The sequence below is a fragment of the Mediterraneibacter sp. genome (assembly GCF_030825015.1).
Taxonomy (GTDB): domain Bacteria; phylum Bacillota; class Clostridia; order Lachnospirales; family Lachnospiraceae; genus Mediterraneibacter.
In genome coordinates this window covers 1-57,671 of record NZ_JAPJQP010000010.1, presented here as the reverse complement: position 1 = coordinate 57,671, position 57,671 = coordinate 1, and the positions used below count along the sequence as shown (strand labels likewise).

General features: G+C 44.8%; 49 protein-coding genes, 1 other RNA gene and 1 other annotated feature (1 of these 51 running past the window's edge). Of the genes, 4 read left to right on the top strand and 46 right to left on the bottom strand.

Going from position 1 to position 57,671, the window contains the following annotated elements; all coding sequences use genetic code 11:
• From RCH61_RS06365 to RCH61_RS06350, 4 genes are all read right to left on the bottom strand, one after another.
• Positions 1-2,745 carry the 5' portion of an alpha-L-fucosidase gene (locus tag RCH61_RS06365; protein ID WP_306480188.1) on the bottom strand. The gene continues 1,797 nt to the left of window position 1, outside the view, so the window shows 2,745 of its 4,542 coding nt (coding positions 1-2,745); the start codon lies at positions 2,743-2,745; its stop codon lies beyond the left edge, outside the window.
• Positions 2,746-3,080: 335 nt separating this feature from the next.
• Positions 3,081-4,523, bottom strand: a complete 1,443-nt coding sequence (gene proS / locus RCH61_RS06360; protein ID WP_178006496.1) for a proline--tRNA ligase — start codon at positions 4,521-4,523, stop codon at positions 3,081-3,083.
• 89 nt (positions 4,524-4,612) lie between these two features.
• Positions 4,613-4,824: a binding site (T-box leader), on the bottom strand.
• A 57-nt stretch (positions 4,825-4,881) separates the two neighbouring features.
• Complete coding sequence (locus RCH61_RS06355; protein ID WP_178006495.1) at positions 4,882-6,024, bottom strand: toxic anion resistance protein; 1,143 nt, start codon at positions 6,022-6,024, stop codon at positions 4,882-4,884.
• Positions 6,025-6,209: 185 nt separating this feature from the next.
• The gene (locus RCH61_RS06350; RefSeq protein WP_306480187.1) at positions 6,210-7,523 is read right to left on the bottom strand and encodes a 5-bromo-4-chloroindolyl phosphate hydrolysis family protein; all 1,314 of its coding nucleotides are present in this window, start codon (positions 7,521-7,523) and stop codon (positions 6,210-6,212) included.
• Between the two features lie 105 nt (positions 7,524-7,628).
• Between RCH61_RS06350 and RCH61_RS06345 the strand changes: the two genes are divergently transcribed.
• Positions 7,629-8,324, top strand: a complete 696-nt coding sequence (locus RCH61_RS06345; protein ID WP_306480186.1) for an RluA family pseudouridine synthase — start codon at positions 7,629-7,631, stop codon at positions 8,322-8,324.
• 85 nt (positions 8,325-8,409) lie between these two features.
• Here RCH61_RS06345 and RCH61_RS06340 read toward each other — a convergent pair whose 3' ends face one another.
• The 17 genes from RCH61_RS06340 to RCH61_RS06260 all read right to left on the bottom strand — a co-directional run bounded on the left by RCH61_RS06340 (position 8,410) and on the right by RCH61_RS06260 (position 31,135).
• Positions 8,410-15,129, bottom strand: a complete 6,720-nt coding sequence (locus RCH61_RS06340) for a discoidin domain-containing protein (RefSeq protein WP_306480185.1) — start codon at positions 15,127-15,129, stop codon at positions 8,410-8,412.
• 61 nt (positions 15,130-15,190) lie between these two features.
• Positions 15,191-15,331: a hypothetical protein gene (locus RCH61_RS06335; RefSeq protein WP_306480184.1), complete on the bottom strand. Its 141-nt coding sequence runs from the start codon at positions 15,329-15,331 to the stop codon at positions 15,191-15,193.
• Positions 15,332-15,575: 244 nt separating this feature from the next.
• On the bottom strand, positions 15,576-16,238 hold the full coding sequence (locus RCH61_RS06330) for a V-type ATP synthase subunit D (RefSeq protein WP_178007856.1): 663 nt from the start codon (positions 16,236-16,238) through the stop codon (positions 15,576-15,578).
• Positions 16,239-16,279: 41 nt separating this feature from the next.
• On the bottom strand, positions 16,280-17,650 hold the full coding sequence (locus tag RCH61_RS06325) for a V-type ATP synthase subunit B (protein ID WP_306480183.1): 1,371 nt from the start codon (positions 17,648-17,650) through the stop codon (positions 16,280-16,282).
• On the bottom strand, positions 17,651-19,417 hold the full coding sequence (locus tag RCH61_RS06320; RefSeq protein WP_306480182.1) for a V-type ATP synthase subunit A: 1,767 nt from the start codon (positions 19,415-19,417) through the stop codon (positions 17,651-17,653). It abuts the gene before it with no gap.
• The gene (locus RCH61_RS06315) at positions 19,417-19,740 is read right to left on the bottom strand and encodes a V-type ATP synthase subunit F (protein WP_306480181.1); all 324 of its coding nucleotides are present in this window, start codon (positions 19,738-19,740) and stop codon (positions 19,417-19,419) included. The genes RCH61_RS06320 and RCH61_RS06315 overlap by 1 nt, the downstream gene beginning before the upstream one ends.
• On the bottom strand, positions 19,733-20,704 hold the full coding sequence (locus RCH61_RS06310) for a V0D/AC39 family V-type ATPase subunit (protein ID WP_306480180.1): 972 nt from the start codon (positions 20,702-20,704) through the stop codon (positions 19,733-19,735). Before RCH61_RS06310 ends, RCH61_RS06315 begins: the two co-directional genes overlap by 8 nt.
• A gap of 78 nt (positions 20,705-20,782) precedes the next feature.
• Positions 20,783-21,376, bottom strand: a complete 594-nt coding sequence (locus RCH61_RS06305; RefSeq protein WP_306480179.1) for a V-type ATP synthase subunit E — start codon at positions 21,374-21,376, stop codon at positions 20,783-20,785.
• A gap of 46 nt (positions 21,377-21,422) precedes the next feature.
• Positions 21,423-21,908 carry a V-type ATP synthase subunit K gene (locus RCH61_RS06300; RefSeq protein WP_306480178.1) on the bottom strand — a complete coding sequence of 162 codons (486 nt, stop codon included), beginning with the start codon at positions 21,906-21,908 and terminating at the stop codon, positions 21,423-21,425.
• A complete protein-coding gene (locus tag RCH61_RS06295) occupies positions 21,905-23,926 on the bottom strand; it encodes a V-type ATP synthase subunit I (protein ID WP_306480177.1) in 2,022 nt (673 codons plus the stop codon). The genes RCH61_RS06300 and RCH61_RS06295 overlap by 4 nt, the downstream gene beginning before the upstream one ends.
• A 32-nt stretch (positions 23,927-23,958) precedes the next feature.
• The gene (locus RCH61_RS06290) at positions 23,959-24,348 is read right to left on the bottom strand and encodes a hypothetical protein (RefSeq protein WP_306480176.1); all 390 of its coding nucleotides are present in this window, start codon (positions 24,346-24,348) and stop codon (positions 23,959-23,961) included.
• Between the two features lie 179 nt (positions 24,349-24,527).
• On the bottom strand, positions 24,528-25,034 hold the full coding sequence (locus tag RCH61_RS06285) for a tRNA (cytidine(34)-2'-O)-methyltransferase (RefSeq protein WP_178007527.1): 507 nt from the start codon (positions 25,032-25,034) through the stop codon (positions 24,528-24,530).
• A 2-nt stretch (positions 25,035-25,036) separates the two neighbouring features.
• Entirely contained in the window at positions 25,037-26,209 is a 1,173-nt protein-coding gene (locus RCH61_RS06280) for an aminotransferase class I/II-fold pyridoxal phosphate-dependent enzyme (protein ID WP_306480175.1), read from the bottom strand.
• Positions 26,209-26,712 (bottom strand): Lrp/AsnC family transcriptional regulator, encoded by a 504-nt coding sequence (locus RCH61_RS06275; protein ID WP_178007522.1) that lies wholly within the window; start codon positions 26,710-26,712, stop codon positions 26,209-26,211. Before RCH61_RS06275 ends, RCH61_RS06280 begins: the two co-directional genes overlap by 1 nt.
• Before the next feature lie 117 nt (positions 26,713-26,829).
• The gene (locus RCH61_RS06270) at positions 26,830-27,774 is read right to left on the bottom strand and encodes an AIR synthase-related protein (protein WP_306480174.1); all 945 of its coding nucleotides are present in this window, start codon (positions 27,772-27,774) and stop codon (positions 26,830-26,832) included.
• Between the two features lie 62 nt (positions 27,775-27,836).
• Positions 27,837-29,369 carry a VanW family protein gene (locus RCH61_RS06265; RefSeq protein ID WP_306480173.1) on the bottom strand — a complete coding sequence of 511 codons (1,533 nt, stop codon included), beginning with the start codon at positions 29,367-29,369 and terminating at the stop codon, positions 27,837-27,839.
• Positions 29,370-29,398: 29 nt separating this feature from the next.
• On the bottom strand, positions 29,399-31,135 hold the full coding sequence (locus tag RCH61_RS06260) for a B12-binding domain-containing radical SAM protein (RefSeq protein ID WP_306480172.1): 1,737 nt from the start codon (positions 31,133-31,135) through the stop codon (positions 29,399-29,401).
• Between the two features lie 209 nt (positions 31,136-31,344).
• On the opposite strand from RCH61_RS06260, the gene ffs reads away from it, so the two are divergent.
• Positions 31,345-31,606, top strand: an RNA gene (gene ffs, locus RCH61_RS06255) — signal recognition particle sRNA large type.
• A 69-nt stretch (positions 31,607-31,675) separates the two neighbouring features.
• Here ffs and tadA read toward each other — a convergent pair.
• A complete protein-coding gene (tadA, locus tag RCH61_RS06250) occupies positions 31,676-32,179 on the bottom strand; it encodes a tRNA adenosine(34) deaminase TadA (RefSeq protein WP_306480171.1) in 504 nt (167 codons plus the stop codon).
• A 94-nt stretch (positions 32,180-32,273) separates the two neighbouring features.
• Between tadA and RCH61_RS06245 the strand changes: the two genes are divergently transcribed.
• On the top strand, positions 32,274-33,251 hold the full coding sequence (locus RCH61_RS06245; protein WP_306480170.1) for a DUF6128 domain-containing protein: 978 nt from the start codon (positions 32,274-32,276) through the stop codon (positions 33,249-33,251).
• Here RCH61_RS06245 and RCH61_RS06240 read toward each other — a convergent pair.
• The 24 genes from RCH61_RS06240 to RCH61_RS06125 form a co-directional block, all read right to left on the bottom strand.
• Positions 33,244-34,650, bottom strand: a complete 1,407-nt coding sequence (locus RCH61_RS06240; protein ID WP_306480169.1) for a deoxyguanosinetriphosphate triphosphohydrolase — start codon at positions 34,648-34,650, stop codon at positions 33,244-33,246. The genes RCH61_RS06245 and RCH61_RS06240 overlap by 8 nt on opposite strands.
• Positions 34,578-34,766 carry a hypothetical protein gene (locus tag RCH61_RS06235; protein WP_178007508.1) on the bottom strand — a complete coding sequence of 63 codons (189 nt, stop codon included), beginning with the start codon at positions 34,764-34,766 and terminating at the stop codon, positions 34,578-34,580. Before RCH61_RS06235 ends, RCH61_RS06240 begins: the two co-directional genes overlap by 73 nt.
• An 82-nt stretch (positions 34,767-34,848) precedes the next feature.
• Entirely contained in the window at positions 34,849-36,087 is a 1,239-nt protein-coding gene (locus RCH61_RS06230) for a hypothetical protein (RefSeq protein WP_178007506.1), read from the bottom strand.
• Positions 36,088-36,240: 153 nt separating this feature from the next.
• Complete coding sequence (locus RCH61_RS06225; protein WP_178007504.1) at positions 36,241-37,038, bottom strand: M15 family metallopeptidase; 798 nt, start codon at positions 37,036-37,038, stop codon at positions 36,241-36,243.
• Positions 37,035-37,676 carry a 4'-phosphopantetheinyl transferase family protein gene (locus tag RCH61_RS06220; protein WP_178007502.1) on the bottom strand — a complete coding sequence of 214 codons (642 nt, stop codon included), beginning with the start codon at positions 37,674-37,676 and terminating at the stop codon, positions 37,035-37,037. Before RCH61_RS06220 ends, RCH61_RS06225 begins: the two co-directional genes overlap by 4 nt.
• Before the next feature lie 8 nt (positions 37,677-37,684).
• Positions 37,685-39,307 (bottom strand): bifunctional diguanylate cyclase/phosphodiesterase, encoded by a 1,623-nt coding sequence (locus tag RCH61_RS06215; RefSeq protein WP_178007500.1) that lies wholly within the window; start codon positions 39,305-39,307, stop codon positions 37,685-37,687.
• 243 nt (positions 39,308-39,550) lie between these two features.
• Positions 39,551-39,973 (bottom strand): ATP synthase F1 subunit epsilon, encoded by a 423-nt coding sequence (gene atpC, locus RCH61_RS06210; RefSeq protein ID WP_178007498.1) that lies wholly within the window; start codon positions 39,971-39,973, stop codon positions 39,551-39,553.
• Positions 39,974-39,986: 13 nt separating this feature from the next.
• Entirely contained in the window at positions 39,987-41,375 is a 1,389-nt protein-coding gene (atpD, locus tag RCH61_RS06205; protein ID WP_306480168.1) for a F0F1 ATP synthase subunit beta, read from the bottom strand.
• 101 nt (positions 41,376-41,476) lie between these two features.
• Entirely contained in the window at positions 41,477-42,361 is an 885-nt protein-coding gene (atpG, locus tag RCH61_RS06200; RefSeq protein WP_178007088.1) for an ATP synthase F1 subunit gamma, read from the bottom strand.
• A gap of 4 nt (positions 42,362-42,365) precedes the next feature.
• Positions 42,366-43,871, bottom strand: coding sequence for a F0F1 ATP synthase subunit alpha (atpA, locus tag RCH61_RS06195; RefSeq protein ID WP_178007090.1), 1,506 nt, complete (start codon positions 43,869-43,871; stop codon positions 42,366-42,368).
• Between the two features lie 5 nt (positions 43,872-43,876).
• Positions 43,877-44,404, bottom strand: a complete 528-nt coding sequence (atpH, locus tag RCH61_RS06190; protein ID WP_178007092.1) for an ATP synthase F1 subunit delta — start codon at positions 44,402-44,404, stop codon at positions 43,877-43,879.
• Entirely contained in the window at positions 44,391-44,891 is a 501-nt protein-coding gene (gene atpF, locus RCH61_RS06185; RefSeq protein ID WP_178007094.1) for a F0F1 ATP synthase subunit B, read from the bottom strand. Before atpF ends, atpH begins: the two co-directional genes overlap by 14 nt.
• Positions 44,892-44,941: 50 nt before the next feature.
• Positions 44,942-45,166, bottom strand: a complete 225-nt coding sequence (gene atpE, locus RCH61_RS06180) for an ATP synthase F0 subunit C (protein WP_004848489.1) — start codon at positions 45,164-45,166, stop codon at positions 44,942-44,944.
• 149 nt (positions 45,167-45,315) lie between these two features.
• Positions 45,316-45,972: a F0F1 ATP synthase subunit A gene (locus tag RCH61_RS06175; RefSeq protein WP_178007096.1), complete on the bottom strand. Its 657-nt coding sequence runs from the start codon at positions 45,970-45,972 to the stop codon at positions 45,316-45,318.
• 546 nt (positions 45,973-46,518) lie between these two features.
• Positions 46,519-47,460, bottom strand: a complete 942-nt coding sequence (locus tag RCH61_RS06170; RefSeq protein ID WP_178007097.1) for a hypothetical protein — start codon at positions 47,458-47,460, stop codon at positions 46,519-46,521.
• Between the two features lie 44 nt (positions 47,461-47,504).
• Positions 47,505-48,134, bottom strand: coding sequence for a V-type ATP synthase subunit D (locus RCH61_RS06165; RefSeq protein WP_178007099.1), 630 nt, complete (start codon positions 48,132-48,134; stop codon positions 47,505-47,507).
• Positions 48,135-48,155: 21 nt separating this feature from the next.
• Entirely contained in the window at positions 48,156-49,541 is a 1,386-nt protein-coding gene (locus RCH61_RS06160; RefSeq protein ID WP_178007101.1) for a V-type ATP synthase subunit B, read from the bottom strand.
• Positions 49,542-49,556: 15 nt separating this feature from the next.
• The gene (locus tag RCH61_RS06155; protein WP_178007103.1) at positions 49,557-51,323 is read right to left on the bottom strand and encodes a V-type ATP synthase subunit A; all 1,767 of its coding nucleotides are present in this window, start codon (positions 51,321-51,323) and stop codon (positions 49,557-49,559) included.
• Positions 51,316-51,903 (bottom strand): V-type ATP synthase subunit E, encoded by a 588-nt coding sequence (locus tag RCH61_RS06150; RefSeq protein ID WP_306480167.1) that lies wholly within the window; start codon positions 51,901-51,903, stop codon positions 51,316-51,318. Before RCH61_RS06150 ends, RCH61_RS06155 begins: the two co-directional genes overlap by 8 nt.
• A 99-nt stretch (positions 51,904-52,002) precedes the next feature.
• Positions 52,003-52,311 carry a V-type ATP synthase subunit F gene (locus RCH61_RS06145; RefSeq protein WP_178007105.1) on the bottom strand — a complete coding sequence of 103 codons (309 nt, stop codon included), beginning with the start codon at positions 52,309-52,311 and terminating at the stop codon, positions 52,003-52,005.
• A gap of 22 nt (positions 52,312-52,333) precedes the next feature.
• Positions 52,334-52,768, bottom strand: coding sequence for an ATP synthase subunit C (locus tag RCH61_RS06140; RefSeq protein WP_004848465.1), 435 nt, complete (start codon positions 52,766-52,768; stop codon positions 52,334-52,336).
• Between the two features lie 38 nt (positions 52,769-52,806).
• Positions 52,807-54,756 carry a V-type ATP synthase subunit I gene (locus RCH61_RS06135; RefSeq protein WP_178007106.1) on the bottom strand — a complete coding sequence of 650 codons (1,950 nt, stop codon included), beginning with the start codon at positions 54,754-54,756 and terminating at the stop codon, positions 52,807-52,809.
• Complete coding sequence (locus tag RCH61_RS06130; RefSeq protein ID WP_178007108.1) at positions 54,753-55,799, bottom strand: V0D/AC39 family V-type ATPase subunit; 1,047 nt, start codon at positions 55,797-55,799, stop codon at positions 54,753-54,755. The genes RCH61_RS06135 and RCH61_RS06130 overlap by 4 nt, the downstream gene beginning before the upstream one ends.
• Before the next feature lie 3 nt (positions 55,800-55,802).
• Positions 55,803-56,114, bottom strand: a complete 312-nt coding sequence (locus RCH61_RS06125) for a hypothetical protein (protein ID WP_178007110.1) — start codon at positions 56,112-56,114, stop codon at positions 55,803-55,805.
• A gap of 291 nt (positions 56,115-56,405) precedes the next feature.
• On the opposite strand from RCH61_RS06125, the gene trmB reads away from it, so the two are divergent.
• Complete coding sequence (trmB, locus tag RCH61_RS06120; protein ID WP_178007112.1) at positions 56,406-57,056, top strand: tRNA (guanosine(46)-N7)-methyltransferase TrmB; 651 nt, start codon at positions 56,406-56,408, stop codon at positions 57,054-57,056.
• Positions 57,057-57,671 lie beyond the last annotated feature (615 nt).

Below are 57,671 nucleotides of genomic sequence, written 5' to 3'. Positions count from 1 at the left end.
ACCGTTGCTTGCACTTGCATCCGGCTGAATGCGGACTTCTTTTCCTTTTTCAGCTTTGGAAGGATCAAGTATAAAGTATTCTGCCTCTACTGTCGTGCTTCGTCCTTTTACTTTCGGAAGCTGTAATCTGTCTGTTTCCGTAAATGTACTGCGTTTTGTCAGACTTGCCACTGCCGCATCAAGATCTGCACATGCTTTCGCCGCCTCTTCCTGACTCAGATTTGCTTTCTTTGCAGCTTCTTTCGCAGCTTTCAGCGCCGCCGCATAAGACTGATAGCTTGTTGTCGTATAGAGCGACTCCTGATATCCTGCTTTTTCCACTTCTTTGATCTTATCAAGAAGTTCCTGCTTGTCATAAGATTCGGTATCCGCAATCGTGATCTTCGCCTTTGTCGTAAATCCAAGAAGAACGTCATCTGTCGGAGCGCTTAAGTAAGCAGAGAAATATACATCCCCTTCCTTTTCTTTCACTCGTTTTGTTGTAACAAACGCTTCGGCTTCTGATTCTCCGTCTTTAAACGTCACCTGCATATTACCGTCAGCGTCAAAATGTTTCTGATAAGCGCTTCCCGGAGCGACTTCGAACTGTACCGTCAGATCGCCTTTCGTTCCGCCGACACGTTTCAGCTTAATCGGCATCTTCGTATCTTCATTTACCCGATAGGAATCTTTCTCGATCTCAACCATACCTTTTCCGCCGTTATCAAGATAAGCAACCGCGTCTAATCCAAGAGCCTGTGTATTCGATCCTGTATTTACGATCTTGATTGTATGTTCTTTATCTTCCAGTGTTTCCGTCTCGTACAAGATCTGACCTAACTTCCTTGTCTCGGAATGGGTATCGATGGACGCCACCTTTTTCCCGTCAATATAGACGTCTGCCGGACCGTGCTTCTGATCGATCGTACCGATGATCCAGGCCTTCGTTCCTTTAAACTTTGTCTCCGCATACGGCGCGTTTTCCCCGTTGCCGTTTCCGTTGATCCAGATTCCTGTTCCTTCCAGCATCTGATCGTTTGTCACCTGATTCCATCCATTGCTAAGTGTAAATGAGCGGTCATCTATCGTTTTCAAACCTGACGGAATCCCTGTTCCAAGCTCGAATCCGTCTGCCGCCTGATAGACGCCGACCTCACTAAGTATCGGAACTTTATTTTCTGCCTTCTCATGAGCTGTCACCGTAATCCGAAGTGTATCTGCTTTCACAGCTTTCTTGCGGCAAAGGCGTTTCGCTCCGATAGTCGTTCCTTCATCGAATGTTTTCCATCCGTCATTCCCGTTTTTATATTCTACTTTAAAAGAACCGATCCTCTGTCCGAACTGGATTGCCTCTTCAATCGACACAACGTCAAATTGTTTCGTTCCCCCTAAGTCGATCAAAACTTTCCCGCTTGCCGTACCGTCTTCGACCGTCCAATACGTCTCGTCATTTCCATCAAGCAGATTTGCCGGAGAATAAGTTTTTGATTTTCCTCTTACCTCTGTCGCAGAGACAGTCGCTTTTTCTGCCAAATTCTTATCAAACGTATCTTTCACCGCCGTTCCGAATTCCGACACACGGGCAAGGATATCGGCGTCCACCGTTCCCTGCTTATTCGGGGGAACATTCAGCAAAAGAGTGGCGTTATGTCCGACCGATCCGAAATAGATTCCTGCAAGCTGTTCCATCGAAAGGGGCGTTTTCTTTCCCTCTCCCCAGAACCATCCAGATGTGATCTTCGTATCCGCCTCAGGCACTGTCCACTGATTGCCATCTGCAAAACCTTTTGTATATCCATCCTGACTGTTGCTGTTTATTGTATTTTTCCCTTTATCAACCGTTGATTTTGCCCAGGTTTCCTCTGCTGCATATCCTCTCTCATTTCCGATCCAGCGCACAGTCGTGTAAGATTCTGCTCCGAAAAGAAGACAATCGTCATCATACTTGCCGCTTGCTTTTCCTTCAAATTCCTGAATCGTCTTGAACCATCTCTGGAAATCGTAATCCTGCGCGTTACTCTTGTCGTTTGTATCTTTCGCACCGTCCATCCAGACTTCTGTGAAATGACCGTTATTTCCATACTTGTCATTTCCGAGGATTTCTCTCAACTGCTCGTCATAGTAATCATTATAATCAAGCGCATCTTCCGCTTTTACCTGCTCCCAGGACTTCCCATTCAACGGCTGACCGTCAGCGCCTACAAGCTTATTCCCGTCTTTATCTTTATAACCGTAATATTCACTGTTTACATCCCACGGAGAAAGATATAATCCCATGTCAATATTATATTTTGTACATGCTCTGGAAAGCTCTTCCAATACGTCTCCGTCATATCCTGCCGTCTCCGTATCATGCTTCGTCATGGCGCTTGGCCAAATACAGAAACCGTCATGATGCTTCGCCGTAATGATAAGCTTCTTAAAGCCTGCGTCATGAATCGCTTTTACATAAGTCTCTTCATCAAAATCATTCGTCAACTGGAACTGCTTCGGATCTTCCTTTCCATTTCCCCACTCGCTTCCGGTATATGTATTCATACCGAAATGACAGAAAGCAGCCAATTCCTGCTTTTGGTATTCATACTGGTTTTTCGACGGTACGACCTTGTCCGCCTTCGGCGCAGCCGCGCTGCCGTCTGTCAACTCATCTGTCGTAACATAAGTGTCCTCAGCGGCATGGACCTGCACTGTTCCGCCATATGAAAATGCTGTCTGCGCAGCCATTCCGGCGGTCAGCAATAATGCCAAATACTTTTTCTTTTTCATACTTTTCCTTTCTCTTTCATTGTTTTGGTTTACATGAGTACTAGAAATTTATCATATTTGTACAAAAATGTCATTATGTTTTATTTATTTTCGTCGTTTTCACAATAAATATTTTTCAAAAAAAGCCATAACCGCTTATTTATGAAACGATTATGGCTTTCTCATATAACAATTTTCTTCTGTTTCTTATTCTATAGGCAAATTATCCACAAAAAGAGGTGTTTTCCTTTCTGAAAAAATGCACAAAACATTCTGTTTCTATCTGTTTTTTCAAATCACAAACTGATTTTCTATCCTGTTTTTTGCATTGCCCTTCTAATCCCAAATGTATTTTCTTAATACGCTCTTCCCCAGTAAACCATATGTTTCGCAGGTTTTCCGCAGCAGATACATACATCTGAAAGATGTTCTTCTTCCATAGGGATACATCTTGATGTCACGCCGCCTGTCTGTGCTTTGATCTCATCTTCACAAGCTTCGTCTCCGCACCACATTGCTTTTACGAAACCTTTCTTTTCAGAAACGGCATCTTTCATCTCATCCATCGTCACCGCCGAGCTGATATGATCGTCAAGGAATGCTTTTGCTTTTGCATAAAGATCTTTCTGGATCGTCTCAAGAATCTCACTGAGTTTCGTTGTGATCTCATCGATTGCCACAACGATCTTCTCTCTTGTATCACGGCGCACAACTACAACCTGTCCGTTTTCAATATCTTTCGGTCCGATCTCAATACGGGTCGGAATTCCAAGCATCTCCTGCTCGCTGAACTTCCATCCCGGACTCTTTTCAGAATCATCGATCTTCGCACGATATCCCGCTTTATTAAGAGCATCAAGAAGTTCATTTGCCTTATCAAGAACGCCTTCTTTATGCTGTGCGATCGGAATAACTCTTGTCTGTACCGGAGCAATTCTCGGCGGAAGCACAAGGCCGCTGTCATCACCGTGAACCATGATGATCGCACCAATAATTCTCGTAGACAGACCCCATGACGTCTCATACACACTGTGAAGTTCATTATTCTTATCTGCATATTTAATGTCAAATGCATCCGGGAATGAATTTCCGAAGAAATGACTTGTAGCTGACTGCAGCGCCTGTCCATCATGCATCAGAGCCTCGATCGTATAAGTATCCTGTGCTCCCGCAAACTTCTCACTCTCTGTTTTTCTTCCCGCTACAACCGGAATTGCAAGGTCTTCTTCTACAAAATCTTTATATACTTTCCACATTAATTTTGTACGTTCTTCTGCCTCTTCATATGTTGCATGGATCGTATGTCCTTCCTGCCAGAGAAATTCTCTTGAGCGAAGGAACGGTCTTGTCGTTTTCTCCCAACGGAGAACCGAACACCACTGATTCCATACTTTCGGAAGATCTCTGTAAGACTGAACCGTCTTGCTCCACACATCACAAAACAGAGTTTCGGATGTCGGACGAATACAGAATCTTTCCTGAAGCGGTTCTGTTCCGCCGTGTGTCACCCATGCAACTTCCGGTGCAAATCCTTCAATGTGATCTTTTTCTTTCTGTAAAAGACTCTCCGGGATCAAAACCGGAAGATAAACATTTTCCACACCCGTGTCTTTAAAACGTTTATCAAGATCAGACTGAATATTTTCCCAAATCGCATATCCGTTCGGAAGATAATTCAAACATCCTTTTACCCCTGAATAATCACACAATTTTGCTTCCCGCACAACATCTGTATACCACTGTGCGAAATCTTCGTCTCTCGATGTGATCGACTGTACAAGTTTCTTTTCTTTTGCCATCTTCTTACCTCATTTCCTAAATCATTTTTACTTTCTGGTTTTTTAATTTCCTTCAAAGCCATGCAAAAACGCCGAGACGCTCTTCCCCCGCAAGGGACCGAGCATCTCGGCGGTACCACCCTTATTAACACTACAGACAACTTGTCTGTGACTGTTCTCTCTTTTCTCTTTAACGCAGAGATACGCTGTATTTTCATACAGAGCTCCGGAGCCGGTTCTATGTGTTCCTGCAAAGGCTCTCACCAGCCGCCTTCTCTCTGCCGCATTCCTCACATATACTATTCTCTTTCATCGCCTGTTTGCAACTGTGATTTTACCCAAAAATCATCCGAATGTCAACCGAAACATGATCCAGACTTTATCCGTGAAGCTGAAGAAGTTTCCCTTTCAGTTCCTGTTCCATATTGCGAAGCTCCGCCTCAGCCGCCTGACGTTTCTCCCGACCTTCACGCTGGATCGCCATCACTTCGTCTAATGTAGCGATCAACGATTCGTTTGTCGCCTTAAGCGTCTCGATGTCCACAATACCCCGCTCGGACTGACGAGCCGTTTCCGTCGTTGCCATCTTTAATTTCTCTGCATTCCTCTTCAAAAGCTCGTTCGTCACATCCGTGACACGACGCTGTGCTTCTGCCGCCTGAGTCGAATGCTCCACTCCAAGTGCAAGAACCATCTGACTCTTCCAAAGAGGGATCGTATTCACAATCGTAGACTGAATCTTTTCAACCATCATTGTATCATTATTCTGAACAAGACGGATCTGCGGCGCCGTCTGAATCGAAATCATTCTTGTCAGTTCAAGATCATGGATCTTCTTCTCAAACCGAATGCACATCTCGTCCAAATCTTTCGCCGCCTGCGCATCCTCCGGCAGTCCTGATGCCTGTGCCTTGCTCATCAGATCCGCAAGCTGTGTCCGCTTCACTTCCGCAAGCTTCTTCTTTCCGGCAAGAATATACATAGATAATTCTTTAAAATATGTCAGATTCAATTCATACATTTTATCAAGAAGCGCCGTATCTTTCATAAGCTGTACCTGATGCTTCTCCAAGGCTTTCACAATCTCATTGACGTTCGTCTCGGCTTTTGCATATTTCGCTTTCATCGAATCAATTTTGTTCGATGCTTTCTTGAATATACCTAAAAATCCTTTTTCTTCTTCCTCCTCGTCAAAGCTTTTCAGCTGCGTCACAACTCCGGTAAGAAGATCCCCCACCTCTCCGAGATCCTGCGCCTTCACATTATCCAAAGCCGATTCGGAAAAATCTGCCATCTTCTTCTGTGTTCCTGCTCCGTACTGAAGGATCAGCGAAGAATTCGTCAGATCGATCTGCTTTGCAAACGCCTCCACTGTCTGACGTTCTTCCTCTGTCAAAATGCTGTCGTCCAACTCAGCTTCTTCTGCCTGCTGCACGACCGGAGGTTCTTTCTTATCCGCCGTCTGAAACGGATCTAACGTCAATGTCGGAGTGGTATCTAAATCTTTAAACTCTGTTCCCATATCTTTCTCTCCTTTTCCACTTCTTTATTCAGCCTTAGCTTATTTATCTCCGCTTGTCATTTCCCGAACTTCTTTTTCGCTTTATTCTGTGCGCATCTTCTTTCTGTCTTACCCTATTGTGCACACATCTCTTCCCATCTTATTTTCTTCTGTGTGCATCTTGTCTTATCTTGCTCTGCGCGCTTTTACTTCCTGATCTCGTCCTCCGTAAGACCTTCCTGCGCCAACATCGTATTCAGCACAGAAATATCTGACGATACGTCCCACGCCGTATCCTGAAAAAGATCGTCCAACAGTTTTTCAAAAGCTACGTTAAGGGTATCGATCGTCTTTTCAATCTCCTCCTTCGAAGAAATGATATTTTCTCCCTGCACCGGCTGTGCATCCAGATCTTCATACGCCTGCAGCAGTTTCATTGTCATCGGAAGGTAATAATCCATCAATTTTCGAATATCACTGACCGTGTCAGGTTTCTGCTCTACCCTGTCAAAGATTCTGTCTACAAGCATTTCCATACGGGCAATCTTCTCCGAAATCTCTTCTCCGGGTATTGCGTCATTCGCCGCTCTGATCGCATGCACATACGCATCGCCTGCTTCGATGATCTTCTGCACTTCCGGAGAAAGTTTGGAAAATTCTGCCTTTTCTTTTGCCGCTCTTTCTTCTTTTTCTTTCTTCTCCTGACGCGTTCTCTCCATAAGCGCCGTATATTGACGATACGCTTCATTGCTCGTCATAAGGCAGGTTTCCTGCTCATCAAGATGCCCTTGTCTGAACCAGCCTTTTTTAATCATTTTTTTCAGATCTTTCACAACTGCTTTCCCCGAACGTCCGCTGCGCTGTGCAAGCTCTTTCACATCACAATACTCTCTGACATCAAGCATTTTCACATATTTCCCAAAACGGCTTACCGCGCATGCATTTACCGTCCCGGCAATTCCCATCCCGGCAAATGCAACGGCAAAACCGCCCATCACCGCCGCCATAACATTTATCTCTGTTTGCCATCCGGTAACAGAACTGCCAAGCAGAAGCATCAGACCGATGATCAAAGTAACAATCATCCCAAGATATCCTGTAATCGCGAGGAAGATGCCGCCGACCTTTATCGCCGTTCCTTTCAGATAAAGAATCTTTTCTCTCTGTACAGCATTCGGATTTTGTGCAAAGCTGCCTGCCGAACCCATTCCCTGATTCTGCGCGAAACCGCCTGCCTCGCCTTGATTTCTAAACGGCGGGGTATTTCCCGCCTGTCTCTGACGCCGGGCAAAGCCGCCTGTCGTTTGATTTTGTCTTCTCGCGAAATTATCTGCCGCAGCGTTCATCGCGTCATTGCCATATCGGATCCCATTTTTTAATCCTCTGGAAATTTCTCCCATAGCGCGACCGATTGTATCTGTCACATTTTGATTTAACCGCCCGTAATTTTGATGATCGATCGCATCTTGAATTGTTCGATTCAATTCATCCAACGATCTTTCCCACTCATTATTTATCATGAATTTCCTCCTTAAAGGGTTGACCTGAAAATTCTTTTATATGATAATCAGTTTAGCCGTAACACATTGAAAAGTCAATAATACGAAGGAGCGAAAATAAGACAAATGATAAAAAATACAGCCCCGATCATTTTATATGAAGACGAGCAGATCATCGTCTGCCATAAACCCGCCGGCACGCCCACCCAAAGCGCTCGTATCGGAACTGCCGACATGGAAAGTCTACTCAAAAATCACCTTTTTACTTCACAGAAATTTCACCGTACAAAATCAGGCGAACCATATCTTGCAGTCATTCACCGACTCGACCAGCCAGTAGAAGGGATTCTCGTCTTTGCGAAAACCCCGGCTGCAGCAAAAGAATTAAACCGGCAGCTCTCCTCCGACGGATTCGGGAAATATTATCTTGCCGCAGTGACAGGCATCCCCAAACCGCCGGAAGGAACTCTTGAAGATTATCTTATCAAAAACGCCCGCACAAACAGTTCCTCTGTCTGTGCAAATACAACTTCCGGAGCGAAACTTGCCAGACTGCACTACCGCACCGTTGAAGTGTATGACGCTTCCTCCCTTGTCGAAATTCACCTTGACACAGGCAGACATCATCAGATTCGCGTACAAATGGCACATTTTGGACACCCCCTCATAGGCGATCGCAAATACGGCAGAGAGATCGATCATCCGATCATCGCCTCTCAGACTTCGGTGAAACGTTTTCAAGCCGGACAGCTTCATCTCTGTGCTTACAAATTAATATTCCGCCACCCAAAAACAGGCAAGGTGATGGAATTTCAAATCTGAACCTCCAATAAACAAAAGGGGCGATGCACTTACGCGCATCGCCTCTTTTATTTCATATCCTCTTCATCTTACGAATCGGATCTTTTTATTTCACTCTTTTTCTTCTAAAGAATGTTACTGCTGCAATTCCGCCTGCTGCCAGAAGCATCATCAAATATCCTGCGATATTTGCGCTGTCTCCTGTAACAACTGCTGTGTTGCTGCCATTTCCACTGTTACCAGCGTTTCCACTGTTGCCGCCGTTTCCGCCCGGTGTCGGATTCGGGTTCGGCTGCGGTTCAGGTTCAGGAGTTGTGTCTTTTGCAAGACCTTCATACGCTGCCTGCAATGCTGCTTTCGCTGCATCTATCTCAGCCTGTGTTGCTTTTTCATTTGTAAGAACCTTTTCTGCCTCTGTACGAGCTTTATCAAATGCAGTCCAGCTGTCTTTCGTATAACCGTCGGCTTTGATATCTTTATACTGATTGTAAAGATTCTGCAGTCCGCTCTTATCAGGTTTACCCGGTGTCGGTTCTTCTTTCTCAAGTGATTTATATGCCATCTCAAGCTCTGCCACTGCCGCCTGCACATCTCCTACTGTTGCTTTTTCATCTTTCAGAACTTTCTCTGCCTTATCAAGTGCGGCAGCAAAGTCCAGCCAACTGCTTTCCGTATAACCATCCGGTTTCGTATCTTTATACTGATTGTAAAGATTCTGCAGTCCGCTCTTATCTACATCGCCCGGTTCCGGATCATTCTTAACAAGCGCTTCGATTGCTACCTGCAGATCTGTCACAGCCTGATTTACGACATCCTGTGTTACAGTCTCATCTCCAAGCACACTCTTCGCTTCTCTAAGAGCGAGAAGGAATTCTGCCCAACTGTCTGCTGTATAATCGTCTGATTTCAATGCATCTGCCTGATCGCAAAGTGCTTTCAACGCTGTCTTATCCGCCTCACCCGGTGTCGGAGTTTCATCTTTCGCAAGTGCGTCATGTGCTGTCTGCAATGCTGTCAAAGCTTCGCCTGCTGCTGCGTTTGTTGTATCTTTTGCTTCGATGAGAGCTTTCGCTTCATCCATCTTCGCTTCGTATACTGCCCATGAGTCTGCTGTGTAGTCTGCTTTATTCAAGTTTTCTGCCACATAGCTGTCATAGAGAGCTTTCAGAGCTGCTGTCGTTTTCTCTCCGTAGAAACGGATCTCTGCCATACTTGCGAATTTATCCTGTGCTCCTGCTTCAAGAACTTTGAACTCTACATATCTTACATCTTTCGCATCAAAAGCGATCTGCTGATACTGATCTCTGTTTACAAGAACATTTCCATTCTCATCGAACTCATATGTTCCGACAGATTTCATATCGTCTTTGGCGCTTCCTACAAAGATCTGCGCTTTCAGAATATCACCGTTCGTTGCTCCCTGACGGGCAAGGAATGTAATATCTGTCAAGTTGTAAAGTCCGCCGAGATCAAAATTGAGGCTCTGCGGCAATACATCTTTGTTGTACTCTGTATGCCAGTAATTATCCTCTTTTCCGTCAAGTACGTTTGTTGCAAGTCCATCCTCAAGTTTATCAGGATCACATTCACTTGTTGCCGTTACTGTAAACCCTTCTGCTTTTGCATCAAGCAGTTTTGTCTCATCAAGCGGACGGAATACAAGTCCGTCGATTGCATCGTAAATTGCCATCTGTGCTTCAAGTACCTGATTCTTAGTATATTCGCCCTTAAGCAATTCTGTAGCTGCATTTACTGCCGCCGTAAGCTGTCCATAACTTTCTTCTGTGTAAGCAGATGACTGATGATTACGAGCTTTTGCAAGCGCCTCATTCAGTCCTGAAATATCAACACCTGCTTTTACTGTAATTTCGTAAGTTGCTTTTACATCTTTGTTTCCTGCCGCTGCCAGTGTGATCGTGCTCTTTCCTTCTTTCATCGCTCTCGCTTTGTAAACCGGATAGCCGTTTTCATCTGCCAGTGTAAGGATCTTCACAACATCTTCATTTGAGCTTTCTGCTGTAAAGAATTTGTTTGTTGCATTGTCCGGCTGAACTGTTGCATTGATGTCTGCCAGTGTTCCGACATACATCTCTTTTACATTGTTCGGATCTGCCGTAATTCCTGTAACCGGTGTGTTAGAGAGATTTGACAGTTCAAGTTCTGCAAGTGTGAGCATGTTCTTCACATCACTTGTTGATTTTGCATCTAAGAATGTAATCTGAACTTCTTTTACCGCCTTGTCTCCACTAAATTCAAATGTGTATTTTTCCTGCTCTGCCTCAAACTTGATCTCGTCTGATGCTGTATCGTCTGTATAGATCAGTTTTGCAGATACGCTTGTCAAGTAACCGTTTCCTTTGTTTGCATTCGATACAGCTACTTTGTTCAATGCTTCCGGATTCTTTAATGCAAGATGCATTGTTGTCGGAAGGATGATGTAGTCCGGAAGTTTTCCGTCTACCTGGTTAGCCGGGATATCCCACTTAAACTCAAAATCACGCCCGAATGTTCCATCAAACAGTCCGTTGTAATTATTCTGCTGGATCAGTTTATTTACGTTCGGATCATCTGCGCTATCTTCTGTGAGTTTCTCATTTGTCATTGTAATGTTGAAATCATTCTGAGCGAATTTCTTCTCTGTTGCCGGAACGTCCGGAATCTCAACATCTGTGTTAACCTCTGACTCGATCGTGCTGTAATTCGGTCCGATGAGTGTTACTTTAGAAAGGTCGATCACGTTCTTGTTTTCCGTTGAAATATCGTCTTTCGCCTTCATTGTAATTGTAGCAAGCACATCACTTCCGGCATAAAGGTTCTTATCTCCGCGGTTTGCATATGCAAGGTTCACATATGCTCCATCATCATATACTTTATTCACTGTCAGATTTTCCATCTGTGCAAGAAGCGGTGAACCTTCACAGGAAACGAATTCTACCTTCTTCGGATCATAATTGATCACCTGTCCGAATGCGTTAAGTCCTGCTACATTCTGTGCGTAAACATCGATTGTAAACGTCTCGCCCTTCTTCACGTCTGCACTGCTTGCAAGAAGCATAGCTTCTCCTGAAACGCTGTCTGTCTTCTTCGTTCCTCCGTCTAACTGGAACATTGTGAAAGCATAATCATATACATCATAGATATTATTCATATTGATGTCGCCGTAACGGCTCTTGATCTGATCTACAAACAGACTATCTTTTTCACATGTGCCAAGATAGTTTTTCATGTTCGTATAATCGCCGTCACTAACTGTATCTGCTTTATTTGTACTTCCGACAGCAAACGCTCCCGTATTTTCTTTCTTATACACTTTAATCTCGCTTGCTGCAAAGAAATTTCCAACTGATTCAAGCGGTGTAAAGCGGATATAACGGGCTCCGCAGTTCAGATCACCCATCACTTTCGTCTCGGCATTTATTTCCCATGTGTATTCTTTTGCTTCCGTCCAGTGCACACCGTCAAGACTTGTCTCAAGCTTCATCTTCTTAACAGTTCCGTTAGACGCATCTGTACGCGGATAATACTCGATCTTATCAATCTCATACGCTTTTCCGTAATCTACAGTAAGCGTCTGCCCGATCGAGTTTCCATTTGAGTGGAAACCGCTGTCTCCCTGCTGGAATACCTTGTCGAATGCAAGATCTGCTTTATGATTTCCGTAAATCTCTCCGCTCCATGTGATTGTCTGCGGCGTCGGCGTATCTTTCCACGGATCTTCTGCTGACTGGAATGTCTGTTTCTCACTCCACTTGGAATATCCGTCAGCGTTTCTTGAGCGAACCTGATATGTATGCTCTGAATGGTAAGTAAGATCTACATGCGTATATGCATTAGCATCACCAACTGCAAATACAACATCGTCGATCATCAGCTCGTAAGATGTAGCAGTATCTACTTTATTCCATCCAAGCGTGATACTAGTCGGTGTCTTCGCGTCAACATTCTCTGTTAATGTCGGAACTGCAAGGTTCTCATTCAACTGATCTTTCGGAAGTTTTCCGTCGTTTGCGAATCCTTCGATTACTAATGTCTGATCAACTGCTTTCGCGTCAGCCTGTGCAAACTTCACATACAGCTTCGGTGTTCTCTTCACATCTTTTACAAGTTCTGCAACAGCTGTCTCTTTCTCGGATGCATATGTCTCGATTACCGGAGACTCATCGTAGAAGTAAACTGCTTTGCCAGCTTCAACTTTCTTTGTATCGAAATCAGCTTTATTCTGTACTTCTTCAACTTCCAGTGTGTTGCTGCCGTTTTTCGCTGTAACTTTTGTAGGTTTCTTAGATACGTTTACAACAAATGTTGTGTTTTTATCTTTCTTGTATCCTGTGTAGTCTCCTGTTGATTTCTCAGCAGTAAGTGTTGCTGTTCCATCTTTTACTTCAGACGTAAACTTCGTAGATACATGATTGCCGTAAGAAACATCTGTGATCTGTCCGTATTCTTTATCTTCTGTCAAATTGTTTTCAACGAATTTACCATCATCTTCAAACATCGTGTAAGAATTTTTTCCACTTGGCCAGAACTCTACGATACGGTTTGCTTTGTCGATCTCTTCCGGAGAGTTGTTTTCTTCCCACATCGGAATGATCGCGCCATTCTTCACGAATAACGGAAGTTTCCAAAGCGGAGCGTCGAAGTTGTTAAGAACCTGTCCGCCCTGATACTGCTCGCCTGTAAAGTAGTCAATCCAAACGTCTTCTTCTCCCGGAAGATAGATGTTATTTCTAATATCGTTACCGGTATTTTCTGTATCCGCCGTGTTCTGATAGATTGGAGCTACGAGAAGGTCAGATCCGAACATATACTGATACTGCACCGCCTTGCTGTTCGCATAACTGTCATTCGGATACTCAAGGAACATTGCTCTCACAAGCGGAATGCCTGTATCTCCGTTTCCTGTATCAATGTTCGATCCCGAAGCAGCTCCTGTATAAATGTACGGAAGCATCTGTGCTTTTATCTTCATGTACATACGGTTAAGTCCTGTGTACGGATCACCGAATACATACGGCATCTTCGCATATGTTCCCCATCCATCCATGTTAAGCATAAGCGGTGAAAATGATTTCCACTGATAATCTCTTGTAGCGATGATCGGAGATCCGCCGAAGATACCGTCCATATCACTACCTAAGTTCGGAATACCGCTAAGAGCCATTCCGAGATATGTCGGAATGTGGAAGCGAATGTATTCCCACTCGCCGCCGTACTGGTCGCCTGTCCAGATACCGCAGTATCGCTGCGATCCTGCCCATCCGTCAAGAGAGATGATGTTCGGACGAATCTTGCCTTTAGTTGTTGCAATATCATAAGCACTCTTCACGCCGTCAAGCTGCATAGAGTATCCCTGACTAACCCACGCAACGTCTGTCTTCAGTGTGGAAATACCACCGACTTTAACTTCGTTTTCAAAATCACGAAGACGATGCCACAATGTTCCTGAATTTGAATCCGGCACAAGATAGCTCTGTGTCCAAAGTCCTGTCTGTATACCTTTTCCCTGTGCATATTCTGTAAACTCAGCAAGGTTCTGTATGTTCGCCGCAACTGCATCAAGACGTTCCTTTGAACTTGTTCCATCCGAATTTACTCCGCCTGTCATATGATGACCGTTCTGTCCGTATCCTGATCCATATCCGTCGTTTGGAAGGAAATATCCGAGAGGCATATCGTACTCAACATAATCATCAAGTACCGCACGTGCTGAAAATTCTTCCGGTGTCGTTACATTAGGATATTTTTCAGTAGCCACCGTCGGCGCCTTACCGTTGAGCGACTCAAGCTGCTGACCGTCTACCGGAACAAAATCAGCGCTTCTTCCGATTTCGTATGTTGTCTTTCCTTCACTGTCAGACGAATCATTTCCTTTGATCGTCCATGCCTTCGCGCCATTCGTCGGCGTGTTCGACCACGCGTCACGGTTGTATGCGTTCAGATGGCCCTCATAGAAAGCATATTCAGGAAGCAGCGTCGGATTACCTGACACGTGATAATACTCTCTTAAAAGTTCCTGTGTTTTCTCAGTAACATTTTTCCCGTCAGATACGAAGTAATAAGCGTCAAGTTCGCCTTCATTATGCGTTGCCGTAACAGCATCTGCCGTTGTCTTACCAAAGTCGTATTTACCATCGGCAAATGTGTTTCTCAACACTCCGTATCCCTCTGTCGTAATATAAAACGGGTTCGGAGATGATACACCGCCATTTGTCCAGTTACTTTCATTTGCGATATTGATTGACTCTCCCGTATGAACGAATCTGCCATTCTGGCAGCCACCGCCGTAGAAGTTCTCTCCGTCGTTTTTCTTAAGAGTCTGTACTGTTGCAGATTTTGAAATAGACAGCGCTTCTGTTTCTTCCATCACAACCTTATCGTTGCTTAAGATTTTCATCTTAGCCGTCTCTTTATCGAACTCAACAGAAACAGTTCCGCTTGTGATCATAAACTTCCCATCAGCGTCTTTAATCTTCGCTTCCGGTTTTGAATACTCACTGGAGCTGTCAGGATACTGCTGAATACGTCCCTTGTGGAAACTCTGTCTCGGCTTTGCATACTCCGAGAACTCGCCGCTCGGATCTACGTTATATCTGAAGATCCCATCTTCAAGAAACGTAAGCTTCGCCTCTACACCGCCGTTGAAAGTCACAATAACGATGTTATCTGCATTGCCTTTTTTCACTGACTCGACGCTTGTCAGCTTACCTGCAAACTCTCCCGCGGCTTTCGCCGGTATCGGCGGAAATGCTGTAAGCACCATGCCAAGCGCCGTTACAGTTACTGCTGCTCTCTTGCCTGCTCCTTTCATTTTCTTGGTCCATTTCATCTTTTTCTTTTTCCTCCTTTTCCCCAGGCAAATTGTGAAAAATCATCAATTTCGCCTTTAATCAATTCATTATATAATCATTTTCAACAAATGTATTTATACAAATCATTCCTGATTTGTATTTTTTTACATTTCTTCCCATCTTACAATCACTCTTTTCAGGAATTTTCAACAGATCCAAAGCTTCTGTCGATTTTTTCATTCGCAAAAAATCCTTTTTCCATGTATTCCCGGACCACCTTTTTATAAGATTCTCAAACAGGGGAGATCTGATAATTCTGTACCATTTCCATAAACTCCGAAGAGGCATGTTTTCATTGATCGCAGACTGATGCTCGCTCTGTGAGCAGAGCTGCTATAACATACATATCATCCAAAAACAATGACATATTTTACAAAATAAAGAGAAACCGGATTCGCTTCAGCGTCTCCGATTTCTCTTCATCTCATTGTGATTTTTCACTGTAATGATGAGTCTCTTCCAACATCATATCCTTCACTTTCATCAAACGGATCTGTGTACTTCTTTCGTTCTCATCCAGTTTCATCGTAATATATTTTATACTTTGTTCCGTCTCCGGAATGATCACATGCTCAAGGGCATTGACGCGACGTCTCGTCTTCTCGATCTCTGCCGCCATAAGCTGGCAGGCTTTCTCACATTCAGCAAGACGGATCATATCCGGAAGTACATCTGCAAGTGATTTTACCGCCCCGTCCAAATCTCCTGACGTAAAGGCAAAGCCATAAGAATAAATATCATTTTCATCCGCAGTTCTCGTTTTATACTGAAATGTCGGAATATCTACACTCATAACATTTTTCTCTCCGGCTTCCAAATTCACTTCCTGCTTCGGCGCCATCAGCGCAGTATTAAGCGCCGCTTCTGACATTCCCGCTTTCGCGATCACGAAGTTTTTATTTGCAGAACGGATACCCGCTTCCACTTTTTTACGCACTTCCATGTTTTCCCGCACAAGATCAAGGTACTGACGCATCAGTTCATCACGCTTATCTTTCAGAAGCTTGTGACCGCGAATTGCCGTAATCCGCTTCTTCTTAAGCCGCGTCAACTCCATTCTGGTCGGATTCACCTGTTTTGCCGCCAAAATTCTACCTCCTTTTCCCAGCTACACAGCACAAGCAAGTTCTACTCTGCGTAATACTGATCCAAATATTTATCATCAATACGTTTCAATTCGGTTCTTGGCAGCATCCTGAGCAATTTCCAGCCGATATCAAGCGTTTCTTCAATACTTCTGTCTGTATTATATCCCTGCGATACATATTCTGCCTCAAAAGCATCTGCGAATTTTGCATACATTAAATCGATTTCCGTCAGCGCAGCCTCTCCCAGAATAACCATCAGCTCTTTCGCATCTTTTCCACGCGCATAGGCAGAGAAAAGCTGGTTCATCGTATTCGAGTGATCCGCTCTCGTTTTGCCCTCTCCGATTCCTTTATCTTTCAGACGGGAAAGGGATGGAAGGACATCGATCGGAGGTGTTACTCCTTTTCTGTAAAGGTCACGGCTCAAGATGATCTGACCTTCTGTAATATATCCTGTCAAGTCAGGGATCGGATGTGTTTTATCATCTTCCGGCATCGTCAGGATCGGGATCATCGTGATACTTCCCTTCTTGCCGTTCTGTCTTCCCGCTCTTTCATAAATAGAAGCCAGATCTGTGTACATATATCCCGGATATCCGCGGCGTCCCGGTACTTCTTTACGGGCAGCGGACACTTCACGAAGCGCATCTGCATAGTTTGTAATATCTGTCAGGATAACAAGTACATGCATCTCTTTTTCAAAGGCAAGATATTCAGCGGCTGTAAGCGCCATCTTCGGCGTTGCGATACGCTCGATCGCCGGGTCATTTGCAAGATTGATAAACAGAACCGTTCTGTCAAGCGCTCCTGTCTCTCGGAAACTTTCCACGAAGAAGTTCGATTCCTCAAACGTAATACCCATAGCAGCGAATACTACGGCAAAGTTCTCATCTGTGCCAAGTACTTTCGCCTGTCTCGCGATCTGAGCCGCAAGCTGCGCATGAGGCAGTCCTGATGCAGAGAAGATCGGCAGTTTCTGACCACGGACAAGCGTGTTCAGTCCGTCAATAGCAGAAACTCCTGTCTGAATAAATTCTTCCGGATAACATCTTGCCGCCGGATTCATCGGCAGACCGTTAATATCCATACGGGCATCCGGCAAGATTTCCGGACCGTCATCGATCGGTCTTCCAAGTCCGTCAAATACACGGCCAAGCATATCTTCTGATACCCCAAGCTCCATGCTTCTTCCAAGGAAACGCACCTTACTGTTGGAAAGGTTGATTCCTGTCGCGCTTTCAAACAACTGAACAAGCACGTCACTTCCGTTGACTTCCAGTACTTTACATCTTCTGGTTTCTCCGCTTGCAAGCTCGATCTCTCCAAGCTCGTCATAAGTTACGCCTTCTACGCCGCGCACAAGCATCAGCGGTCCGGCTACTTCCTGTATGGTTCTATACTCTTTCGGCATTTAGCGGTCCTCCTTTACAAATGCGTTGGCAATCTGAGCGCCTAATTCCTCGTCTACTTTTGCATATTCTGTGTCAAGCGCATCTTCCTTCACATATTTGAAACGTCCAATCTGTTCGCGAACCGGCATTGAGATCAGCTTCTGAAGAGATGCCCCTTTTCCAAGCGCCTCAACAGATTTTTCATAAAATGCATTCACTAACTTCATCATCATATGCTGTTTCTTCAAAGACGTATAAGTGTCTACTTCATGGAAAGAGTTCTGATGAAGGAAGTCTTCACGGATCGATCTCGCAGCTTCCATTTTCAAACGGTCTGTCGGAGAAAGTGCATCCATTCCGACCATCTTTACGATTTCTTCCAGTTCTGCTTCTTCCTGAAGAAGCGTCATCATCTTCTGGCGTCCTTCCATCCAGTCTTCCGCCACATTTCCGTTAAACCATTTTTCCATATCATCAAGATAGAGCGAATAACTGTTCAGCCAGTTGATCGCCGGGAAATGTCTCTTATACGCAAGCGCAGAATCCAGTCCCCAGAATACTTTTACGATACGAAGTGTCGCCTGTGATACCGGTTCAGACGTATCACCGCCCGGAGGAGATACGGCGCCGATTACAGAAAGCGCTCCTTCTCTTCCGTCTTTTCCAAGAGAGATCACATGACCTGCACGCTCATAAAACTGAGCCAGACGGCTTCCCAGATAGGCCGGATATCCTTCCTCTCCAGGCATCTCCTCAAGACGTCCCGACATCTCACGAAGCGCCTCTGCCCAGCGGGATGTAGAGTCTGCCATCAACGCTACGGAATAACCCATATCACGGAAATACTCTGCGATCGTGATTCCTGTATAAATGGATGCCTCACGGGCCGCAACCGGCATATCGGACGTATTTGCGATCAATACCGTTCTCTGCATCAACGCCTGTCCTGTCTTCGGGTCTTTCAACTCCGGGAACTCGTTCAGAACGTCTGTCATCTCATTTCCACGTTCTCCGCATCCGATATAGACAACGATATCCGCTTCCGCCCATTTTGCAAGCTGATGCTGGATCACTGTCTTACCGCTTCCGAACGGTCCCGGCACTGCTGCCACACCGCCTTTTGCGATCGGGAAAAACGTATCGATCACTCGCTGTCCTGTCACAAGCGGCATCTCCGGCGGAAGTTTCTTTTTATACGGACGTCCGCGGCGAACCGGCCATTTCTGCATCAATGTCAGTTCTCTGTCTCCGTTTTCCGTCTCAACAACAGCTACAACTTCTTCTACTGTAAACTCGCCTGACTTGATTTCTTTGATCGTTCCTTTCACTCCGTAAGGAACCATGATCTTCTGCTGCACGAGAACCGTCTCCTGCACTGTTCCGATCACATCTCCTGTCTCGACTTCATCTCCGACTTTTGCAGTCGGAACAAACTCCCATTTCAGGTTTCGTTTCAAAGACGGAACTTCCACTCCTCGCTTTAAGCTGTTTCCCGATACCTTCATAATATCATCCAGCGGTCTTTGAATTCCGTCATAAATACTTGTAATCAGTCCCGGTCCAAGTTCTACAGACATCGGCACTTCCATTGACTCTACCGGTTCTCCCGGCCCAAGTCCCGAAGTCTCCTCATATACCTGAATCGAAGCTTCATCACCATGCATCTCGATGATCTCTCCGATCAGACGCTGATTCGACACACGGACTACGTCAAACATATTTGCATCGCGCATTCCCTCTGCGATAACGAGAGGTCCTGCGACTTTTTTAATCACTCCTGTGCTCATTAGCTTACTCCTCCAAACAGAATATCCGAACCGACCGCCTGTTCCACGGTCTTCTTCACACCGCTTACACCCGCTCCTGTATTTCCTGATACGCCCGGTATTTGAATAATCGCCGGAAGGGTATTTTCACGGTACTGTTCTATCGTTTCTTCGATCTGTGCAGCCACGGCTTCGGTAATATATATGATCCCATACTGACCGTCTGCAAGCTGTTTTAATTTTTCCTCGGCATCTTCCCGGGTCTTTACAGGGCAGATGCTAAGACCTAATGTGGCGAATCCGTAAATGCTGTCGTAATCGCCGATAACTGCTATCTTATACATACATCTCCCTTATCCTTTCCCGAATCGCGTCATCCGAAAAACCATTTTGCTTTCCAGTTAAAATGATCCGAACCGTCTTGATCTCTGTCTCCCTTGCGATCAAATACCCGAGCAGAGGACCTACTGAAAACGTCTCATATTTCTGCGGTTTCAGCGTCTCGATCATCCGGTTATCACACCACCGTTCAAATGCAGATGCCGAATCCCGAAGCGCCTGCGCGCCTCCTGCATATGCGGTTCCCTCCAGATACTGCGCGATCTCATCCTCTCCGGCAAGCACCGCACGGATAAGCTGTTCTACGTTGATCCCGTCACATTCTGCCATCGCGCTTCTCATAAAGTCTGCACTTTTTCCTGTCTTCTGTGAACGAACCGCGATCTTAATATCCGCGATCGCCACCGTTGTGTCTGCATAATTTTCAATGATCGGTTCGCCGGACTCTTTTCCTGCCTTTCGGATTGCTTCAAGCGCCGCCTTATCGACCATAATATCGCACAACTGCCCGTCTCTCGTATGAAGAAGTGTTTCAAGGGCATCCTGCGCCGTACTTCCCATATGAGACGGAAGTTTTGAAAATTCTCTGTTCTCCACGATCCGAAGCATCTCTTCTCCTGAGATAGAACAATCGTCATAGAAAATATTCGGATTACGAATTTCCGTACATACTTCTTTGATCGCAGCTTTCAGATTATGATACAGTTTCGGATAAGAAAGGACATTGAATACGCTCACATCCGGAGCGACTTCTTTGATCACTTCCCACGTTTTTTCTTCCTCCCGCCTTAAAACAGCGTCGGGATCATCCTGATCCGCTGTATCTCCCCAGCCTTTTTCAACAACAAACTGCAGCACTTCCGCCGCTGTTTTGCAGGACAAAAGCTGCTCGATGACCGCATCAGAGAACAGGGCCACTTCCAGCGCACGGATTCGTGCAACCGCGTAAGTATATTTTGTATTCCCCAATTCTAAACCTCCTTATGCTGTAACAATCCGCCGCTTTTCCTGAACATGCGGACTGTTATTTTCCAAGCAGATTCCTCTTTACGAAAAGAGCAGCTTCTTCACTTCATCTGCCAGTTCTTCTCTTTTCGCTTCAAAGACTGCTTTTATCGTGCAGTTTTCTTCTATCCCGCCATACACGAGAATAAAGCCCCCGTCAATCTTTCTTGTCTCTTTCGAAATCGTAAGCTTTCCGCCCTTTCCTTTTGCCGCAGCGTCAATTTTTTCCGCAAACTCTTTCGGCATCCGGTTAAGATCTCTCTTTGAGAAGCAGATCTCTCCGTCCTGTGCAAGTACATATTTATCAAGCATTTTCTGAAGCATTTCAAAATATGCCGTGTCGTCCATCTCCATCACCCGGCTGTACGCCGCGTCAAGTACGGTGCGGATCACTTCCTGCTTCGCCGCCAAAAGAGCCTGTTTCCTGTTCATATCTGCGGATGATTCCGCTCGTTTCGCATATTCCTTCGCATCCGCCGCGGCTCTTACACGGATCGTTTCCGCTTCTGCGCCGGCTTTTCCAACCGCCTCTTTGACGATCTTTTCCGCCTCTTTTTTTGCCTGATCGAGAAGTTCTGCCGCGGACTGCTCTGCCTCCTCAAAAATCCGGGATTTCATTTTATCTAATCCGCTCATTTATCGCTGTCTCCTTTTCATCAATTCCAAACCAAACGTCTTTTCCTTAGATCTGGATTCCGTTTACGGCAAGGAAGGAGATCAACAGCGCCAAAATAGCGTATGTCTCAACCATCGCCGGGAACAACATCGCCTTACCGAACTGCTCCGGTTTCTTTGCAACAATTCCGATAGAAGATGCCGCTGTTTTTCCCTGTGCGATACCGGAAAGAAGTCCTACAATACCGATCGGGAGACATGCTGCCAGAATCAAAAGTCCTGAAGATACAGAAACATCTACAGCTCCGCCTCCAAGGATACCGATCTTTGAAAGTGTAATAAATCCTACAAGCAGTCCGTACAGACCCTGTGTACCCGGAAGAAGCTGAATAATAAGTACTTTCGCAAACTTACTCGGATCTTCTGTAACAACGCCGGCTGCTGCCTGTCCTGCAATACCAACTCCGATCGCCGATCCTGCTCCTGCGAATAATACCGCGATCGCCGCTCCGAGCAACGCATAAACAATTCCTAACTCTCCTGCAATATTCATGATAAAGTTTCCTCCTTAACATCTGCATATTTTGTATTTTCTTTAAAAGGATTAAACGGCTCTCCGCCGCCTTCGTAAAATTTTCCGAAAAACTCCACAAACTGTAAACGGTTTGTGTGTACATATGCGCCCAAAAGGTTGATCGCCAGGTTGAGCGCATGACCTGCGATAAAGATTACGATAAACGCGATCACTCCGATCACGTTGTTCGGAAGCATACTTCCCATCTGGTTAATAACTGATGCGATTACTCCGGTTGCAAGTCCAAGTGCCAGCAGACGGGAATAAGACAACACATCGCTGAGCCATCCGCTCACATTGTAGAGATCGTATGCTCCAAGCGCCAAACGAAGCGCCGGGTTTTTCTTTTCTCTTCCTGACATAAGCACGATTCCCAAAGCTCCTGCGATCGCCAGTACCTTTGCTCCGGTATTAAGCCAAGCCGGAAAGACGATCTGCATCTGCGCAATAGATGCGAAAATATCGCTCGGCAGAAGCATTAAGATCAAACCGATCAAAAGCATAAACCAAAGAACAACGTCGCAGAAGAAATCCATCACTTTTCCGTCTTTCAGACAAAGATAACCTTTGATCCCAAGTCCTACAAACAGGTGGATCACACCGAATAACAGCGAGAACACGAGCAGTTTCATCGGATCGTTCAGCGGCACGAACCAAAGCGCCGGAACGGTTATCGTTGTTCCGAAAAATTTCTCAGAAACGACATCTACGATATTTCCAAAATAGCCTCCGAATAAAATTCCCCATACAAGCGTGGATAATCCACAATAGAAGAATAATTTCATTGACTTTTTCATTCCCTCTGACATCCTCGGGAATTTTTTCACAAGCACAGCACAGACAATCGCTACGATCGCGCCATATGCCGCGTCTGAAAGCATCATTCCAAAGAAAAATACATAGAAAAATGACATGATCGTCGTAGGATCAAGTTCGCCTTTGTGCGGAAGTCCATAAGACTCTACTACCCCTTCCACACTTGCTGAAAACGGATTATTCTTTAAAATAACCGGCACTTCCTCATCTTCTCTCAATTCCTCGACGTCCACCATACAATCATATTTCTTTGTCAGATAATCGGCAAGATGCGCCGATTCACACTGCGGAATGTATCCGCTTATGACAAAAGTTCTCTCCGACTGCGGAATCTGACCGAGTACTGCATATTTGTCCGCACGTACCCTGTAATAATCCGCTAATATTTTTAATTTTTCTCTCTGATCCGAAAGCCCTTTTACCTCTTCTTCAATCTGTCCGATCTTTGCGCGGCAGTCTGCTGCCTGACTTTCCAGCTCCTCTTTCTGGAACTTCGGAACGTCTTCCCATGTTTGAGAAGGTCTTGCAAACCCTGCGCTTCTAAGCGCTTCCTCCGCCGCCTGCACATCTTCTTTCAGGCAGACAACCGCCACATATACCGTACTTGGTTCTGACGAGACGATATTTACATCTGCTCCGGTTATATCCGGCGCTTTCTCCGCCAAAATCCCATATACAGCCTCCGCGTCCGTACCTCCGGGCATTGTTCCGAAAAACACTGCTGTCCGGGCTGTCTCTGCCGGAGTCAGCGGAACGTCCAGACCGATCCACGGATTCAGACTCTCGATACTGTTGCTTAACTTCGTGATCTCCGCAAGCTGCTCAGAACGTTCTTTATCCAGCCTACAGATCTGTCTCGCCCTTTTCAGAAGATCTCTTCGTTCATTACGAACCTGTTCTTCCACTTCCCGCTCGATCAATGCTTTTCCTTCCAAAGATGCAAACAACGACTTCTTCTCAGGGTCATATTTATCCAAAATGCCGATCGCCTGTTCTGCCAAAGCCGACGCTTTCTCAAAACCCGCTTTCTGCCCTGCAGTATCCATCTTCTTAAAATCTTCATCTTCTTCGATTACATGATTGATCTCCACAACACCGAGGCTCTGTAATTTTTCAAGGATTGCTTTTCGGTCTTTCTTTAAGGCGCAGATGCTGATTCTCTGCATCTTAAGTACCGCCATCTGTTTATCCCTCCTTTACAGTCTTATTTCTGTTATGTCAATCTTTCCAGCACAAGAGCGACTGCCTCATTCTTACGTTCAAGAGCCGCCGCTTTCATCTGTTCCGCTTCTCTGCGTGTCTCTTCCGCCGCCTGTGCCAGCATAACTTCCCCGTCCTTCTTTGCCTGTTCTGCCGTTTTCAAAGCATCTGCTTTTGCTTCGTCGATCAGCTCACGGGCAGACTGTTCTGCTTCTTTTTTCGCGGTCTCGATCACATTCCTGCTCTCTTGTTCCGCTTCTTTTACGATCTGATCTGCCTTACTTTCTGTCTCTCGGATAGATTTGATCGTTTCTTCCACCATTTTCGCAACACCACCTTTCACTTTCTTTTCTATCGTTTTAGTTTTACCAAACTTTCCCGCTTCATACGGGACGTTCCCCATTCCAAGGAACGATTCCCTCCTCCTGTGCCGTATCTCCACCTAATATAAACGAAAACATTTCTTAGCGGTTTCTTAGCACATTGACACTATTATATACCGAAAGACTGCAATAGTGAACTACACTTTTCCTGAAAATTCTTACACTATTTCGGCAATTTGCACATATTTTCACAGTTTTTCTATCGATTATTCCCCTGCCATTTTAATTCATGAAGTTCTCCTTCCAACTCCATTCCGGCAAATCCATTTTGCCGGAGAGCTTCATAGAGAACAACCGCCACAGAATTTCCGAGATTCAAAGACCGGATCTCTCCCATCATCGGAATCCGCACACAAGTCTCTTCATGATCTACAAGGATCTCTTCCGGTATTCCCGCACTTTCTTTTCCAAACATAATATAGCAGTCCGGTTCATAAGCTGCCTCTGTATATACCTTTTTTGCTTTCGTTGTCGCCATATAGATCTTAGCGTTTGGATTTTTCTCAAGGAAATCCGCATAATCAATATAAGTCGTTACATCCAGATCATCCCAGTAATCCATTCCGGCGCGTTTCAGCGCCTTTTCCGACAATTTAAAACCAAGCGGCTCGATCAGATGCAGACGCGTTCCTGTCGCGACGCATGTCCTTCCAATATTTCCGGTATTCGCCGGGATCTCCGGTTCATAAAGTACAATATTCAGCATAATTATTTTCTCTCACTTCTCAACCGGCCGATAAATCTTTCAAGACGACCGATTGCTTCTTTTAAATCTTCCAGCGAATATGCGTAAGATATCCGCAAAAATCCTTCGCCGCATTCACCGAACGCCGTTCCCGGAACGACTGCGACCTTCTCTTCATTTAAAAGACGGGTTGCAAATTCTTCCGAAGTCATTCCAAATTCTTTGATACTTGGGAAGACATAAAATGCTCCAAACGGCTCAAAGCATTCCAATCCCATTTTTTCAAACTCATGCATCAGGAAGCGCCGTCTCTGATTATAGGATTTCCGCATTTCTTCCACTTCATCCCCACAGTTTCTCAGACCTTCCACCGCCGCATACTGGCTGTTTGTAGGCGCGCACATGATCGCGAACTGATGAAGTTTCGTCATCTGCGTGATAATCATCTCAGGACCGCAGCAATATCCGAGTCTCCAGCCCGTCATCGCAAACCCCTTTGAAAATCCATTGATCACAAGTGTCCGTTCTCTCATGCCAGGCAGACTTGCAATCGACACATGTTCTTCTTTATATGTAAGTTCTGAGTAGATCTCATCAGACATCACATATAAATCATGCGCTTTGACAAATTCTGCAATCGGTTCCAGATCTTCCCGTGTCATGATCGCCCCTGTAGGATTGTTCGGGAAAGGCAGAACGAGTACTTTTGTCTTTGGCGTCGTATATGTTTCAAGTTCTTCCACCGTCAATTTAAACTCATTCTTTTCCTGAAGCGGAATAATCACAGGAATCCCGTCTGCCATAATCGTACATGGCAGATAAGAAACGTAACTGGGCTGCGGAATAAGCACTTCATCTCCCGGGTCGAGCATACAGCGAAGTCCAACATCGATCGCCTCGCTTCCCCCCACCGTGACAAGTGTTTCATGCACCGCATCATATTTCACATAAATCTTTCTCTCAAGGTAATTACAGATCTCTTTTCTCAATTCTTTTAATCCGGCATTAGAAGTATAGAACGTTCTTCCCTTTTCAAGCGAAAACATTCCTTCCTCTCTTATGCGCCACGGCGTATCAAAATCCGGTTCTCCTACTCCGAGGGAAATTGCGTCTTCCATCTCGTTTGCCACATCAAAGAATTTACGGATGCCGGACGGTTGTATATCAACGATTTTTTTCGATAATGGATTTCTCATTATAATGTCACCGGTATCCTTTCCGACCCTTTCTTCACGCCCATGATCGTGCCGTGGTCTTTATATTTCTTCAAGATAAAATAAGTAGCCGTGCTCAGTACACCGTCAATCGTAGACAGGCGCTCGGACACGAATCTGGAAACCTCTTTCAGCGTCTTTCCTTCCAAAGTAACAAGCAGGTCATAACTTCCTGAAATAAGGTAAACTGCATATACTTCGGGATAATTATATAACCGCTCTGCGATCCGGTCGAATCCACTGTCTCTTTGCGGGGTCACACGTACTTCGATCAGCGCCGTCACCATCTCTACGCCTGCTTTATCCCAGTCGATCAGCGTATGATAACCACAGATAATCTTTTCTTTTTCCATCTCGGCAATCTCATTTGCCACATCTGTTTCTTCCACACCGACAAGCACTGCCAGTTCTCCGAGATCTACACGGCTGTGCTTTTCGATATACTTCAGGATCTCCATTCTCAATTCTTCTTTTTTTCCGTTCATTTTCTGCCTCCTGCATTTTTTTCTTTTCTATCTATTTTTTCTATCTATTTTTTCTATCTATTTTTCTGTTCTATCTGCTTTTTTTGTTCTATCTTTTTTCTCTTTTCCGGTCTGCTTTTATCCGGTCTGCTTTTCTTTCTGCCATCGTGCCAGTTCATCCGGCGCAGGTCTGTCTAAATATCGGATCTCATCTCTGCTTGTGATCACCCGCGCATTCTGCGCTTTGGCAACCCCAAGCCTGACGGCTCGTGCCCCCGCCTTTTCCAATACTTCGATCACACGCTCTGCTTCGTCAGTCAAGATCAAATAACTTCCGGCAGAAGTCATCTGATACGGATTCAAACGATAATATTCACAGATCTCCACTGTTTCCTGCTTCAATAAGACCGCTCCCATTGCAATCTCAAAGCCAATCTTCTCATCTTCTGCCAAACGCCATAATTCTGCCAGAATCCCACCGCTTCCGATCTGCCGGATCACCGTATTGCTTCCGTCTGCCGCCGCCAAAATCTGCTTCGGAACTACAAGCCTGTTCCGAAGCTGCTTTGCCTGCGCCAAAAATGTATTGACAAACCTCAGTGACAATTCTTCTTCCGCCTCTTCCAGTATACGCAGAGAACCTTCCAGCCCTGCATATCCGCATAAAACTAATTCTCTGTCTCCGTATGACCGTTCTTCTCTCTTGTCCGTTATCTCTTCCGCCTTTCCTCCTGCCGACGCATATATAACCGGACTTTTGACAACCGCCGTTCCTTCCGCTGACAAAGCAGTCAGGATCACGCCGACGTCTTCACAGCCCTTTTGAATCTCCTCACATAGAGCCGCAAGTGCGGCTTCTTCCATCTTCTCAGGAAAAAGAATGTTCACAGAAACTCCCTTTGCCCTGACTTTATGAGAGGCAAGTTCTCCGACCGCCCCGAGAACCGCATAATATCCAAGTCCCGCATGATCACCGCATACGACAGTGTCCGCCCGGCAAACCCCGTCGTCGGTCTGACTGATATGAACTTTCTTTTTCACCGATCGATTCCATATCGTCGGAGAAATCTTCCCGATCTTCATTTCCTGATTCTTCCTTCCGTTTTTCCTTCCTGTTTTTCCAAACAGCTTCTTTTCAACCCTTTTTACTCTTCTTCGTTCTTTTCGATATTTTCCTGCGCTTCTCCGTCTGCCAAAGAACGGATTGCCTCTTGGATCTTCTCTGCATTTTGAGACTGCACCGCCGCATTGATCCGCTCGGACAGCGCCTCGTCTTCCGTAAACGTTCCGACTGCGATCGTTTTCCCCGAAGCAAGGTAGGTACTGTAATTAATAACTTCTCTGCCGATCTCTTCTCCGTCTTCGTAAACAACTTTCCAAAGCTGCGCCTTGTATCCGGTTTGTCCGGCATTTTGTGTATACATTGTACCGACCGGATCTTCTGTCGCCACATAACGTGTCTCATCCGACTCGATCGTTTCTTTCAGCTCACTGATATATTCGATCGACCTGTTGGCGGGTCTTGTTTCTATTCCAAATACATGAAACGTAAGCGTTCCGTCTGAAAGCGCCGCTTCGATATAAACCGGATCTTCCAGATTATTCTTGAATTTCAAATCTTTGACATCATCTGCGATTGCCGCATCCATCGACAGATCCACATAAGAAACCGTCATAGAATGTTCATATCGCTCCACAATCTCAAGCTCCGCCAGCAAAAGCGCATTATAAAGAGTCGTAGATACCTGACAGATTCCGCCTCCCATCGATTCTACAACTTCATTGCCCGCATAGGAAGCAGCCATCGCATATCCGTTTTCTTCTGTGTAAGGTGACATTAAAAGATTCGCGGAAACTTCCTCTCCCGGTTGGATCAGCGTACCGCCGATATGTCTCGCCCCGGATTCTACATTGATCGATCTCCCATCGCCTGTCGCACCGTAATACGTCGTATAAGATCCGAGCACATCCGTAAGATCCGCAAGATCTTCTGTCTGAATATCCGCCTGTTTTTCCCTGAAAACCACTTTCGTTTTTCCCGGCGTTTTTCCTCTTTTTTCTCCAAGCAGCGCATTAATATTCGCAACCGTCTGCTTCAGATCCAATTCTTCTCCTGAAACGTCGTCCACCAGTTTTGTTTTCCCGTTTTTCACTGTCAGGCGCGCATCTTCCGGCGCTTTTAAATACGGGGCAAAAGCAGTTGTCAACGCTTCTTCCGCCGATTTCTCGGTCACGGCATATGTAAGTGGAAATGTCTTGACATGTTTCTTTTTCTCTGAGGTTCTTAAGATTCTGTAACAACTCACAGGATTTCCCTCTTTACCGTAGTCTACTGCCTTCTCGATCGTCTTGCCGAGCTGTTTTACCGAAACGCCCATAGCTTCCAAAGAAACCGAAACAGTCTTTTCCCCTTGAACTGAAAACGAAACTGTCTGGACCGCATATCTGTCCAAATCTGTTTTCACTGCTTCTTCCGCCTCTTTCGCAGTCATGCCGGACACATCCGTTTCCCCGATCATTATGCCTTTTATAATCTTATCTGCATCATAGCTTTTTATTTTATACTGAAGGAAAACATTTACACCGAGCACAACGGCTGCGGCAAAAACACCGACGCCGATTATTCTTCGGAGCGCTTTCTTTCTATTCTTTGACTTTTTTCTTCTTCTCTTGTCCATCGCAGCCTCTTCGCCTGTTCTATTCCGGTTTAACCGACTTCATACACTGCCGCATTTCCTGTAAGCGGATCCCGGTTCTTATAATCAAACAATATCATCTTCCCATCAATCCGTTCCAAATGGGTCATTTTCCTCATCTGACGTCTGTCGTACCCCTCGTATGATTTCAGATACGTCCTTTCTTTCTCTTCTTTCTTATAAAACGCTGCCGCTTCATCCGAAGTAACACCGTTTTCTCCGAGAAATGCCGGACGGTTTTTCACATTATCTCTCAAATACAGGTCTGATGTCAACCTGCCGACATATTCTTCTGCTCTTTCTTTGCACGTTTCTGTAAGAAAATCATATAAGATCTCATATCGTCCGATCCGTGAATGACTCAACGCGAACGCATTTATCTGATCATAATATGCCGCCAAACTCTCATACATACAAAATGCTGACGTAAATTCCCGCTCCAACGCCGCCATCGTATGACAAAACTGTCCGCTGTTGTAATATACTTCAACCATCTCTTCTATCTGCTTCAACCGAATGATCTCCCCATAAGTAAGCCACTTCGTAGAAAGAACTTCATACGGCGCCCGATCTTGATACACAATACCGTACTCCTGCGCCTTTTCATTCATGACAGAACCTTTCAAAACTTTCAAAAATCCAAGTTGAAGCTGTTCCGGCTGCATTGCATAAACACGGTCAAATGATTTTCCAAAGCTTTCATATCCCTCATACGGCAGTCCTGCGATCAAGTCCAAGTGTTGATGCACATTGTTTCCTTTTTTAATTTTGTCAACAATCGTTGACAAAACTTCTATTTTCATCGTTCTGTTGATTTCCCGTATTGTAACTTCATTCGCTGACTGAACACCGATTTCAAGCTGGATCAGTCCAGGCCGCATCCGACTGATCAGCGCGATCTCTTTCTCATTTAACAAATCTGCCGAAACTTCAAAATGAAAATTCGTAATTCCATTATCGTGCTCATGAATATACGTCCAAATCTCCATTGCATGATCGTGTCTGCAGTTAAACGTCCGGTCTACAAATTTTACCTGCGGCACTTTATTGTCTAAGAAAAACTGAAGTTCTTTCTTCACAAGCTCTGTCTCTCTGAAGCGAAGACATTTGTCAATAGAAGAAAGACAATAGCTACAGGAAAAAGGACACCCCCTGCTGGATTCATAATAAATGATCCTGTTCTCAAAATCTTCAATATGTTGATACACAAACGGCACGGCGCTCAAATCAATGACCGGACGGAACGCATTTTGGATCACAGCTCCGTCCTTATTTCTGTAAGCGATCCCTAAAATACCAGAAAAGATCTCGTCTCTTTTCTCCCCAGCACAAAACGTCTCTTTCTTTTCATGGTAAACGCGCAGCAGCTCCGCAAATGTCTCTTCGCCTTCCCCGCACATCACACCTTCAACTTTCGGAAACCGTTCCAACACTGCTTTGGCATCATACGACACCTCCGGTCCTCCAAGCCAGATCTTCATATCAGGCAGGATCTTCGGCAATTCTGTCAAAAGATGCCCCACATATTCTATGTTCCACATATAGCAGGACATCCCGAGCAGATCAGGTTTCTTCCGATAGATATCCTGTAGGATTGCATCAAATGTCTGATTGATCGTATATTCCGCAATTTCAATCTCTTGTGAATTGTTTTTTCCGAGCTTCTTTTGGGCATATGCTTTCAAACTATACACAGCGAGATTCGAATGAATATATTTTGCATTAACTGCCGCTAAAAGTATCTTCATAATATTTCTTAATTTCTGCCACTCAAAAATATGATTCCCTACATGCCTCACATTCCGTTGTCTGTTTCCTGTTAAATTTACAAGATTTTGAATGGCTCTCCTTTCTTTCACCAAGTTTTATATCATATAATAACATTAAAAAGAGCGGACGCAAAGAATTTTACATTCTATTCATTGACATTTTCCTGAAAACCATGTAAAATTAAGACTCGTGCAGCCGGGGTGTTAGCGGTACCTTGTACCTGCAATCCGCTATAGCAGGGGTGATATTGTGCAGAGGGCGACAGCCGGCAGGGCTGCCCCGAGTAAGTGGCGTTGATGTTTGGGTCTTACGCGACGGGAATCTGTGAATCGTGTCAGGTCGGGAACGGAGCAGCACTAAGCAGAACCTTCCGGGTGCCGTAAGGGTGCCTGAACTGAGTTAACTGCCCGGGTAACGTCTGTTAGCCTAGCTCGAAGCACAATGCACGAAAAAAGAAATTTATAGAATACAGCATTCTTAACATAACTCAAATTTTAGATAGTCCGTGCCGAAACAGCTTATTCTGCTGCATCTGCACGGGCTTTCTTTTTCTTTTCTCTTAATTCCCTGAAAAATCCGGTCATAAGCGCGCTGCACTCTTCTTCAAGCACCCCTGTCGTCAGTTCTGCCTGATGATTAAATTCTTTCACCTGAAGAAGATTTAAAACCGATCCGGCACATCCGGCTTTCGGATTCATACATCCGACAACAACACGGGTCATTCTCGACTGGATGATCGCGCCCGCGCACATTTGGCACGGTTCTAACGTCACATACATCGTACAGCCTTCCAATCTCCAGTCCCCCATTTTTCTGCTCGCCTTTTTTATCGCGGCAATCTCTGCATGTGCAAGGGGATTTTTATCTGTATTCCTTCTGTTATATCCTCTGCCGATAATCTTTCCGTCGTAAACAATCACGCATCCAATGGGCGTTTCGTTTAAGGCGTACGCTTTCTGCGCCTGTTTAATGGCAGCTCTCATATATTTTTCATCTGTCTTTAACAGTTCTCTTTCTTCCATTACGTTTCTCCTGCTTTTCTTTTCCGTCTGACACGTTCTTTTTCTTTTCTTCTGTGAATACACTAGAGAAAAAAGACAAGAATCGAGGTAAAAGATGAATCCTGGTACTTTTTATTTATACGAATATGAAGGCGATCTTCGAAAACGCAATGCCGGATTTCTGAAGATTTCCCGACATTATCAATCATGTATTTTTCAGATCCACCTTAGGAGCAGCCAACTTGAAACTGCCTCCGAGATCGAACTATACGCCTTCTTTTTTCACGAAAACACAATACAGGCACAACGGCTTTCCGTTCTCTCTCCTGCTGCCCCGACAGAGGCTTTTCACTTCTGCGCTTCGGAAAATTCCTTTCCCGAACGACGCAGTCTTGAAGCGATCGACGGATTTTTTCTGAAATGTCCTGTATCGTCCGTTTTCTGGTTCACACCTGACTGCCCCGAAACGATTGAGTTTAATAAGATTTGTTTTCTCGATACCGTCTCCACACTTCAAGCCAAAACACAAACCGAAAGATCCGAAGATGCCCGGCGCGAAACACAAACTGAAACATCCAGCGAAGCCCTGCATGAAATACAATCTGAAACATCCAGCGAAGCCCTGCATGAAATACAATCTGAAACATCCAGCGAAATCCGGCACGAAACGCAAACCGAAACATCTGCCGATGTTCCCAGCGAAACTACTCTTGAAACACAAGCCGAAGCGCAGCAATATGTTACAGATGAGAAAACCGAAAAGAGCCTCCCTGACGAGCCTTCTTTTCCGCGAAAAATATTTCTTTCTGAACTTACCATCCTCCCGCGAAGATTCTGGTCTCTTTCAAGCAACAGTTTTCTGCTGCACGGATACCACAACTACAAACACCTGATCCTCGCCGAGCAAAACAACCGTCTGTGGCTCGGAGTCCCCGGCGTATATGACCTAAGAGAAGCCCGCGCCGCAGATCTTTTCGGCTTTCCGCGTTTCTGCCGCTCCTATGCCGATTCTGAACTGTTGAGCGACGAGGAGCGCAATCTAAAAGCGGACTTCGGCCACTGGTTTCGCTGTGTCGGATCCTCCACTAAATAATTCCGTTCATCTCCTGATAAAGCCGCTTCGCATAACTGTCCGTCATCCCGCACACATAATCCGTCACGAGCAGCAGGCGGAGATACAGCTTCTCCGCTTCGCTCTTTCCTTTTGACTGAATCCGATATGCATTTTTATAATTATCCGATATAAATGAAATCACTCTCCGGTCGATCGTTCCCTGCTTTTCTTCTGTGTCGAAATACAGCGCCGCCTGTACAAGCCGATCCATAAGATAATCAAGAACCGCTGACTCTGACACTTCCATTTTATAAATTGCCATTGAGGAAAAGACATATCTATATGCCATATCTCCAAGCAGTTCCATCAGAAATTCTCCCTTTGTTCCATAAAACAGATCGTTCTCAAACTCCCCCGCCATGATTTCGTCATAATTCGACATAAATCCTTCCGTCGCACAGTTGAGCAAAAATCCCTGCGCACTTACGATCCAGTTTTTCACCGCATAAGATTCAGGATTATGCACTTGTTTCTTTGTACCTCTGTCATAGAAACTGCGCAGTCTGGATACCGGTCGAAACAGGCAGTCCGGCATCTTCTCTTCCAGCACTTCCAATTCCCGTTCCAGATCCCCGTATCGAATAAATCCTTTTACAAATGCATCTTCAATATCTGCTGTCTTGTATGCAAGATCATCCGCCGCTTCCAAAATATACGCCAACGGATGTCTGTTTCTTCCTGCGCCTGTCTCTTCCGTTACTTTCCGAAAGATGTCTTCATCCGCATAATAATATCCCATCTTCCTGTCTTTTATATTGCTGCTCTTTTCATTTATTTCCATAGAAGAACCTGGATATTTTATGATCGTATTAAGCAAAGCGTATGTCAGATTCATTCCATGTTCATCTACAAGATAATGCAGTCTTGTCACAAGGCGAAGCGCCTGCGCGTTTCCTTCAAAATGATAAAAATCCTGTTTCATCTGTTCTGTAAACATCTCTGATACACGCTTCCCACAAAACGTAAGTTTCGGTAAATTCCGCTCGAACCATTCTCTGATCGCAATTTCTCCAAAATGACCGAAAGGCGGGTTCCCGATATCGTGGATCAGTCCCGCGCATTCCAATATATGAGAAATATCTTCTTTCATCTGTAAAGTAAACCCTTCTGCTTTCCGATATTCCAGTATATTTTCCCCGATCGTCTGTCCAAGAGATTTCCCAAGAGAGGAGACTTCCAGCGAATGCGTCAGTCTCGTTCTTATAAAATCACTTTTATCCAAAGGAAACACTTGTGTTTTATCCTGCAGACGCCGAAAGGATGCGCTGCCGATAATCCGATGATAATCTTTTTCAAATTCGCTCCTCAGATCTCCCACCTTTGCGCAAGTCCGGCTTTCACGCTCTCTTCTGTTTGAAAGCAGTCTCTTCCATTCCATTTCCCGCACTCTCCTTTCATTTCTTTCGTAATCACCGGAAGAGCCAAAAGGCACATTCCGGGATTGTAAGCAGTCGTCAAGTTCTCGGGCAGACCAGGACTTTGGCTTGCCGCCATTGCAAATCAACCCCACAGAAAAATCTGCGGGGCTGTATTGCTGTCTTGATTGTTCAATTTATTTCCCGAATCGGAACTGTCATTAATCGAGATAGATCGGCGGTTCGTATGCTTTTCCAAGCAGCGCTTTCTTTCTCTCTTGAAGTCCTAAGAATGCCCATTCCGTCATATCTGTCCATTTATGGATCGTACGGTCGTATACTTGAACGTATCCGATCCTTGTCGGATGCATCCGCACACTGTTCGACTGGTATTCTCTTCCTGTATATGGATTTACATCCCCGACCTCCGTGTCTTCATCTGCATCATTATGGGTAAGGACCGGTTCGAAATCTTCTTTCTTTTCACTTGCCGAAACGGAATCTTCGCTCACGGAAACCTGCTCCTCCTGTTCGATACTGTTCAGATTCTGTCCATTCTCTTCCGGATTCATCTGCTGAAGCTCCACCTGTTCTGTCTGAACCTGACTTTCTTCTTCCTGTACGGCGCTTTCTCCGATATCCGCTGTCCTTCCTTCATTTTCCTGATCAGAAATTCCTCTTCCTGATTTTGTTTCCGGATCTCTTCTTCTGAAAAAACTTCCGAGTCTGCGCTCTTTTTTCGGCTTTTCCAATTCCTTTTTGATCTCTTCGATCGGTTCTCCTGCCTTCACGTTTTTCTCAAGTTCATTCAGTTCTTCATGGATCTCATATAATTCTCCGATCGTCATATCCCGATCGTTCGATTCTGTTTCAGCAGTCATGTTTTCTTCCATTCTGAACGTCTCTGTCATCGGATAAGCAGCCGCCGGGATTTCCTCAGACTCTTCCGCTTCTTCAGGAGAAATGTTCAAGACTTCTTCCGGCATACGCTCTTCAGACAATACGGCTTCTGTCTCATTTGTTTCAGGCAATATTTCTTCTGCCTCATTTCCTTCAGGCAACACCTCTTTTGGCTCATTTACTTCAGTGAAGATCTCTTCTGCCTCATTCGCCTCAGATAAGATCTCTTCCGGCTCATTCGCTTCAAGTGATACTTCTTCTGAATTCGGCGTCTCTGCTTCTTCCGCTCTTACCGCTGCATGTTCCGGCGCTGCAGCGCTTCTGAACTCTCCTGTCCCTTCTGCCGACATAATACTTAAATAAAAGGGACATTCAAGCATTTCCGCGATCATACGCATATCCTGCTCCTGAAAATTATCTCTTCCGAGACGCTGTGTCAGATTCTGTCTCGACATCTTCTTTCCTGTTTTTTCCTCGATCAGTTCTGCAAGCTGCTTGATCGTCATTCCTTTCCTTCCAAGAATGATCTTGACCTGTTCCCCAAATGTTAAATCCTGCATTTTTTCCTCCTTATGTATATTTATACTCATTATCAACCTTTACAGGTTTTCCCCATATACTTATCCTATCTCTTTTCCACTGCCTGCGTCAAGAGGTTTTCCCATGTACCCTGGACTGCTTTCTGCCTTTTTCCGCATCCGCAGATTCCCCTTCTATTGAAGAAGATATTCTTCCAAAGTCAGGTTGTTCTTCATAATCTCTTCTGCGGCTTCCTTCCCTACATACCGATAATGCCACGGCTCATAAATAATTCCTGTAATATCTGCCTTTTCCGGCGGATACCTTAAAATAAACCCATATTCCCAGCAGTGCTCCATGAGCCACTGTTGTTCCGGCGTATCTCCCTGCTTGTCATCAAGTCCTTCATATTGCGATGCAATAATATCTACCGCAAGTCCTGTAGCATGTTCGCTTGTACCCGGAACTGCCACAGATTTCTTCGTCTCATCATATGCCGACAACGGAGTGTAACCCTTCGCAATCCAATCCTGCATCGTCGTGTTAAACACTTCCTTTTGTTTCTCTGAAGAACGATATGCCGATGCCACATACATGCTAAGTCCCTGCTTTGCTCCGTCATCAAGCATCTGACGGAGAGATTCCTGTATCCTTGCGTCAACAAAACGTTCGCTCTCCGTTTCCACCATAGACTCAGGCTCATAAGACAGATCCAGCGGATGAGACTCATTCACGAGAACCAACGCCCATCCGTCTGCATCGCTCCCCAAAGTTTCCGCGCTGTTATTCGTCGCCTCATGCTTAATGATCGTCTGCTTCAACTCATCGTTTTTCTTTTTTAACGCTTCTTTTTCGACGGCAAATTCTGCTTTATTTTTTGATACAATCGAATTTGCAGCCAAACCTGTAAACAAAACGCCTGCCGCCAATCCGAACGCAATACCGATGACAAGCATCCGCCTCAGGCGGGCTTCTTCGGTCAATTTTTTCATAATTCCAACTCCATATCTATGTCATCAGCGATCTCTTGCTGCGTCGAGCAGATCGCCATTCTATACCCTCCATTCGGAAGCTTATACTCCCGATAACAGTAGTCTTCTTTGAACAATTCCGGTTTTCTTATCAATACCGGCGGATTTCCCAACCGGATCTCAAAAGAATCCAACGGAAGCTTCATCCCCCATCTCGTCGCTTTTAAAAAACTTTCCTTCAACACCCAATATCTGTAAAAACGCTCTTTTCTCTCCTCTTCCGTCTTTCCTGCCATGATTTCTTCATACTCTGCGCTGCAGAAATAATGTTTCGCCACCTGCTCACGCAGACCGCCCATCTGCTGAATATCACATCCGACACTCACAGTTGGCTTCCCGGTCTGCTCTTTTTCCATACAAACGGCACACATGACAAAATTCCCGGAATGGGATAAGTTAAATACAGCCTCATCCAAAACACCATATGTTTCCCTGATCTTTGTCCACAAGCTCCATGCGGCTACACTCTGTATCCGTTTCTGCTCCACTGCCTGCGCCGCCGCCTTTTCTTTGCGAAAATCAGGAAGCTGCTCAAAATATTTCTTATATATGTTTCTGTCATAAAGCGGCGTAATATTCGCCGCCCATCCTTTTACCATAGATTTCCTTATCTGTCTCTTAAATATCTCACTTCAAACGTTTCAATCGTAATCGGCTTATTAAACAATGTTCCCTGTGCATAATCACAGCCGATCTCCCGCAATACATTAAACTGATCCTGCGTTTCCACGCCCGCTGCCTGAACTGTTGCGCCCAACTGTCTGCATATCTCGATCACTGCCTGCGCCACGATCCTGCTTCTGCTGTTTCCGACAATATTTGTAATCAGACTTTTATCCAGTTTCAAACCATCAAATTCCATTAACGACAAAATCGAAAAACTGGAATTTTTCGCGCCGAAATGATCCAAAATAACCCGAACATTTCCTTTTCGGATCTTACTGCTCGTCTCCGCCAGCATCTCCTGATTCATATCATTGCTTGACTCAGAAACTTCCACTTCCAAATACTCGCATCTCACATGATATTTTTCAATGAGATGAATCATCCTGTCGGCAATCCCCTCCTGCCGAAGAGTTGCCCCCGCAAAATTCACCGAGACCGGAATCATCGGAATATCGCTGATCTCCCATTTATGAAGGGTTCTGCACACTTCCTCAAACACATAGAGATCCAGATAATGAGAAAGTTTCGTCTCTTCAAGCATATTGAGATACCTTCCGGGATCGACAATCCCAAGATCCTTATGATGATATCGCACAACAGCTTCTGCCCCGCCGACTTCACCTGTAAGCGTGTCAACTTTCGGCACAAGGCACACAATAAAATTACCGTTCTCAATATCCTGCAGAAGATCCTGCTTAATGATCGGTTCGTGATGACCTTTTTTCAGATTCTTATAATACTTTCTCTTTTCCTCGCGCATCATTACTTCCGCATGGTTTACAAGCTTATCCACTTCGATATCGATCTTCTCCCACGCGTAGCCGATCGACACAAGACCTAAGCTGATATGATCCAGCTTCGTATGAACCGCATATACCTGCTTCGTAAATTCCTCATAAGAAGTATTTTCCACAAGCACAAGATACTCGTCCCCTGTCAGACGATACGCTTCCCCGCTGTGAAAATACTCTTCCAGAACTTCTCCCACACGGATGACGACCTCATCACCATAATCTCTGCCAAACTCTTTATTAAAATTTTTCAGTCCGTTAATATCAACAGAAAGTGCACCGATCGATTTTAATTTCTTCTCATCCACTGTATCGAAATAGTGCACAAGGCTGTTCCTGTTCAAAAGTCCGGTAAGATCGTCATGATAACTCAGATACTCCTGCTGCTTCTGCATCTTCTGCAGCGCAATCGCCTGCGGAATGTACTGTACAATGGCGCGCATCAGATCAAGTGTGCATCCGCCTCGTCTGACTCCTACAACTGCAAGGATCGCCGTCACATCTTCAGTGATCGGAAGGAATACACTGTAATCTCTTGCCGTCGTATCGGTAATCTCGGTTTTCATCCACTTCGGCTGCCGTTCTTCCGGCAGCAGTTTCATCCGATCACGCTGCCACTCGATATTCTCATCACACCACTCGTAGATCGTCTCGATGTCTCCTCTGTCTTTTTCAATATAGTAAGCATATTCCGCATCATAATAGCTGCGAACCGTGCTCAATATATCATTTACGATCTCACTAAGAGACCGAATCTTATAACTTTCACTCATAATACCCCGCCCGTTTCATTTTCTGTTTACTTAAATCTATCTGTCACTCAGATCAAATTTCTGCTTCGCATTTCATTCCGAATTATCCACTTGTATAAACATTATTATTTTATTATACCACCCTGTAAAATGCAAGATAAAAAAGAGCCAACCACCGCGGGATTGACTCCTCTTTTAAGAAATTCAAATTATTCATTTTTCCGGACAGATCTTTCCGATCTGCTTCCCTCCGGATGTTCATGCTTAATAGTGAATAAGATCTGTTGCTCCCTGTGCAAGCTTCAGACGATTCATAGCGCGCGCAAGGGATGCCTGTGTATGATAATATTCCTGAATACTTTGTTTCTGTCTCATTCGTTCCTCTGCGTGTTCTCTTTGCTCCCGGGCATGACGCACATCAATGTCCTCCGGACGTTCTGCCGTATCGACGATCAATGTCACACGGTTGTTCACGATTTCCGCAAATCCGGTTCCGACGGCAACTTCCGTTACCTCCCCTTCGATGGATTCCATCCGCGCAATGCCGACAACGATCGCGATTACCATATTTTCATGATGCGCCAGTACCCCTTTTTCTCCGTCCGGCACCGGAATCGTCAGTTTCTTACATCTCCCGTTAAAAAACACTTTATCACTTGCTATGATTCTCAATCCAAATGTATCCATAACGCACCTCTGCCTATTCTGCTGCCTTCGCTTTCTCAATCACATCATCGATCGAACCTACATTGAAAAATGCCGACTCGGGATACTCATCCATTTCCCCGTCAATGATCATCTTAAATCCGCGGATCGTTTCTTTCAGCGGCACATATTTTCCCGGAACTCCGGTAAATGTCTCAGCCACAAAAAACGGCTGCGACAAAAACTTCTGGATCTTTCTCGCCCGCATAACGATCGCCTTATCTTCGTCCGACAGTTCTTCCATACCGAGGATTGCAATAATATCCTGAAGCTCTTTATATTTCTGAAGGATCGCGATCACTTTATTTGCCACTTCGTAATGTTCCTCGCCTACGATCTCAGCCTCCAGAATACGAGAGCTTGATTCCAGCGGATCAACCGCCGGATAGATTCCCTGTTCTACCACTTTTCTTGAAAGAACCGTTGTAGCATCCAAGTGGGCAAACGTCGTTGCCGGAGCCGGATCTGTCAAGTCATCGGCAGGAACATATACTGCCTGCACGGAAGTAACCGAACCATTTTTCGTTGATGCGATCCTTTCCTGAAGTTCTCCCATTTCCGTCGCAAGCGTCGGCTGATAACCAACCGCAGACGGCATTCTTCCAAGGAGCGCGGACACTTCCGAACCTGCCTGTGTAAAGCGGAAAATATTATCAATAAACAACAGAACGTTTCGGTGTTCCTCATCACGGAAATATTCTGCCATTGTAAGTCCTGTTTCTGCCACACGCATACGTGCTCCAGGCGGCTCGTTCATCTGGCCGAACACTAACGCCGTCTTTTCAAGCACTCCTGATTCTTTCATTTCCGTCCAAAGATCGTTTCCTTCACGGGAACGCTCCCCGACTCCGGTAAAGATAGAATATCCGCCGTGCTCCGTCGCTATGTTTCGGATCAGCTCCTGAATAAGAACCGTTTTTCCTACTCCGGCGCCGCCGAACAGTCCGATCTTTCCTCCTTTGGCATAAGGAGCAAGAAGATCAATTACTTTAATTCCTGTTTCCAAAATCTCAACAACCGGACTTTGATCTTCAAATGTCGGAGGCTCTCTGTGGATCACCCATCGATCTGCGTCTGTGATCTCTTCTCCGGCATCCACCGTTTCACCAAGTACATTGAACAGTCTTCCAAGCGTCTTCTCTCCGACCGGAACTTTAATCCCTGCTCCTGTCGCAGTCACTTCCATATCTTTGTGAAGTCCTTCGCTTGCAGCCAGCATCAGACAGCGAACCTCATTGTTTCCGAGATGCTGCGCCACTTCCATAACGCATTTCTTTCCATTGTTTTCAACTTCCAGAGCGTCTTTGATAAAAGGAAGGTTCCCGTCTTCAAACACAACGTCTACGACAGGACCCATAACCTGTATGATTTTTCCTTTATTCATGTTCTTTCTCTCTTTCTTAGAACTGCAGCGGCATTCTGCCGCCTGTTTGACATACTGAGTTTCCAGACTACAGCTTTAACCGCTGTTTTTCATACGCATTTCTATTTTTGCTGTGCCCTTGCACCGCTGCACACCTCTGTGATCTCCTGTGTGATCGCCGCCTGTCTGGCACGGTTATATATGACCGATAAGTCATGGATCAGACTTTTCGCACTGTCTGTCGCAGATTTCATCGCCATCATACGGGCGTTATGTTCACTGGCATACGCCTCGACAAGCGCTCCGTACACAATTCCTGTCACATAGTTCGGAATAATGCTGTCCATAACTGCCTCTGCCGACGGGTAAAGCGCGATCGCCTCTCTGTGCATATTCAACGGCATTTTCATTTCATTAAACGAACTTCTCTCAAGGGGAAGAAGTTTCATAACTTCCGCTTCTGCCTGAACAGAATTTTCCATTCTTGTATAAACGATATAGATCTCATCCAATTCCCTTTCACGGAACTGTTCGAGCAGCACCGCCGCAATATCTCTCGCCCGATGCATCGTCGGATTTTGCACCGTGTACTGGAAGTTCGTATCGATCTGTACATCCCGCTTTGCGAAATAATGCCGTCCAAGTTCACCTACGATAAACAATTTATGAATCCCCGGACGCGCCAGTATCTCTTCTTCCAGCTTCACGATATTGTGATTATATGCTCCGGCCAGTCCTTTATCCGCTGTAATGACGATTGAACCGATCTTGCGTTCCCCCTCCGGAATTTTCTCACGCGCCGAAAAATATCCGTGATGCAAGTCCGGCAAGTGTCTGAGAATTCTTGATATCTCACCTTGCAGACCGTAAAAATACGGTTCTGTATCCGCAAGTTTTTTCTTCGCATGTGTCATCTTTGAAGAAGAAATCATATACATCGCATTTGTAATCTTCATCGTATCTTTTACACTATTGATACGGCTTTGTATCTCTCTGATATTTGCCATGTTATCACCTGCTCTTTTTAAATTCCTCTGCGATCGAAACGATCTGATCGATCAATTCATCAGACAACACTTTTTTCTCTTCGATTTCTTTGCCGATCTCAGGATATTTCGTGTCGAACCATGTCATCAGATCAAGACGGAACTGACGAATCTCCTTTTTGTCGATGCCAAGAAATACTTTGTGCGTTGCAGCGCAAAGAGTAATTACTTTTTCATGCAGCGACATCGGATGATATAACGGCTGTTTCAAAAGTTCCATCAATCCGCTTCCATATTCCAACTGTTCTTTTGTCGCAGCGTCCAAATCCGAACTAAACTGTGTGAACACTTCCATCTCTCTGTACTGAGCAAGGTCGATACGGATACTTCCAGATGCCTTTTTCATTGCTTTCGTCTGTGCCGCGCCGCCTACACGGGACACGGACAAACCGACATTTACCGCCGGGCGCATACCGGAGGCAAACAATCCGCTCTCCAGAAAGATCTGTCCATCTGTGATCGAAATAACATTTGTCGGAATATATGCAGATACGTCTCCTGCCTGTGTCTCAATAATTGGCAAGGCTGTGATCGAACCGCCGCCGTTCTCATCACTCAGTCTGCTGGAACGTTCCAACAGTCTTGAATGAAGATAAAATACGTCTCCCGGATAAGCCTCTCGTCCCGGAGAACGTCCAAGCAAAAGGGAAAGCGCTCTGTAAGCGACCGCATGTTTTGACAGATCATCGTACACGATCAAGACGTCTTTTCCTTTATACATAAAATATTCTGCCATTGCAGTTCCTGCATACGGAGCAATATATTGAAGCGGCGCACAGTCGCTCGCTGTCGATGACACAACAATCGTATAGTCAAACGCTCCGTTTGTTTTCAATGTATTGACAACCTTTGCCACTGTAGATGCTTTCTGTCCGACAGCAACATAGACACAGATCACATCTTTCCCTTTCTGATTCAAGATCGTATCAAGCGCGATCGACGTCTTTCCGGTCTGTCTGTCTCCGATGATCAGCTCTCTTTGTCCTCTTCCGATCGGAAACATAGCATCAATAGAAAGAATTCCTGTCTCCATTGGAACACTGACCGATTTTCTGTCAACGATCCCCGGCGCTTCCTGCTCGATCGGGCGGTAATCATCAGCTTCAATTCCACCTTTCCCGTCGATCGGCTCTCCTAACGCATTCACAACTCTTCCTATATAAGCGTCTCCAACAGGAACACCCGCTCTCTTTCCTGTGCGGGTTACCTTCGTACCTTCGCTGATCTTTGTATCGCTTCCGAAGAGGATACAGCCGATCTCATTTCTGCGGATATCCTGAACCATTCCCTTTAAACCATTCTCAAATGTAACGATCTCTCCGTACATTGCATGGTCGATCCCATAAACTTCAGCGATTCCGTCACCTACGGAAACTACGGTTCCTACTTCGCTGTCTTTGCTCATCATATCAAAATTCTCAATCTCTTCTCTTAAGATTGAAATAATTTCATTTGAGTTGATCGAACTCACCTCGCTCACCTCCATAGTAATCTTTGTTCTAATCTGTCTAAACGGCCTTTCACACTTCTGTCATACTCATCGCTTCCCACCCGCAGAACAAATCCGCCGATCAGGGAATCGTCTTTTTGTATCTCTATATATGCCTTCTTCGCATGATATTTCCGGCAGAGAAATGACTCCATGCCTCGTTTTTGCTCCTCGTTTGGAAATACAGTGCAAAAAAGAACAGCCCTTACAATCTTCTCTTCTTCATCTGTCCGCAGATCATATGCGTCAAAAATCTCTTCGATCAAATCGATCTTCTGATAACGGCAGACAACCTTCAAAAAATTTCTGATTTCCTGTGGAAATACTTTGTCGATCACTTGCTCTTTCTTGTCCTGACGGATCGTCGGATTCTCCAGAATCTCCGTTATCTGCGGTACTTCCGAAAAAATTTCCCGCGTCTTTCCAATCGTTTCTTTCGGAAGCGCAAGTTCAAAAAGGACTTCCGCATATCGCATTGCCGAAGAAGAACAAATGACTTTCTTATTCGTCTCCATCTCTATGTCCCTCTCCTGTTTCTTGCAGAAACTGATCAAACAACTGATACTCTCTCTCTTCATCCCGAGCCTTTCCTGCAATCTTCGCCGCTGAAGCGATTGCCAAACCAGAGATCTCTCCTTTCAGTTCACGGATTGTTTTCTCCCGTTCAATACGTACAGTCTCTTTCGCAGACTCAATGATCCCGTCTGCCTTATTCCCTGCTTCTTCCAAAATACGATCGTATTCTGCTTTCGCACTCTTTCTGGCATTTTCCACAATCTGCACCGATTCCTGTTTCGCCCCGTTTAAAGCCGCTTCATATTCCTGTTTCATCTTAAGGGCATCATCCTGTGCATTCTGAGCATTTTTCAGTCCGTCGGCGATCAGTTGTTTCCGTTTCTCCATAATGTCTGTCACAGGCTTAATAAGAAAATGTCTCAGCAAGAGATAGAGAATAATCACATTTATTATTGTATAGACAAGACTCATATTTATTTCTATCATCTTTTCCCCATACCTTTCCCGTCATTTTAACAGTGTAACATCTGACTAAATTAACCAAGAAGGATGATGATCAAAATTCCGATGATAAATCCGTAAATAGCTGTTGCCTCTGCAAGCGCACATCCAAGGATCAGGTTTTTACTGATCTTGCTTTCTGCTTCCGGCTGTCTTGCGATTGCTTCTGCTGCTTTTCCTGTTGCGATTCCGATACCAACACCTGCTCCGATACCTGTCAAAACTGCTACTGCTGCTCCGATTGCTATAATTGCTTCCATTTCATGTTCTCCTTTATTCTTTGATATTTTTTGATTCTTTCGTACTTTCCTGCATTTCCTGAACTTGCCAAACTATTGCGCAGCCTTGTACATGCAGAATTTCATTATTTCTATCTTCTGTTTCTGTTTTTTTCTCTTCCTTTTCGGAATTACTCCATTTCCTCCGTCATAAATAACGCTGTCAGGAATACAAATACATATGCCTGAAGAAGCCCGTCAAAGATATCAAAATAGAAACTTACCGGGATCGGGCAAATAAGCGGCACGAAAAATTTCAAAAGCTCCAGCACCACAAATCCCGCCAACATATTTCCAAAAAGCCGCATACACAGCGACAACGGCCGAATCACAATTTCCAGCACCGTAATCGGCGCCACAACCGGAACCGGCTTTGCAAAATGTTTCATCCAGTGGACTACTCCGTTTTTGTGAATTCCCGAAAATTCAATGACACACATACTCATGATCGCCAGCGCCGCCGTCACGTTCAGATCTTTTGTCGGCGGTTTAAAACCGAACAGACCGATCGTGTTTGACACTGCCAGATAAAGAAGCACTGTAATCAAATACGGCACATAGGCTTTATTTTCTTTGCCGATGATTCCTTCAAAGAAATCCTGCGCCCAGCCGATCATTGCCTCCAGTGCAAGCTGCACTTTTCCGGGATTTTCAACTTTAAGATTTCTTACTAATATGACAGACAAAAGAACCAGAAACGCCATAATAATCCATGTAACGACAACCGATTCTGAAATATCTCCTAATATAGGAAGTCTCAGAACAGTCTCGCAGTTCAGCTCGTCCATCAATGTTTCTGTCAGATCTCCCGTATTGCTCCCTCCTTTTTTCGTTTTTTACAGGCTTCTTATTTTCCGTTCTTTTTGGGCATAAAAAAAGAGCTCCTGCCTGTTGAGAACCGTTCCTCTTCGAACCCCTGTAATCCTTGCGTCTCCTAGGTATCAGCCGCTTCCGGCGCAAGCCGTTTTCTTGTGTTTCCCGGCTTTCCTAAAAGTCGAATAAAACATTACACCCGAAGAATCTTTTTGTCAATATTTCCATTTTTTTATCCACATCCAAAAAAAATCCATTTTTTTCTTTCATTTTGCTATCTCAAAACATAAAAAAAGGATGAAATTTTATTCATTTTTCATCCCTCTTTTTTTACAATATTTATTTTTTGTAAATTATCGAAATTTCTGCACGATAAACTTCCCGTTTTCTCCGTATTTTTTGTCGTATTGCATAATCTGCATGTCTATTTTTTAACAAACATTGTCAAAAATAGACTTGTTTCCATCATAATGTTTATAAAACCACATCTATTGTACTGACTGACTGCTCAAAATCACTCTTTACTGCGTCTCTTTCCGGCTTCCGTCCCGTCCGTCTTCCCGCTGCACGCTCTCTTCTTTCCTGCCTTCCTCGTTTTGAGCAGATTCTCTTGCGATCCTTAAGAAGTCTCTGTCATGATCTTTCCTTCTCGGAATAAAGCTTCCGGCAACTTTTCCTTTACCTCTCGTCTTCACATAGAAAAATCCAAGTACAGAGAAAACAGCCGCGCCGATAAAATTAACGATCAGGTCCTGCATCGTATCAAGAAGTCCGATATCAAGATATCCGCTCAGTCCAAGTGACTGCCCGTTCACTACTACATCCGTTATATTCTGAATCGTATACGGCACATTATGTCCGCCGGGATCGAGCATTACCGAACGAATCGTATGGATCACCGTGTCTTTCTGCATATCAAGTCCCATGATCATATCCATTCCAAATTCAAAAAACTCCCAGACAACTCCAATCGTCATGGAAAAACAAAACGCTACGATTGCCGTAAAAAGAGGCGATAACGTAAAAACAGTTCTGTCGCTTCTGTTAAGAAGATCGACAAGGGAGAATCCGATCGCCGCCGCAAGAAAACCATTCAGCGTATGTAAGACCGTATCCCAAAACGGAAATACAAGATAAAACTCACTGATCTCTCCAAGGATCTCCGCCGAAAAAATAAACACAAGAATAATGATCTCCAACGCCGTCGGAAGTTCCACCTTAAATGTAATCTGCGCCAGGCTCGGAATCACCAGCAAAAGAAGCGTAAGAATGCACAAAAATACATTTTCATAATTCCGATTCAAAAGCTGGAGCACAAGCATAATGATCACAAGCGCCCGCAGTGTAAAATATACGATCGCAGAACTTTTATGTTCCCGCAGCTCCATACCCAAAGCAGTCTTCCAGTTTTTAAATTTTCCTGCCGTTTTTTTATCAACTTTTTTTCCATTTACATCATTCATATGTTCCCTTTCAAACAGACATACTGAAAGATCAGTAAGGTTTCTCAGCCACCTTGTTTCTTTGTCTTCATCCGTTTAATCACTTTCAAACGGGTAAATTCTTCACGCTCTTTTTCTTCCAATGCGTTCGTAATCGTATATACAAGTGAAGTATACATCGGAATTGTTATATTCTGCAATGCGTTTGCACGCTTCTGCGTCTTTTTGATATTTCCCGCAAGTCGATACGCGGCGTTTTCCACCATGGATAATTTCACAGTCAGATCTTTCACTCTGCGGAAAGCTTCTCGCGCCTTGTCGATAGACTCACGGGTTGTGCTGAACGAATAAGTCGGCTGTCCGGCGTCAGGCATATATTTGACATGAGGAATTTCCGTTCCCATTATACTGCGCGTCTGGATCGTAATGGAATTCTCGATCGGAACCGTGTAAGCAAGCATCTCTACATTACTGATTCCATTTTCAATATTCGCTCTTTGCAGACACTCGTACGCATAAGTGAATGTTGTATCTATTTCCTCCTGAATCGTTCTCGCCTCATCGATCAGATCCATTAATTCCCGAATCAATATATTTCGCTTTTTATCCATCAGGTCATATCCCTGCTTTGCCAGCGCAAGTGAATTTTTTGCCAGCATAAGGTTTCCCTTTGTCGGAAATGTACGCGGATCCATATACACCCTCCTTCCCCGTTTTTATTCTTCTTCAATCGGTTTATAATATTTATCAAGGATCTTCGTATCAACACGGTCAAGCTCTTCTCGCGGAAGACGTCCGAGCAGTTTCCATCCAAGATCAAGAGTTTCTTCTATCGTTCGGTTTTCATTCATTCCCTGTCCGATATATTTTTCTTCAAACTCTTTTCCAAACTCAAGATATTTCTTATCGATCGGCGATAATTCATCCTCACCGATAACAGATGCCAGATTTCTTGCATCCCCCACTTTTGCATACGCAGAGAAGAGCTGATTCGCCAAATCCTGATGATCTTCTCTCGTATATCCTGCTCCGATGCCGTCCTTCATCAAACGGGACAGAGACGGAAGGATGTTGATCGGCGGATAGATTGACTGTCCGTGAAGAGGACGGTCAAGCACGATCTGTCCTTCTGTAATATACCCGGTCAAATCCGGGATCGGATGCGTAATATCATCATTCGGCATCGTAAGAATCGGAAGCTGCGTAACCGATCCATTCACTCCCTGCACGATACCTGCTCTTTCATAAATCGTGGCAAGTTCACTGTACAGATATCCGGGATATCCTTTTCTGCTTGGGATCTCGCCTTTTGAGGAAGAGACTTCACGCATCGCCTCGGCAAAGGACGTCATATCTGTCAAAATTACAAGAATGTGCATATTCTGTTCAAATGCCAGATACTCTGCCGCCGTCAGCGCTACTTTCGGCGTGATCAGACGTTCCACAACAGGATCGTTTGCAAGGTTCAAAAACATCGCAACATGATCCGCAACCCCGCTTTCTTCAAACGTATTACGGAAGAAATCTGCAACGTCATGTTTTACTCCCATTGCAGCAAATACGATGGCAAACTTTTCGTCCGAATTTTCACCGAGAGAAGCCTGCTTTACTATCTGTGCCGCCAACTGATCATGGGGCAGACCGTTTCCCGAAAAGATCGGAAGCTTCTGTCCGCGGATCAAAGTCGTCAATCCGTCGATTGCAGAAATTCCCGTTCGGATATAGTTTCGGGGGTACTCTCTTTTCACAGGGTTGAGCGGCAGTCCGTTCACATCTCTTTTCAGCGTCGAAGCAATAGGTCCGAGTCCGTCGATCGGAATTCCGATCCCATTAAACGTTCTGCCGAGCATATCCGGTGAAAGAGCGATCTCCATCGGATGTCCTGTCAATTTTGTATGTGTATTTTTCAGCGACATATTTTCAGAGCCTTCAAATACCTGAATAACCGCTTTGTCTTCATATATTTCTACGATACGTCCAATCTTTCTCTGCGTACCGTCCACGACGAATTCCACAATCTCGTCGAAAAATGCATCCTGTACTCCCTCCAGCGCGATCAGCGGGCCGTTGATGCTGCTTAATCCTAAATATTCGATTGACATGATCTTCGGTTCTCCTTATGCATTCTTTTCCAAAACATTCTGATAAAATGTGTCAATGTCACGATGATATTGAGCAAACATTTCCAATCTGTCATTCGGCACATCATATTTGATCGCGATCACCCGGTCGAAAATATTTTCTGCTTTCAAAACAGACATCGGATGTCCCATCGTCACAAGTGTCCTTGCCTGTTTATACAAATATAAAATTGTATCCATCATCAAGAACTGTTTTTCCATCGAAACACATGTGTCATCTTTATGAAATGCATTCTGCTGCAAAAATCCAAGACGGATCACACGGGCAATTTCAAGCACGAGCTTCTGATCATCCGGCAGAACGTCGCTTCCGATCAATTTTACGATTTCCAAAAGACTGCTTTCCTGATTCAAAAGCGCCATCAATCGGTTTCTGTAATCAACAAACTGCGGGGATACGTTATCCTGATACCAGTGACTTAAATCATTCAGATATTCGCTGTAACTTGTAAGCCAATGAATCGCCGGAAAATGTCTTGAATACGCAAGACTTTTATCCAGTCCCCAAAAGCAGCGCACGAAACGTTTCGTATTCTGCGTAACCGGCTCGGAAAAATCACCGCCCTGAGGCGATACCGCTCCGATGATCGTAACAGATCCATCCGTTCCGTTCAGGTTGTGCATCATTCCGGCCCTCTCGTAGAACGCTGACAATCTTGATGCCAGATAAGCCGGAAATCCTTCTTCGGCAGGCATCTCCTCCAAACGTCCTGAAAGTTCGCGGAGCGCTTCTGCCCATCTGGAAGTAGAGTCTGCCATAATTGCTACGTCATACCCCATATCCCGATAGTACTCTGCCAAAGTAAGCCCTGTATAAATACTTGCTTCACGGGCAGCCACCGGCATATTGGACGTATTCGCGATCAGCGTTGTTCTGTCCATCAGCGGATTACCCGTCCTTGGATCTGTCAGTTCACCGAACTCTTCAAGAACCTGTGTCATTTCATTTCCACGTTCTCCGCATCCGATATAAATAATAATATCTGCATCTGCCCATTTTGCGATCTGATGCTGCGTCATCGTCTTTCCTGTCCCGAATCCTCCCGGAATTGCCGCTGTACCGCCCTTCGCGATCGGAAACATTGTATCGATGATACGCTGTCCGGTCACAAGCGGAACAGATGCAGGGAACCGATGATGCGTCGGTCTGGGAACGCGGATCGGCCAATGCTGCGTCATCGTCAGCTTCTTTTCCTCTCCGTCAGAAAGTTCCAAAATCACAAGAGTTTCATCAATCGTATACTCTCCGTCTTCCACAACTTCTTTAACTGTTCCTTCTACATCCGGGGGAACCATACATTTATGCAAAATGGCATGAGTCTCCGGCACTTCTGCTATAATATCTCCGCCATGAAGATACTGTCCCTTCTCGACAACAATATGTGTCTGCCACTTTTTCTTTTTATCAAGAGAATCTACGCTGACACCTCTTGTAATAAAAGCGCCGCCTGTCTCTGCAATTCTTTCCAACGGGCGCTCGATTCCATCAAATATATTATTCAAGATTCCCGGCGCAAGAGTCACCGAAACCGCGTTTCCGCTGGCAACAACTTCCTCTCCGGGTTTCAGTCCTGTCGTTTCTTCATACACCTGGATCGTCGTCCGGTCTTTGTCAAGAGCGATTACTTCGCCTACCAGTTTCTGTTTTCCGACATAGACCATCTCCGACATACGAAATCCTGTATTTCCTTTCAGGTAGATGACAGGTCCGTTAATTCCATAAATTGTTCCGGTATTAAGCAATTCCGTCACCTCCTAAGAACAAAAATTTATCATATTCATCACGGAGCTGTGTCTTAAACGAATGATCCATCAAAATATTACGTGAACGGATCACCGCGCGCACACCGCCGATAAAATCTTCCGTGCTCACTGTCAGCCGAACCTTCGTTTCTGCTTCCAGCTTTGCAAGTTTTTCGGCATCTGACGGATTAATATAGATGACAACCGGATCATTTCCCGCAAACTGCGCTGCCTTTTTAATGCATTTAACGAGGAAGTCGTCATATGCTTCTGTCTTCATATAATCATTGACAAGCTGCACCGCCTCTTCGAAAACTTTATCTTTCAATTCTTGCTGCACTTTTCCCTGACTGCGTTTAATCTCAAGCTGAGATTTTGCCAATGCCTGACTTACTGTACGTTTCGCATTTGTCGTCTCTGCTTTCACACGCGTTTCGGCTTGTCTTAGCATCTCCGACTTATGATCGTTAAATATTTTTTCAAGCGCTTCTCTGTGCGCGTCTATGATCGCATTTCCTTCTGCGCGCGCCTGCTCCATAGACACAGTCTGCATATATGTGAGTTTCTCTTCAAGAGTCAACCGGAAGCCCTCCCTTTTCTCGATTTATCTGCTTCATTTGTCTGATTTATTTTCTGCTTTATCTATTTCCATCCTCTGTTCATCGGAATCTCTGCCGTCCTATAATTTCAGTCCGATCGCTTCCGTTATATAGGATGTGATAAAATCTTTTTTTCGTCCCGTTCCGTGCCGGTCCGGAATCTCTACGAGGAGCGGCATCTTACGTTCCAAACGAAACGTATCAATAATTGCAGGAAATTCCCGTCCGAATTTCTCAGTCAAGAGTACAATACCGATGCTTTTATCCTCAAGCACATGTTCTAATGCCTGTTTTAATTCATCCTGTTCATGGACGACGATTCCGTCCACACCTGCAAGACGCATCCCCGTATATGTGTCAACATTATCGCTGATCAGATACATCTTCATGACGCCAGATCCTTTCTTTTTCTTATAAGTTACCTAAAATCATGAAGGAGATGATCAGACCGTAGAGACATACTCCTTCTGCAAGACCTACGAAAATAAGAGATTTTCCGAGTACGCTGGAGTCTTCACTGATAGCTCCCAAAGCCGCGCTGGCTGCACTGGCAACTGCGATACCGCCGCCGATACAGGAAAGTCCTGTAACGATCGCCGCCGCAAGATACCCCATTCCTGTTGCAAAGCCTGCGTCAGCAGTCACAGCTTCTGCCGCCTGTACGTTCGGACCGCCAAGAAGCATGATCGAGGCGATGGCAAATGCTCCGAAGAAAAAGAATGCGTTCGTTCCGATTGCTCTTTTGTAACGTTTTCTGCTCTTTTCACCGAGCAGATAATATCCGAACGGCACGATAATACTCACGATCAGTGTGATGATAAAAACGATTTTTGTTCCCATTGTCATTGTAAGTTCCTCCTATGATATGATGAATTTTAAGAAATTTATTTTCGGCTGTTTCTCTTTGTATTTTTCTTTGTATATGGATCGAATGCATGACCGCTTCCTTTATAGAATCGGCTGAACATCTCGTAATATTCCAAACGAAGTACTTGAATTCCAACGATCAGACCTTCAAATCCGCATACGAACAAGTTTCCAAGAATAACTCCTGCCCAGTTTGGACTGCCGCTCTCCGCGCCTGCCAGCTGCAGCACAACTTCCATGATCGCCGCATGGCTCACTGCAAACGCGCCGATACGGATAAAGGAAATCGTATTTGAGAAATAACTAAGCAGTGTTTCAAACAGTTCGAAAAATCCCTGTACAACAAACATTGCCTTTCCCGTCTCCATCTTGTCTGCCCGTTTCTGAAGTATTCTTGTAAGCGGTTCTCTGAAAAAGATCAGCAAAAGCGGAATACCGAACATAACCGCCATAACAATCCCTCCCGGAAGCGGATTGCCTGTCATAAAAAGTACGATCGTCACTACAACCGCAAGATAAAACACAAGTCCTGCCACGCCGTTCGGATCAAACCATGCGCTTTCCATATCTTTTCCACGCAATGCGTTAATAATATGAAGAACCATCGCAACCATGATCAGGAACATACCGAATGCAACCGCAACAATAAACACGGTATTCAGTTTTCCTAAAAACGGCAGTGTCGTCATATGATCGATGGGCCGCATCCACAATGCGGGAAGAACGTCTTCAAATCCGAAAATACTTCCGAACAAGAATCCGAACACCGTAGAAAATACACCTGCCGTTGCAATAATGCCTGCAAGAGGCGCTTTCTTAAAGTGGTAGATCAAACCGCCCCCGATCAAAAGAAGCAGTCCCTGCCCCACATCTCCGAACATCACTCCGAAGATAAACGAATATGTCAAAGCGACAAACATTGTCGGATCCATCTCATTATGCGCCGGAAGTCCGTACATACTGACGAACATTTCAAACGGTTTAAACAGTTTTGGATTTTCCAGCTTCGTCGGCGGTTCTCCGAAATATGCATCGTGATCGTCTTCTACAACAACGAACACCTTCTCGTCATCTTTCACTTCTTCAACGAATTTATCCACATCATCTTCCGCCATCCAGCCGCACAAAATATAATAATCTTCCTGATTATCTTCCATTCTCGCGGCAAGTTTTCTTACATCGAAGTTATTAGACAGCTCTTCCAGCCTGTTTCTTGTCGCAATAAGCTGCGGTGCCCGGTCTGCCAGCATCTCGCCCGCCTGTTTGTCCAGATCTTCGATTTCTAAATTCACCCTGGCGATCTCATTTTCCAGGGAACGGTATGCTGTATCCGGAGTTCCTTCAAATTCGTCTTGCAGCTCGATTCGTTCAAAATGAAGCGACCGGAAAACAGCGTCGACTTTCTGTGTCTCCGCCTGTGAAACAAAGTACACACCGTACACATAACTTTCATCCCGCTCTCCTTCAACAAAGATTGCTTTCAGATCGTCCATGAGATACTTTTGCATTTTATGATAAAATTCTACTGCAATCCGCCCGAAACGATACGTGATATATCGATAATGAAGCACACGGTGGAGATCACATTCCAAAGGACGAAACGGCGCTATGATCTGCTGCTTCGCCCTGTATTGTTCGATTTTTTTCTTAAGTTTTTCCTTTTTTTCCTGAAGTGAACGATAATCTTCATCCGCTTTGCGGACAAGTTCAAACATATCGTCAAGTCCCAGCTTCGTATCAGGTTCTACCGTCTCCGCATTCGGAAGGTATCCTACGAATTCATTTGCCTTGCTTAGCACTTCTCTATATGGATTCAGCTCCACAAAAGGTCTTAAGTTGTCTACTGTCTTAAGCTCTGACAGCGCTGACTCAAGCTGAATCTCGTACCGCGACAAATACTGATCGGTAACGCGGTCAATATCATTTCGCGGTCCTGATATATTAATAAATTTCATCTTTACGATCATCGGGTTCTACCTCCAATGTACGCCGACGTCTCCCCCGGAGTCAGTCCGTACCGCACACACTCCATAACGGTCGTCAGCTTTTTCAGTTCTTCTTCCTTCAAGAAGAGATAGGTGTTGATCGCGGCGACTGAATACGGATTCCTGCGCCGGTCTACTGTATACAGATGATGCAGACAATCTGCATACATCTGTTCCATCGTCAAATTCTGTTTAAAATTATAATGTCGGGCATACGTTGTTCTTATGACGACATTCTCAAACTCTTCAATGCCCGGCGCCTCCACCATATCTTTCACCACATCCGTCGATAATTTATAGTGGATCGGAATAAGCATCAGATAAATATCCGCCGGTTTCATATTATAATACTTTTTCGCCCTGTATATCCACTGAATGTTCAAAAGATCAATCTTAGAGCCTCGATCCCGCATAAACAGTTCCAGATCCGCCTTTTTCAAAATCTTCTTTTGTTCTTTCCATGTGGATGTATAATAATAAAGATCCAATGCCAGATTGTAATCATAAAGCGTCACATTATCCGTGTCTTTTATTTTCTTCAAAGGGGCGTAATACTCCGTCCCTTTCAGATTCTCCACGAGTTCATCCGTTGTCCTTGACGTAATAAGTTTTCCGATAGATATTTGAGAATACCGGTCAAAAAACGCGCTCTTATAATTAAGATCAAACGGCTTCTTGTAATGATTGATCACAATACGCAGACAATAATTAATCAGCTCGATCTCATACCCTTTCATGATCAGCTTCATAAATCCCCTTTGCTTCTGACCGCAAAATCGATAAATCTTCTTATAATCATGATAGAGTGACTGCACAAGTACTTTCTCAATATTCCCTCTGTGGATCTGATCTTCCGTCAGGGTGTCAAGCACATACGCATACGCCGTATTTTTCCGCAAATAATCGACAATATCGGGAACGCTCCGCAAATTCGCAATATCCGCAAACTGCTCAGGGGTCAGAAGCTTCGCTTCCATCGCCCGGATCTTCGTCACGATCCCACTGTACTTAAGTAAGTTTCCCATCAGCTACACCTCTGTGATCCGTCTCAGTATTTCATGGGCATATTCTGTATGCTTCTCTTTATATTCTTCCTGAAGACTGCGGATCGTATCCTGACTTGCCCCGCTGCTGCTGTCAAGAACACGCGACTGTTCTTTTTCCAACTGCTCCCGGATCTTCTCAAGGCGAGCCCTTGTCTTATTCTCTAATTCCTCATCGAACTTTTTGCGTTTCTCATCAAATTCCTGATCAAGTACGTCTTTTTGCTCCTCAGCATGACGAACGATCGCCGACGCCGCATTTTCAATTTCCGTCAATTTATCCAAAATAGAGTCCATAAAAAGCCTCCTGTCAGCAATAATATATACCTATGATACACCTTTTTTTTCAAAATGCAAGCCACATCTTCTAAAAATCACCTTCGCCGATTTTTGCCCTCCTGCTTCCCGTTCTTCTAATAAATCTCAGTCCTGTTTTCCAGACTTTTGCAGACAGCTTCATTTCTTTTCATTTTTGTCCTGTCATCGCTTTGCAGACAGCTTTAAATCTTTGACCTCCCGAAGCTGTCATGTTATGATAGAATGGTTTCCTGAATTTCAATAAATTATCAAAATACAAGGAGAAACCGTATGCGACTTAGAAATATCCCCCGTGCCGAAGATACGCTTCAGGCACATTTTACCGTAATAAAAAATCCAAAAGAACTGCGCGGAAACTGGTCTTCTGTTTTCGAAAACACCCACCCGATCCGAATCGAGATTGGCATGGGGAAAGGGCGTTTCCTGTTAAACATGGCAAAAACTTATCCGAATATCAACTTTATCGGTATCGAACGGTATTCCAGCGTGCTGCTTCGGGCTGTAGAGAAATTTGATACCGATGAATTTGCCGATCTGAAAAATATCCGTTTTGTCTGTATGGACGCAAGAGAACTTCCAGAAGTATTTGCCGAATCGGAAATCGAACAGATTTACCTGAATTTTTCCGATCCATGGCCAAAAGCCCGACACGCAAAACGCCGCCTTACATCAACAGAATTTTTAGCCCGCTACGAAAAAGTCCTTCCCCCGCAAGGTCTTGTAGAATTTAAAACAGACAACACCCCTTTATTTGATTTTTCTTTAGAGCAGGTAAAAGAAGCCGGATGGACGCTTCAAGCATTCACTTATGATCTGCACCATAACGCCGAACTCAACCACGGAAATATCATGACAGAATACGAAGAAAAATTTTCTTCAAAGGGAAATCCCATCAATAAACTCATTGCCATAAGAAAATAGAGGAAGCAGAAAAAATCAACAGAAACAGCGAAAGCTGCAAAAATAGCAAAAACAAAAGAAACAGCAGGGAACGGTTTTGACCGGAACGATTCCCTGCTTTCTTCATATAATAAAAAAAAGACTTTTCAGACCCGCTTATAAAAGCCGTCCGATCCGTCTTCCTAATAAAGGAGTTTATATGAAGCGAAAACGCCGAAATTCCCGACTCTGTGAAATATGCTACTGCCACCCGAAGCTCAACCGAAAACTTCTTTTAATTAAAAAGTCTTTTGACGAAGTATACAAAATCCTTAATTCCGACTGCTGTCCTCGCAAACATTGCTAATCGCTGGATATTTTATTTTCTTACCTCTTTTCTGTCATGTTTATCCGGAAAAAGAATCGCAAAAACGATGGCCCCTTATAACCAAAAACAAAAAACTGTAAAAATCCGAAAAAAACAAGTAAAAAAAGAAAGAAAAATCGAATTTTTTCGAAATTTTTTGTAAAAAAGGGGTTGCTTTTTCATGATTTTTGACTTATAATAATTTTTGCGTTGTAAAACAATACATCACAGATAAGCGCGATTAGCTCAGTTGGTAGAGCACCTGACTCTTAATCAGGGTGTCCAGGGTT

Excerpts from the sequence above, each read along its gene's own strand:
- proS (WP_178006496.1), bottom strand. The coding sequence starts at position 4,523 with ATGGCAAAAGAAAAGAAACTTGTACAGTCGATCACATCGAGAGACGAA.
- RCH61_RS06355 (WP_178006495.1), bottom strand. The coding sequence starts at position 6,024 with ATGGGAACAGAGTTTAAAGATTTAGATACCACTCCGACATTGACGTTA.
- RCH61_RS06350 (WP_306480187.1), bottom strand. The coding sequence starts at position 7,523 with ATGATAAATAATGAGTGGGAAAGATCGTTGGATGAATTGAATCGAACA.
- RCH61_RS06345 (WP_306480186.1), top strand. The coding sequence starts at position 7,629 with ATGATAAAAAATACAGCCCCGATCATTTTATATGAAGACGAGCAGATC.
- RCH61_RS06340 (WP_306480185.1), bottom strand. The coding sequence starts at position 15,129 with ATGAAATGGACCAAGAAAATGAAAGGAGCAGGCAAGAGAGCAGCAGTA.
- RCH61_RS06335 (WP_306480184.1), bottom strand. The coding sequence starts at position 15,331 with ATGAAAAAATCGACAGAAGCTTTGGATCTGTTGAAAATTCCTGAAAAG.
- RCH61_RS06325 (WP_306480183.1), bottom strand. The coding sequence starts at position 17,650 with ATGCCGAAAGAGTATAGAACCATACAGGAAGTAGCCGGACCGCTGATG.
- RCH61_RS06320 (WP_306480182.1), bottom strand. The coding sequence starts at position 19,417 with ATGAGCACAGGAGTGATTAAAAAAGTCGCAGGACCTCTCGTTATCGCA.
- RCH61_RS06315 (WP_306480181.1), bottom strand. The coding sequence starts at position 19,740 with ATGTATAAGATAGCAGTTATCGGCGATTACGACAGCATTTACGGATTC.
- RCH61_RS06305 (WP_306480179.1), bottom strand. The coding sequence starts at position 21,376 with ATGAGCGGATTAGATAAAATGAAATCCCGGATTTTTGAGGAGGCAGAG.
- RCH61_RS06300 (WP_306480178.1), bottom strand. The coding sequence starts at position 21,908 with ATGAATATTGCAGGAGAGTTAGGAATTGTTTATGCGTTGCTCGGAGCG.
- RCH61_RS06295 (WP_306480177.1), bottom strand. The coding sequence starts at position 23,926 with ATGGCGGTACTTAAGATGCAGAGAATCAGCATCTGCGCCTTAAAGAAA.
- RCH61_RS06290 (WP_306480176.1), bottom strand. The coding sequence starts at position 24,348 with ATGGGGAACGTCCCGTATGAAGCGGGAAAGTTTGGTAAAACTAAAACG.
- RCH61_RS06285 (WP_178007527.1), bottom strand. The coding sequence starts at position 25,034 with ATGCTGAATATTGTACTTTATGAACCGGAGATCCCGGCGAATACCGGA.
- RCH61_RS06280 (WP_306480175.1), bottom strand. The coding sequence starts at position 26,209 with ATGAGAAATCCATTATCGAAAAAAATCGTTGATATACAACCGTCCGGC.
- RCH61_RS06275 (WP_178007522.1), bottom strand. The coding sequence starts at position 26,712 with ATGAACGGAAAAAAAGAAGAATTGAGAATGGAGATCCTGAAGTATATC.
- RCH61_RS06270 (WP_306480174.1), bottom strand. The coding sequence starts at position 27,774 with ATGAAGATCGGGAAGATTTCTCCGACGATATGGAATCGATCGGTGAAA.
- RCH61_RS06265 (WP_306480173.1), bottom strand. The coding sequence starts at position 29,369 with ATGGACAAGAGAAGAAGAAAAAAGTCAAAGAATAGAAAGAAAGCGCTC.
- RCH61_RS06260 (WP_306480172.1), bottom strand. The coding sequence starts at position 31,135 with ATGAAGATACTTTTAGCGGCAGTTAATGCAAAATATATTCATTCGAAT.
- tadA (WP_306480171.1), bottom strand. The coding sequence starts at position 32,179 with ATGGAAGAAAGAGAACTGTTAAAGACAGATGAAAAATATATGAGAGCT.
- RCH61_RS06245 (WP_306480170.1), top strand. The coding sequence starts at position 32,274 with ATGAATCCTGGTACTTTTTATTTATACGAATATGAAGGCGATCTTCGA.
- RCH61_RS06240 (WP_306480169.1), bottom strand. The coding sequence starts at position 34,650 with ATGGAATGGAAGAGACTGCTTTCAAACAGAAGAGAGCGTGAAAGCCGG.
- RCH61_RS06235 (WP_178007508.1), bottom strand. The coding sequence starts at position 34,766 with ATGGCGGCAAGCCAAAGTCCTGGTCTGCCCGAGAACTTGACGACTGCT.
- RCH61_RS06230 (WP_178007506.1), bottom strand. The coding sequence starts at position 36,087 with ATGCAGGATTTAACATTTGGGGAACAGGTCAAGATCATTCTTGGAAGG.
- RCH61_RS06225 (WP_178007504.1), bottom strand. The coding sequence starts at position 37,038 with ATGAAAAAATTGACCGAAGAAGCCCGCCTGAGGCGGATGCTTGTCATC.
- RCH61_RS06220 (WP_178007502.1), bottom strand. The coding sequence starts at position 37,676 with ATGGTAAAAGGATGGGCGGCGAATATTACGCCGCTTTATGACAGAAAC.
- RCH61_RS06215 (WP_178007500.1), bottom strand. The coding sequence starts at position 39,307 with ATGAGTGAAAGTTATAAGATTCGGTCTCTTAGTGAGATCGTAAATGAT.
- atpC (WP_178007498.1), bottom strand. The coding sequence starts at position 39,973 with ATGGATACATTTGGATTGAGAATCATAGCAAGTGATAAAGTGTTTTTT.
- atpD (WP_306480168.1), bottom strand. The coding sequence starts at position 41,375 with ATGAATAAAGGAAAAATCATACAGGTTATGGGTCCTGTCGTAGACGTT.
- atpG (WP_178007088.1), bottom strand. The coding sequence starts at position 42,361 with ATGGCAAATATCAGAGAGATACAAAGCCGTATCAATAGTGTAAAAGAT.
- atpH (WP_178007092.1), bottom strand. The coding sequence starts at position 44,404 with ATGGAGACGAATAAGAAAGTCATTTGTTCTTCTTCGGCAATGCGATAT.
- atpF (WP_178007094.1), bottom strand. The coding sequence starts at position 44,891 with ATGATAGAAATAAATATGAGTCTTGTCTATACAATAATAAATGTGATT.
- atpE (WP_004848489.1), bottom strand. The coding sequence starts at position 45,166 with ATGGAAGCAATTATAGCAATCGGAGCAGCAGTAGCAGTTTTGACAGGT.
- RCH61_RS06175 (WP_178007096.1), bottom strand. The coding sequence starts at position 45,972 with ATGGACGAGCTGAACTGCGAGACTGTTCTGAGACTTCCTATATTAGGA.
- RCH61_RS06170 (WP_178007097.1), bottom strand. The coding sequence starts at position 47,460 with ATGAATGATGTAAATGGAAAAAAAGTTGATAAAAAAACGGCAGGAAAA.
- RCH61_RS06165 (WP_178007099.1), bottom strand. The coding sequence starts at position 48,134 with ATGGATCCGCGTACATTTCCGACAAAGGGAAACCTTATGCTGGCAAAA.
- RCH61_RS06160 (WP_178007101.1), bottom strand. The coding sequence starts at position 49,541 with ATGTCAATCGAATATTTAGGATTAAGCAGCATCAACGGCCCGCTGATC.
- RCH61_RS06145 (WP_178007105.1), bottom strand. The coding sequence starts at position 52,311 with ATGAAGATGTATCTGATCAGCGATAATGTTGACACATATACGGGGATG.
- RCH61_RS06140 (WP_004848465.1), bottom strand. The coding sequence starts at position 52,768 with ATGACAATGGGAACAAAAATCGTTTTTATCATCACACTGATCGTGAGT.
- RCH61_RS06135 (WP_178007106.1), bottom strand. The coding sequence starts at position 54,756 with ATGATCGTAAAGATGAAATTTATTAATATATCAGGACCGCGAAATGAT.
- RCH61_RS06130 (WP_178007108.1), bottom strand. The coding sequence starts at position 55,799 with ATGGGAAACTTACTTAAGTACAGTGGGATCGTGACGAAGATCCGGGCG.
- RCH61_RS06125 (WP_178007110.1), bottom strand. The coding sequence starts at position 56,114 with ATGGACTCTATTTTGGATAAATTGACGGAAATTGAAAATGCGGCGTCG.
- trmB (WP_178007112.1), top strand. The coding sequence starts at position 56,406 with ATGCGACTTAGAAATATCCCCCGTGCCGAAGATACGCTTCAGGCACAT.